Genomic DNA, 55,565 nt, shown 5'->3' on the forward strand with positions numbered 1-55,565 from the left:
CCCGACGCTCATCGGCAGGCGGGGCCCGGTGCGTTGGGCCAGCTCCGCCATCCGCGGTGAGAGGAGCAGGAGCAGGACGGTGACGGGCAGCGTCGCCAGACCGGACGCGAGAGGGCTCCAGCCCGCGGAGGTCTGCAGCTGGATGACCAGGACGAACATCATCGACCCCAGCGCCCCGTAGACGAGGAAGGTCATCAGGTTGGCGGCGGCGAAGACCGGTGAGCGAAACAGGGCGAAGGGGACGAGGGGCCGGCTTGCGCGGGTTTCGGCGATGACGAACCCGACCACCCCGAGGACCACGACGGTGCCGGCGAGGGCGAGGGCCGCTCCCTTCGCCCCGGGGCCGCTGGTGAGCACCCAGGTGAGGGCCCCGAGAGTGACCACGGTGGCTCCCGCACCAGCGAGGTCGAAGGAGCCGGTCGACTCGACATCACGCGACTCGGGCACCGCGAACAGGGACAACGCGATGACGCCCGCGCACAGGGGGACGTTGACGGCGAAGATCCAGTGCCAGGACAGGTGGTCGAGGATCCAACCACCCACGAAGGGGCCGATGGCCGTTGCGATCCCTGACACCCCGGCCCACGTGCCGATGGCCCACGGGCGATCGCGCGGGTGGAAGGAGCTCTGGATGATGGCCAACCCGCCGGGAGTCAGCAAGGCAGCGCCGACGCCCTGCAGCATCCGGGCCATGATCAGCCAGTCCGTGCTCGGCGCCATCGCGCAGCCGAGGGAGGCCAGGGCAAACCAGGCCATGCCGACGAGGTAGACCCGGCGACGACCCCACCGGTCACCGAGCCCGCCACCGACCAGGACCAGCGAGGCGAGGGTGAGGACATAGCCGTTGTTGATCCACTGCAGCCCGCTCAGGCTCGAGCCCAGGTCACGCCCGATCGTCGGCAGCGCGATCCCGACGATCGTCCCGTCGAGGAGGGCGACCCCCGAGCCGATCGTCACCGCGGCCAACGTGAGCAGACCGCGGCGGGAGGTGCGCTCGAGCAGTGGAGCAGGGGTCGTCATACGTCGATCATCCGCCATCGTCGCCTAGGGTCGATCCATGCTGCTCTCCGACAGGGACATCCGGGCCGAAATCGATCGTGGACGGGTCGCGCTCGACCCGTGGGACCCGGCGATGGTCCAGCCGAGCAGCGTCGACGTGCGGCTGGACAAGTTCTTCCGCCTTTTCGACAACCACAAGTACCCGGTCATCGACCCCGCCGCCGACCAGCCCGAGCTGACGCGACTCATCGAGGTCGAGCCGGACGAGGGCTTCGTCCTGCACCCCGGTGAGTTCGTCCTCGGCTCCACCCTGGAGACCGTGACGCTGCCCGACGACCTCGCCGCTCGGGTCGAGGGCAAGTCCTCGCTGGGTCGCCTCGGCCTGCTGACCCATGCCACGGCGGGCTTCGTCGACCCCGGCTTCTCCGGCCACGTGACCCTCGAGCTGAGCAATGTCGCGACCCTGCCGATCCGCCTGTGGCCGGGGATGAAGGTCGGACAGCTGTGCTTCTTCCGCCTGTCCTCCCCGGCGGAGCACCCGTACGGGTCAGGGGTCTACGGCTCGCACTACCAGGGACAGCGCGGACCGACCGCCAGCCGGTCCTTCGCCAACTTCCACCGGACCGACCTGTGACCCATGAGTAACATCAGGGGATGAGCGCCGACACGCACCTCCCGACCGCCTACGACGAGACCCGTGAGGAGCACGACAGCCGCCGGGTGTCCGCCTTCGCCGACGACGCGCTCGGCACGCTCGATGCGACCGGCGTCGCCGAGGCGATCCGGTCCGGGAGCATCAGCGCGAGCGAGGCCGTCGAGGCGGCCATCGCTCGGGTCGCTGCTGTCGACCCGGAGCTCGGCGCGACGACCGTCGACGACCACGAGCGGGCGCGTAGGCGGGCCGAGCACCTGCCGACCGGGACGTCCGCTCCCTTCGCCGGGGTGCCGACGGCCTTCAAGGACAACGTGCCGGTCGCGGGTCTGCCGATGACGGCCGGGTCCCGCGCCCTGTCGCCCACCCCCAAGACCGTCGACTCCGCGATCGTGCGGCAGGTCCTGTCGACCGGGGTCATCCCCGTCGCGACCACGACCTGTCCTCCCTTCGGTTGGACCGCGACGACCGAGCGCCCGGGGGGCCAGGTGACGCGCAACCCGTGGGCGACTGGCTACTCCTCCGGCGGGTCCTCGGGTGGCTCTGCGGCGCTCGTGGCGTCGGGTGCGCTGCCGATCGCCCACGGCAATGACGGTGGTGGCTCCATCCGCATCCCTGCGGCAGCCTGCGGTCTCGTCGGTCTGAAGGTCACCCGGGGGCGGCTGCTCGGCGAGCCCGCGACCGACAAGGCCCCGGTCAAGATCGTCGTCAACGGCGTGCTCACGAGGAGTGTGCGGGACACCGCGACCTTCCTTGCCGCCGCCGAGCGCTTCCAGCCCTCGGGCAAGCTGCCCGAGGTGGGTCTCGTCGAGGGGCCGGGCGCGCGACGGTTGCGCATCGGGATGATGGTCGACTCGCCTCTGGTGCCCCCCACGGACCCGCAGACCCGAGAGGCCGTCGAGGCGGCCGGCCGGCTGCTGGAGAGCCTGGGTCACACCGTCGACCCCGACCTCGATGTCGCGGTTCCCGAGTTCTTCAAGACCGACTTCGAGGACTACTGGGGCCTGCTGGCGCTCAGCTCCGCCATGCAGGGAGCGAGCATCTACGGCAAGGGCTTCGACGCCAGCCAGCTCGATCCCTTCACCCTCGGTCTGGCGGCTCGTGCCAAGAAGCGCCTGTACCGCCTCCCGCTGGCGATCGCTCGGCTCGGCCTGACCGGCCTCGCCGCGGACCGGCTCTTCCCCGCGCCCGCAGACCTCGTCCTCACCCCGACGCTCGCGCACACCACCCCCCGCATCGGATACCTGTCCGGCGACCTCGACTTCGAGACCCACTTCAGCCGACTGCCTCCATACGTCGGCTTCACCCCGCTGCACAACGCGAGCGGTCAGCCTTCGATCTCGCTGCCGCTCGGTCGCACCGACGACGGCCGTCCGATCGGTGTGATGCTCTCGGCCCGCAAGGGCCAGGAGCGTCTCCTGCTGGAGCTGGCCTTCGAGCTGGAAGCCGCCGCCCCCTTCGCCCGCATCGACGGCGCCGCCGCGAGCGCCTGATCAGTCCAGCGCCACCGTCGCCGTGAGGGCGCGGTGGTCGCTGCCGCGCTCGCGGGTGACCACGAGGTCGGTGCAGGTCGCGTCACGCGTCAGCACGTGGTCGATGGGTACGGGGGCGAAGCCGGCGCCCCGCGTGCGCCCCCACGTCCCGGGGAAGCCCGACCCGAGCTGGGTGGTGCAGTCGCGCAGACCACTGCGGCGCACGAAGTCGCGGAAGGCGACCGCGCTCGGTGGCGCGTTGAGATCGCCGAGCACGATCACCGGACCGTCGGCAGCCTCCGTGGCGGTGCGAAGGGAGTCCAGCCCCTCTCCCCACCGCTCGGCCGCGAAGAAGGCGGGATTCTGCAGTCGGGTGCCGATGACGCTCACCTCGGCCCGGCCAGAGCGCAGCCGCAGGATGCTGCCCGGCTGGCGGCCGGCGAGGGGCTCGGTCGCGACCACCCGCCACGGAGCGCGGACCCACACGTCGACGTCGGCCTCGATGTAGTCGTCGTGGTCGCTGTCGGCGAGATGCCACTGCGGCCCGAGCGCCCGACCCAGCCCCGCGGTGCGGTCCGGCGCCCACTCCTGGAGCGCGAGCACGTCCACCCCCTCCGCCAGGTCCACGAGCTCGGCGTCGGTGGGACCGGCCCACGCGGTGTTGAGCGTCGCGACGCTGATCGTGGGGGAGCCCGGAACCACCCGGTGGCCGTCGGCGACCACGTGGTCGAGCAGGGGCACCTGACTGGCCAGGAGACCTGCAGCGAGGGCGAGCCGCCACCACCGGTGGTGGCGCCACGGCAGCAGGGCCGCGCCCACGGCCACGAGGAGGATCGCGGGCAGCCCGGCCGCGAGGACCACCCCGACGCTCGTGCGTCCGTCATTGGCGTGCATGAGGACGATGGCGAGCACGCACAGGACCAGCACGGTGAGCGTCGCCCATGCTGCCGCCGTCCCCCAGCGTGTCCTGGGCCTGTCAGTCGTCATAGCGAGGTCAGTGTGCCAGCCCGCGCCCCAGCCTCCCCGGGGCCTGTGCCAAGGTGTCGGCATGTCTGACTTCGCTCCCGGACCGACCGGCACCGACGAGGTGCTCTTCGCCGTCGATGGATCCCTCGGCAGGATCCTGCTCAACCGGCCCCGCGCCATCAACTCCCTGACCCGCGACATGGTCGTGGCGGTCCGCGCGCAGCTGCTCGCCTGGGCGCAGGACGACGCGGTGGACGTCGTCTCGATCGAGGGCGCCGGCGAGCGCGGGTTCTGCGCAGGAGGCGACGTCCGCGCAGTCCGCGAGGCTCACCTGGCGGGCACCAGTGGGGGAGTGGACTTCTGGGCCGATGAGTACGTCCTGGATGCGCAGATCGCCGAGTACCCCAAGCCCGTGGTCGCCCTCATGGACGGCGTCGTCATGGGCGGCGGGCTCGGCATCTCCATGTTTGCCGCCGCTCGCTGGACCACCGAGCGCTCGCGAGTCGCCATGCCTGAGACGATCATCGGCTTCTTCCCCGATGTCGCCGCGACCTACCTGCTCTCCCGCGCACCGGGGGAGACCGGGACTCACGTCGCCATGACCGGGACGACCTTCACCGGGGCTGACGCGGTGTACCTCGGCCTCGCCGATGCCGTCGTCGACCACACGCTCCTGCCGCATCTCGTGCAGGCCATTGCCGGCGGAGGTCCTGTCGAGCCGGTGCCTGCCGGAGCCGGGACGAGCGAGGACAGTGCTCTCGCTGCCGCCCGCGGCTGGATCGACGAGTGCTACGCCGGTGACGACCCGGCGGCGATCCTGCGCCGGCTGCGCGCCCACGACCACCCTGACGCCCGCGCTGCAGCCGAGGAGATCTCCCAGCGCTCGCCCTTGTCCGTGGCCGTCACCCTCGAGGCGCTGCGCCGGGCCGAGCACGCAGGGTCGGTGCGAGAGGTGCTGGAGACCGACACGCTCGTCGCGCGCGGCCTGCTGGTGCGCGGCGACTTCGACGAAGGGGTGCGCGCCCTGCTCGTCGACAAGGACAGGCAGCCGCGTTGGGGCCACGACTCGTTGGAAAACGTCTCCCGTGCAGAGGTGCTGGCGGTCTTCTCGGGTTAGGTTGGAAGACCACGCGGCGTCACTGCCCGCGCGACCTGATGGGACGGGTGCCGGATGATTCGGCTCGACGGCGTCACCAAGCAGTACCCCGATGGCACGGTTGCCGTCGACGACCTCAGCCTGACCGCGCCCGACCGAGCCATCACCGTGCTCGTCGGCCCGTCCGGCTGTGGCAAGACGACCACGCTGCGGATGATCAACCGGATGATCGAGCCGACCTCGGGGTCCGTGACGATCGACGGCCAGGACGTCCTGGCGATGGATGCTGCGGAGCTGCGCCGTGGGATCGGCTATGTCATCCAGCACGGCGGCCTCTTTCCCCACCACACGGTCGAGCGCAATGTCGCGGCCGTGCCCCTGCTGCTCGGCACCCCCAAGAAGCGCGCCATCACCCGCGCACGTGAACTGCTCGAGCTCGTCGGGCTCGACCCGGCGCTCGGACGGCGCTACCCCAGCCAGCTCTCCGGGGGGCAGCAGCAGCGCGTCGGCGTCGCTCGTGCGCTCGCGGCCGACCCGCCGGTCATGCTCATGGACGAACCCTTCTCCGCCGTCGACCCCGTGGTGCGTGAGCAGCTGCAGGACGAGTTCCTCCGCCTGCAGGGCGAGCTCGGCAAGACGATCGTCATGGTCACCCACGACATCGACGAAGCGATCAAGCTCGGTGACCACGTCGCCGTGCTCCAGGTGGGTGGGCGCATCGCACAGCTGGCCCGACCGGCCGAGCTCCTCGCCCATCCAGCGGACAACTTCGTCGCCGACTTCCTCGGCCGTGACCGGGGCTACCGGGCGCTCGGCTTCGACAGTGCTCGCGTCCCCCTGCACGACGAGCCGACGGTCCGCCTCGGGGCGAGCGTCGCGGATGCGACGGCCACCGCCGGGAGGGACGGCTGGGTCCTCGTCGTCGACGATCGCCGTCACCCCAAGGGGTGGGCGCGACCCGTGGACCTGCCAGGCGTTGGGAGCATCGACGAGCGGTCGTTGGCGCTCGGCGGCACCCTGGCGCGGGTGGACGGCCCCCTGCGGCTGGTCCTGGACGCCGCGCTCTCCTCACCGAGCCGGCGTGGCGTGGTCGTCGACGGCGACGGCGCGCTCGCGGGAACCTGCCGGGCCACAGAGGTCCTGTCCGTGATCGAGACTCGGGAGCGACCGAGCGAGCCCGGCGAACCCGTCTCGCACTCGGCGCAGTGACATGAGCTGGATCCTCGACCACCTCGACGACATCCTGTCGCTCACCCTGCGGCACGCGTGGCTCGCCGGGGTGCCGCTCGTGATCGGGCTGCTCATCTCCCTTCCGCTCGGGTGGTTGGCCAACCGTCACCGCCGGCTGCGCGGCGCCGTGATCGTCGGGGCCGGGTTGCTCTACACGATCCCCTCGCTGGCGCTCTTCGTCCTCATGCCGCTCCTGCTGGGCACCGGCATCCTCGACCCGATCAATGTCGTCGTCGCGATGACGATCTACACGATCGCCCTGCTCGTGCGCTCGGTCGTCGACGGCCTCGGCTCGGTGCCCGAGGAGGTCGCTCGATCCGCGACGGCCATGGGCTTCACGCCGGTGCGGCGCTTCTTCGGGGTCGACCTGCCACTGGCGGTCCCCGTCATCGCCGCCGGCCTACGGGTGGCCGCCGTCAGCAATGTCTCGATCGTCTCCATCGCCTCCCTCATCGGCGTCAACCAGCTCGGTGACCTGCTCGTCGACGGGTACAACCGGGCGATCAGTGGCGAGCTCGTCGCAGGCATCCTCGGCTGTGTCCTCCTCGCGCTGGTCCTCGACCTGGCCATCCGCCTGCTGGAGCGCGCGCTCACCCCGTGGCGCCGCGCGGGCCAGGGGGGTGCCGCATGATCGGGTCGATCATCGACTGGCTGACGAGCAGCGCGAGCTGGTCGGGCGCCGACGGCATCCTCGCCCGGTTGCTCGAGCACATCGGCTACACCCTCCTGGTCCTGGTCATCGCGGCGCTCATCGCCATCCCGCTCGGCTTGTGGATCGGCCACACCGGTCGGGGGCGCTGGATGGTCACGGCCGCCAACGCACTGCGGGCGGTGCCGACGCTCGGTCTGCTCTTCGCGCTCACGCTCGTGCTGCTGCCCCGTCTGCCGGGTGACGCGGCCTTCCTCGTCCCCAGCGTCATCGTCCTCGTGCTGCTCGCCGTCCCGGCGATCCTCTCCGGCACCTACGCAGGGGTCGAGGCCGTCGACCCTGCAGCGCGCGATGCAGCGCGGGGGATCGGCATGACCGGCAGCCAGGTGCTGTGGAAGGTCGAGCTGCCCATCGCGCTGCCGCTGCTCATCTCGGGCCTACGCGCCGCCGTCCTGCAGGTCGTCGCCACCGCGACCGTCGCTGCCTATGTCGGGCTCGGTGGTCTCGGGCGATTCCTCATCGATGGACTCGCCACGCAGGACTACGCGAGCACCGCCGGCGGCGCGCTCCTCGTGGCCGTCCTCGCCCTCGCGCTGGATGCCCCCTTCGCGCTGCTCGAACGTCTCGTGGTCTCCCCGGGACTCACCGGCCGCACTCGCCCCCTTCGCCCGTCCGAACCCAACCGCACCGCTCCCGCTGGAGGAACCCCATGAGCTCGACCACCCACCCCCGTCGACGGGTGCGCACTGCCGCACTCGCGCTCACCATGGCCGGCGCGCTCGGCCTGTCCGCCTGTGGTGGAGGCGGTGACCCGCTCTCCAACTCCTCCTCGAGCGAAGGGGGCGACGCAGCCTCGGGCGACATCGTCGTCGGCTCCGCCGACTTCTCGGAGTCAATCCTGCTCGCGCACATCTATGCCGGCGCACTCAAGGCCGACGGGGTCAACGCCACGACCAAGACGGGCATCGGCTCACGCGAGGTCTACCTCAAGGCGCTCGACGAGGGCTCGGTCGACGTCCTGCCGGAGTACACCGGCGGCCTGGCGCTGTACTACGACAAGGAGTTCGCCGAGACCGATCCCGACAAGACCTACGACGCCCTGGCGGACCTGCTGCCCGAGGGGACGAGTGTCCTGGAGAAGTCTGCGGCCGAGGACAAGGACTCCATCGTCGTCACCAAGGAGACGGCAGACAGCAAGTCCCTCACGACCATGGAGGACCTGAGCAAGGTCGCCGGTGAGATGACGCTGGGTGCGCCGTCGGAGTTCAAGACCCGGTCCCAGGGCATCCCCGGGTTGAAGAAGTCCTATGGCATCGAATTCAAGAGCTTCCGGCCGCTCAAGCCCGGGCAGGCCACCAACGGCGCGCTCAAGAACGGCCAGATCCAGGCGGCCAACATCTTCAGCACGGACCCGGCGATCGCGGACAACGGTTTCGTCGTCCTCGAGGACACCAAGAAGCTCTTCGGCAGCCAAAATGTCGTCCCGCTCGTGCGCGATGACGCCAAGGAGCAGGTCGCCAAGACCCTGGACGAGGTCTCGACGAAGCTCACCACCGACAAGTTGTCGCAGATGCTCAAGCGCACCGACATCGACAAGGAGGACCCGGACAAGGTGGCCGCGGACTTCCTCAAGGAGGAGGGGCTCGACTGACGGACCCCTGACGACGACGAAGGGCGCCGCCCACCTCATGGTGGACGGCGCCCTTCGTCATGCGTGGATCACTCCCAGGACGGGTTCGCGTTCTTCTTCGCGAGGTCCGAGAGGTCGCCGGCGTCGGCCGGGGGAGCGGCCTGCTCGACCGGGGCGGGTGCCTCGGTCTCAGCAGGTGCTTCCGTGGCCTGAGCCTCGGGCTCGTCGACCGTGGCCTCCTCGGCCTCAGGGGCCTCGACCAGGGTGGCCTCGGCGGCGGGCTCGTCGGTGACGGGCTCTTGTGCCGGGGTCTCCTCCACCCTGCGCGCCTCGGTCGCAGCCGGGGTGGCTGCGGCGGGAGCGCTGGTCTCCCACGAGGGTGCGGCGTTCTTGGCAGCCAGGTCGCTGTCGCCGGTGGCGGCGGCTGCGGGAGCAGCCGTCTCCTCAGCAGCAGGTGCCTCGCTCGCGGACTCCTCGACCTGCGGCGCCTCAGCAGGGGCCTCGGTCACCTCGGCCTCGGTCGCTTCGGCCTCGGCAGCAGGCTGCTCGGCAGGAGCTGCGTCAGCCTTCGACGCCTCAGTCGCAGCCGGGGCAGCAGCGGCAGCCGGTGCGCTGGTCTCCCAGGAGGGTGCGGAGTTCTTGGCAGCCAGGTCGCTGTCGCCGGTGGGTGCGGCTGCGGGAGTAGCCGTCTCCTCAGCAGCAGGTGCCTCGACCGGGGTGGCCTCGGCGGCGGGCTCGTCAGTGACGGGCTCCTGTGCCGGGGTCTCCTCGACGTTGGTCTCGTCGACCACAGCCGGGGCAGCAGCAGCCGGTGCGCCGGTCTCCCAGGAGGGAGCGGCGTTCTTGGCAGCCACCGAGTCGTCCGCCTCAGCAGCCGTCTCGGCCTTGGGCTCTTCGGCCTGGGGGGCCTCAGCAGCCGGGGCGGCGGCGCCGGTCTCCCACGAGGGGGCGGCGTTCTTCTCGGCAGCCGAACCCGTCTCCCAGGAGGGCGCCGCGTTCTTGTCCGCGGCGCTCGCCTCGGCCTTGGGCTCTTCGGCCTGGGGGGCCTCAGCAGCCGGGGCGGCGGCGCCGGTCTCCCATGAAGGAGCCGCGTTCTTGGTCGCAGCCTCGGTCTCCCACGACGGCGCGGCGTTGCTGCTCGCCACGGTCTCGTTGCCCTTGACCGCCTGCGGGTCCTCGCCGGCCTCCTCGACCGCCTCGGCGGTCTTGGCCGTCTCGGCCTCGCTCGGGGCCTTTGGGGTCGCGCTCTGGGCACCCTCGCCCTCGGCCGGAGCCGGGACAGCGGTCTTGGGCTCGGCCTGGGCCTGCTCCTCGGACTCGGTCGGGGCGGCCTTGGCCGGGACCGTGGCCTCCTTGACCGACGCGAGCAGCATCTGCGCGACGTCGACGACCTCGATGTCCTCGGATGCACCCTCGGACTGCTTGGCGGTCAGACCATCGCTGAGCATGACGCGGCAGAAGGGGCAACCCACGGCGATCCGGTCGGCGCCGGTCGCGATGGCCTCCTCGGTGCGGTTGAGGTTGATCCGCGAGCCGAGCTGCTCCTCCATCCACATGCGAGCGCCACCGGCACCACAGCAGAAGGACTTCTCCTTGGAGCGCTCCATCTCCTTGAGCTCAACTCCCGGCAGGGCCGAGATGAGCTCACGCGGCGGGGCGTAGACATTGTTGTGACGGCCCAGGTAGCACGGGTCGTGGTAGGTCACCGACGGGCCGGTGGACGCGACGTCCTTGTTGCTGGACTTGCGCGGAGCCTCCGGACGGTTGACCGGGACGATCTTCTTCTCGCGAACGAGGCGGTTGAGCAGCTGCGTGTGGTGCAGCACCTCGTAGTTGCCGCCCAGCTGCGGGTACTCGTTCTTGATCGTGTTGAAGCAGTGCGCGCAGGTGACGACGATCTTGGTCGCGCCGACCTCGTTGAGCGTCGCGACATTTTGCTCCGCGAGCATCTGGAAGAGCACCTCGTTGCCCGCGCGGCGAGCGGAGTCGCCGGTGCAGGTCTCGCCGTTGCCCAGGATCGCGAAGTCCACGCCGGCGTGGTCGAGCAGCTCGGCCACCGCCCGCGAGGTCTTCTTGGCGCGGTCCTCGTAGGCGCCGGCGCAGCCGACCCAGAAGAGGTAGTCGACGTCATCGGCCGACTCGACGTCCTCGCCGAGCACCTTGACGGTGAAGGGGAGGTCCTTGGCCCAGTCCATGCGCGCCTTGGCGCCCATGCCCCAGGGGTTGCCCTTGGACTCGAGTTTCTTGAACAGGCCTCCGAGCTCGCTCGGGAAGGCCGACGCGATGAGGTTCTGGTAGCGCCGCATGTCAACGATGTGGTCGACGTGCTCGATGTCGACGGGGCACTGCTCGACGCAGGCGCCACAGGTGGTGCAGGACCACAGGACGTCCTCGTCGATGACCACGTCGGGCCCGTGCGGGTTGTACGCCGTCAGCGGCTGCTCCGGGTCATAGCCGGTCTGCCCGATGAGCGCCATGTCCGCCCAGTTGATGACGGGCGGCTCCTCGACGGCGACCGCGGCGTCGGCGCCGCTCTGCATCGGAGGCCCGGCCAGGGCGACGGCCCCGTGGGCGGTCTGCGGGCGCGCTCCGCCCGCAGAGGACAGGACGCCGGAGACACCCTGAGCCGCGGCCAGGTACGGCGCCTTGGCGTGCGCGTGGTCGCGCAGCGTCATCATGAGCAGCTTGGGGGAGAGGGGCTTCTCGGTGTTCCAGGCGGGGCACTGGCTCTGGCAGCGACCGCACTCGGTGCAGGTGGAGAAGTCGAGCAGGCCCTTCCAGGTGAAGTCCTCGACCTTGCCCACGCCGAGCGTGGAGTCCTCGTCCATCTCCTCCATGGACTCCATGGAGAAGGGCTTGCCGTCGACGATCATCGGCTGCAGCTCACCCAGCGACGTGCGGCCGTCAGCGTGCCGCTTGAAGTAGATGTTGAAGAACGCGAGGAAGCGGTGCCACGCGACACCCATCGTCGGGTTGATCGAGATGGTGATCATCCAGGCGTAGGAGATCAGCAGCTTGATGAGCGCGACGACGATGATGCCGGCCTCCAGCGCTTCCACGGACATGCCGCTGAAGAGCGAGCCGAGCCACCCGGTGAGCGGGAAGTGCAGCAACGAGGCATGGTCGGCCTCAGCAGAGTTGAGGAGCAGCGCACGCTCGAGACCGCGGAGGAGCGCGATGCAGACGCCGACGCCGAGGATCGTCAGCTCGACGTAGTAGGCCTGCCAGAAGGTCGAGCCGAAGAAGCGGGACCTGCGGCCCTCGTCGCCCGAGGCCGAGCGGGGGTGCTGCCTCTGCCGGATGACCATCAGCATCACGATGGTGACGATGCCCGCCATGGCGAAGAACTCGGTGATCCACTCGTAGATGAAGAAGGTCCCAATGAGCGGGATGACGAAGTGGGGGTCGAAGAGCTGGATCGTCGCCTGAACGAGGGTCAGGAAGAGCACCCCGAACGAGATCATCGTGACCCAGTGCGCGATCGCCACGATGGGCAGCCGCGACATGCGGGTGTGGCCGAGGAACTCGCGGAAGAGCGTCGCCAGACGCGCTCCCGGGGAATTGGTCCGCTCGCCATGCGTGGGTTGGGCGAGCTTGAAGACGGTCAGGAAATGCTTGACGGCGCGGGCGAGCAGGCCCCATCCGACGATGGTGATCCCGACCCCGATGACTATCGCGACGATCTGGAGGGCAGACATGGGGTGAGTCTAAGTGGCGCGGTACGCCGAAAAGGTCTGAGGTGATGCGGCGCTCATCACCCGCCTGCGATGGGTCCCGCGGGGCGGGACCGATGCCGAAGGGGGTGACGCGTGTCCGTGAGACGCCGCTTGCGATGATGGATAACACGATGTTGGAATATCCATAACGTCTCGTTCGTTGTCGCGACCGAGTCAGCCGCACGTCGCGGCACCCTCATCCCCGATGGAAGGAACCGCGTTGCCCATCTACGAAGACGCCACCAAGCTCGTCGGCCGGACCCCGCTGGTGCGGATCAACCGCATCATCGAGTCCGAGGCCACCGTCGCCGCCAAGCTGGAGTTCTACAGCCCCGCCAGCTCCGTCAAGGACCGCATCGGCACCGCGATCATCGACGCGGCCAAGGCCTCGGGCGAGCTGAAGCCGGGCGGCACGATCGTCGAGGCGACGTCGGGCAACACGGGGATCGCGCTGGCCATGGTCGGCGCAGCGCGCGGCTACAAGGTCGTCCTCGCCATGCCCGAGACGATGTCCAAGGAGCGTCGTGCGCTCCTGCGCGCCTACGGTGCCGAGCTGATCCTCACCGAGGGCCCCAAGGGCATGAAGGGTGCGGTGGACAAGGCCGAGGAGATCGCCAACGAGCGCGGCGCCGTCCAGGCCAAGCAGTTCGCCAACGAGGCCAACCCGGCCATCCACGAGAAGACCACGGGCCCGGAGATCTGGGACGACACCGACGGTGAGGTCGACATCCTCATCTCGGGCATCGGCACCGGCGGCACCATCACCGGCGCGGGCCGCTACCTGCGCTCGAAGAAGTCCGACGTCCAGATCATCGCCGTCGAGCCCGCCGAGTCCGCGATCCTCAACGGCGGCGCCCCCGGCCCGCACAAGATTCAGGGTCTCGGCGCCAACTTCGTCCCGGAGATCCTCGACACCGAGATCTACGACGAGGTCATCGACATCGACGCTCCCACCGCCATGGACTGGGCCCGCAAGTCGGCGACCGACGAGGGCCTGCTCGTCGGCATCTCCTCCGGCGCCGCACTCGCGGCCGCGGACCAGGTGGCGCGTCGTCCGGAGAACGCCGGCAAGACGATCGTCGTCATCATCCCGAGCTTCGGCGAGCGATACCTCTCGACGCCGCTCTTCGAGGGACTCCTCGACTGACCGTGTCCTCCCACCTGCCGATCCGCGCCACGATCCGTGAGGACCTTGCCGCGGCCATGGAGCGCGACCCCGCCGCCACGTCGCGGTGGGTCGTGCTCCTCACCTCTGCCGGTCTGCACGCCATCTGGCTGCACCGGGTCGCCCACCGCTGGTGGATGCGTCCCGGGTGGAGGTGGCCCGCCCGGCTGCTCGCGTACGTCTCGCGATCGGTCACCGGGATCGAGATCCACCCCGGCGCTCACATCGGTCGTCGCTTCTTCATCGACCACGGGATGGGTGTCGTCATCGGCGAGACCTCGATCGTCGGCGACGACGTCATGCTCTTCCACGGCGTGACCCTGGGCGGGACGTCGGGCCAGCGCGTCAAGCGTCACCCCACGCTCGGCGACAAGGTCATGGTCGGCGCGGGCGCCAAGATCCTCGGCGACATCCACGTCGGCAGCAATGTCAAGGTCGGCGCCAACTCGGTGGTCGTCAAGGACGTGCCGACGGGCGCCGTCGCCACGGGCATCCCCGCGGAGTACCGCTTCCCCCAGCTGGAGGACGGCGGCCCCTCCGCGGAGGACCTGATGTACGCCGACCCGGCGATCTTCATCTAGGTCCCCTCAGGACGAGCGAAGGGGGGCGCTGACCGATCGGTCAGCGCCCCCCTTCGTCATGCCGGGCAGGTCTACGCCGGGGTCGGGCCCTCGCCGAGCGGGTAGGTCGACGGGCCCTGGGAGTCGGCCGTGACCGCGCTCGCCACGTCGCGCTGCGGGTCGCTCGTGATCGTGCTGGCACCCTCACGCATCTTGTCCCCCGCGGCCGAGGCCGCGGTGCTCACGGCACCCAGTGCCGCCGGCGCTGCCTTGGTCTTGGCGGCGCGCTTGGCGGATGCCACCTGGTTCTGCACGGGCTGCGACTGCCAGAGCTGACCCGCTCCGGAGCGGATCTGCTCGTAGCGCTGCCGGCCGGCCCTGGCGCCGAGCACGTAGCCGGCGGCGGCGCCGAGCAGGAAGGAGATCTTCGACATGTGGTGACCTTTCGATCTGGTGGTCGGGGCGTCCCCTCCGACACTACCCACAGGGGGGATGGCCTACCGTGGTCTCGCTCGCCCCGGCGAGTGAGGAGGGCTCGCATAGTGGCCTAGTGCGGCGGTCTTGAAAACCGCTATGGCGGCAACGTCATCGTGGGTTCGAATCCCACGCCCTCCGCTCGTGGTGGATGGTCGGCCCATCGCTCCTCCCGGGTGCGGTTGTCGGGGGAGGGGAGTTCACTGGGTGGATGACCCGGTGCAGCATCGTCCCCCCGCACGTCCTGGCCGCCCTCGCCCGCTCGGCTGAGGCCGAGCCAGCCCTCGTCGCCGCGCGCACGCTGGCCATCGACGCTTCGTTGCGGCACGCGGGCAGACTCGTGGGGCCTCGTCCGTCGGTGATCCCGACGCAACCCTCGCTCGAGCAGGGGCCGCAGCGCACCATCCATGACGCAGGCGGCAGCGAGGTCCTGCCGGGGGCCGTCGTGCGCAGCGAGGGGGAGCCGCCCGTCGGGGACCCAGCCGTCGACGAGGCCCATGACGGACTCGGGCTGACATGGGAGCTGTGGGCCCGGGAGTACGGCCGCGACTCCCTGGACGGTGCGGGGATGCCGCTCGTGGCGACCGTGCACTACGCCGATCGCTATGACAATGCCTTCTGGGACGGCTCGCAGATGGTCTTCGGGGATGGCGACGGCGAGATCTTCACCCGCTTCACGGCCAGCCTCGACGTCATCGGGCACGAGCTGGCCCACGGGGTCACCGAGCACACCGCAGCGCTCGTGTACCGGGGGCAGTCCGGCGCGCTCAACGAGCACGTCTCCGACGTCTTCGGCGTCCTCGTCAAGCAGCGTCATCTCGGTCAGGCGGCCGACGAGGCCGACTGGCTCATCGGTGCCGAGCTGCTCACCGCCTCGGTCCAGGGACAGGCGCTGCGCTCCATGGCGGCACCCGGCACGGCCTACGACGATCCGCGGATGGGCAAGGACCCGCAGCCGGCGCACATGGACGACTTCGTGCGCACGAGCGATGACAACGGCGGGGTGCACATCAACTCGGGCATCCCCAACAAGGCCTTCCACCTCGTCGCCACCGCCATCGGCGGTCCGGCCTGGCAGGCGCCCGGCCTCATCTGGTGCGACGTGCTCACGGGGGAGATCTCGGCGGACTGCGATTTCGCGACCTTCGCGGCACTCACGGTGTCGGCGGCTCAGGCCCGCTTCGGAGATGACTCGATGCAGGCCCAGGCCGTGGCGGACGCGTGGCAGCAGGTGGGTGTCACCGCAGGGGCAGGGGGGAGCGTGCCCGCCGACGAGACTCCTGTGGATGACGGAGCACTGCTCCGCCTCAGTCGCTCGGGTGGTGTCGCCGGCCTGACCAGATCGCGTGAGCTGAGTCTGGGAGAGCTCCCTGAGCGCGACGCCCTCGCCTTCCGGTCGCTCATCGAGGGACCCCAGCTGCCTCGCCTGGCGGTCGAGGAGTCATCGCGTCCCGACGTCCTCTGCTACGGACTGCGGTGCGAGCGTCCGGCGCTCGACGTGCAGGTCACCGAGAGCGTCCTCCCACGGGCCACCCGCGACCTCTTCGAGCGGACGCTGCGCCGGGAGGCCTGAGCGAGCCCCGCCGCTAGGCTTGCCGCGTGAGTCCACCACCGACCGTCGTCGTCCTCAACGGACCCAACCTCAATCTGCTCGGCGAGCGCGAGCCCGATGTCTACGGCCACGAGACGCTGGCCGATGTCGAGGCACTGTGTCGCGCACGCTCGGATGAGCTCGGGTGGGATCTCGACTTCCGCCAGACCAACCACGAGGGCGTCATGATCGACGCGATCCACGAGGTGCGCTCGAGTGCTCTCGGACTCATCGTCAACGCAGGCGGATGGACGCACACGTCGGTCGCGATCCGCGACGCGCTGGCGGCCGTGCGGGCGCCCGTGATTGAGGTGCACATCTCGGATGTCCATGCGAGAGAGGCCTTTCGGCACTTTTCGTACCTCACGGATGTGTCCGCCGCGGTCATCGTCGGGCATGGGGTCCGCGGGTATGTCGAGGCGATCGACGAGGTCAGCGAGCGGGTCCGCCAGAGCTGACCTCACGGCGATGGGGGACCACGACCACGCCACTGCGCGTGATTGCTGGTAGCGTCGCTCACGTAGTTGCAGTACAGAACTCTCGCACGATGCATTTGGGCGCGGCCGCCAGCCGAGCCCACAGTATTACCAGAGGCGTGTTCCTCTGCCGAGGGGAGCTTTGCAGCTTGCACAAGGTCCCGCGACCTGCGGGACCGGATTGTTCAACAGGAAAGAAGTTTCACCTCATGGCACAGGGCACCGTTAAGTGGTTCAACGCTGAGAAGGGCTTTGGCTTCATCGCCCAGGACGGCGGAGGCCCCGACGTGTTCGTTCACTACTCCGCAATCGACACGACCGGATACCGGTCGCTCGACGAGGCGCAGCGCGTCGAGTTCGAGATCACCCAGGGCCCGAAGGGCCCGCAGGCTGAGAGCGTCCGTCCCGTCTGAGACGACGCACACCTGATGCGGTGACTCCACCGCTTCGCACGAAGGCCCCCACCTCTTGGTGGGGGCCTTCGTCATGTGTCAGGTCCTGTGTGTCAGGCCCTTCGCAGTACATGGCGTTAGTGTGTCCTCCCGATGAAGGAACACCACGAGCACGAGACGCGCGCGCAGCGGCGCGCCGCCTCTCGGTCTGGCGCGCGCGCGTCAACGTCCCCAGGCGTTCGTGGAGAGCACAGCAGTGGCGACGGCACTCGGGCCGCCAGACGTGAGCGCAGGGAGCGTCGCAGGGCCGTCCTGCGTCGCCGTGCCCTCAAGGGCAGCGGCGTCGTCGCGGCCCTCGGCGTGGCCGCTGGGGTCGGGGTCGCCGCCCACCTGAACGGCAACATCGCCCGGGTCGACATCGCCCACGGGTCCGGGGCGCGGCCCGACGACGTCGACGGCGCGCTCAACATCCTGCTCATCGGGTCCGACACCCGTGAGGGGCTGGGCACGTCCGAGTACGGCGTCGGGACGGCTGAGGGCGGCCCTCGCTCCGACACCAACCTCCTGGTCCACATCGCCGCGGACCGCGAGGCGGCCTACGTGGTCTCGATCCCGCGGGACTCGATGACCAAGGCGCCGACGGACTGCTCGGACCCGGAGTCCACCGTCGGCAACGGCGAGATCCGCCGGTGGAACGACAACTTCAACCAGGGCGGCCCGGCGTGCACGGTCAAGACCCTGGAGGGTCTGACTGGCATCTATGTCGACCACGTCGCGGTCATCGACTTCGGTGGGTTCCAGTCGATGGTCGACGGACTCGGCGGTGTCGATGTGTGCCTGCCGAAGCCGGTGTCCGACAAGGACGCCCAGATCGAGCTCCCCGCGGGCCGTCAACGGCTGGATGGCAAGGAAGCGTTGGGGTACGTGCGCATGCGCAAGAGCCTGGGTGACGGCTCCGACCTGCAGCGCATCGATCGGCAACAGACCTTCATGTCCTCCATGGCCCAGGAGGCGACGAAGTCCTCACTGCTGCTGCGCCCTGACCGGCTCTACCGCTTCCTTGACGCAGCGACCAAGTCGATGACGGCTGACGACGAGCTCGGTCTGCGGCGCATGATGTCGATCGCCACGAGCTTGAAGGACCTCGGGACCGACCGCCTCGTCTTCGTGACGGTGCCGACGGAGCCGTACCTCCCCGACCCCAACCGGGTGCAGTGGAAGAGCGAAGCAGCGGACGCACTGTGGACCGCGATCCGTGACGACGGCCCCCTTCCCGGACAGGAAAAGAAGCCCCCCAAGACGCCCAGGCTCACCGTGCGGCCGTCGGCGGTGACCGTGAGCGTCGTCAACGACACCGGGGTCTCCGGGCTGGCCGGGCAGGAGTCGCAGGCGCTGGCAGCCCAAGGGTTCACGACGACGGTGGCCGACATCGCCCCGTCGTCCTCCGTGACCGGCGTCGTCGTCCACCACGCGGAGGGGGACACCGAGTCCGCGCGAACGGTGGCGGCTGCGTACCCCGGCGCGAAGCTCAAGGCGGACACGACGCTGACGAAGGGGGATGTCCGCCTCGTCATCGGCATGGGGGCCGAGCCTGCTAGGGAGGTCCCCAACCGCGAGGGCAAGGGCCCGATGCCGTCGCCGTCGGTCACGGCACCGCCGGCGCCCACCGAGGTCTCCAGCCGCACTGCTGACGAGGACATCTGCGGCTGAGGAGCTTGCCGGACAGGGCGTGCGGGGACCCTGACTTTGAGTGGCGGATGCCGGACGGCTAGTCTGTCCGAGTTGTTGGGAGGCGTCGCCTAGTGGCCTATGGCGCCGCACTGCTAATGCGGTTCGGGTAACACCCGTCGAGGGTTCAAATCCCTCCGCCTCCGCCAGCGTCGAAGCGCCCCTGAGCCCATGGCTCGGGGGCGCTTTTGTGTGCCGAGCGCCGGGGGAGGGCGCTGCTCGCATCCCCGGAACGAGGGCCGGATGTCGCGAGCGGCCCCTGACAGCACCCGATTTCGTGGAGAGGCACCTGACCCGGTACAGTCCTTCCTTGTTGCCGACATGTTCGGCGGCGGGCGCCCGTAGCTCAACGGATAGAGCATCTGACTACGGATCAGAAGGTTAGGGGTTCGAATCCCTTCGGGCGCACTCTGTGTTGAGACAGACGGAACAGGCCCTGCCAGCGGAAACGCGGCGGGGCCTGACTCGTGTCCGGACGGTTGGCGAGCCCGGTCGGATGGTTGTGTGTTGAACCGGTAGTTCTGGCTGCCGGCGTCCTCGTGGGAGCCTCGCCGGCAGGCACGGCTACCACTTCAACCCACAACCACCTGCTGATGGGGTGGGGGGCTTCACGCACGAGCAGACGGGCCCGGACAGGGCTCCTGGGTCACGGGATCGGGCAGGGCGCGCCCTCGCAGCACGGCTGGATGTAGCCGCACCCGTCGCACCGCTCGTGGGAGGTCTCCCAGCGCATCAGACGGTCGCAGTTGGGGCAGGGCTCGGTGAGGTCGGCCATGGACGCCAGCGTACTCAGCCGGGCACGACGAAGGCCCCGCCCCCTTCGTCAGGGGAGCGGGGCCACCGTGGGTCCGTCGGAGGGTCAGGCCTCGTTGTCGAGGGCGGCGGACACACGACGGTGCGCCTCCCAGATCTCCTCCGGCAGCCGGTCGAACTGCTTGAGGTGCTCCTCGCGGAAGCCCATCTCCTGCTGCCAGCGCGGCACGTCGATGGACAGGATCCGGTCGAGGTCCTTCTGCGGGATGTCGAGACCGGTCATCTCGAGCTCGTCCTCCGTCGGGATGACGCCGACCGCCGTCTGGCGACCCGTGACCTCGCCGGCCTTGAGGTGCATGAGCCACAGGAGCGGGCGGATGTTCTCGCGGTACCCGGGCCACAGGTAGTGGCCGTCCTCCGGGTCCTTCTGGAACCAGTTGACGTGGGCGAAGAGCGGCTTGTCCTTCACCTGGCTGAGGATGTTGAGGTAGTGCTGCGCGTAGTCACCCTCGCCGTAGGCCATGAAGGGCCGGTTGGACATCGGGTCGTAGCGCAGCTGGCCCTCGACACCCTCGGCGGCCGCGGTCGCCTCGGCGCCCAGGGTGAGGCCGTCGTAGACGCCCTCGGCCGGGTCGGTGATCGCGCGGATCAGCGGCTCACGGTCACGCGTGCGACCACCGAAGATGATCGCGTCGACCTCGACACCGACAGGCTCGTCGAAGTCGGGGGCGGCGTTGGGGACATTGGCCAGCGTCGTCGTGAACCGGCTGTTGGGGTGCGCCCAGGGGGAGGTGTCGCCCGCCTCGCGGTCGGCGATCGCCTCGCCCTTCCAGTCGAGCCAGCCGTCGAGGTCGGCCGGCGGCTCGGGCGTGCGGCCCTCCCACCAGACCTCCTCGGTCTTTGGGTTGTAGGCGATGTTGGTGAAGATCGTCTTGGTGCCCGGGTTGACGGAGTGCAGCGCCGTCGGGTTGGTCAGCTCGTTGGTGTCCTTGGCGACACCGAAGACACCGAACTCGGGGTTCATCCCCATGAGCTTGCCGGTCTTCTCGTCGACCCAGAGCCAGGCGATGTCGTCGCCGTAGAAGTCGACCTGGTAGCGGTCGCCGAGGGCGTCCGGCGGCAGCATCATCGCGAGGTTGGTCTTGCCCGAGGCGCTCGGGAAGCCACCGGTGATGTGGTAGCGCTTGCCGGTCTCCTTGTCGGAGATGCCGATGAGCATGTACTGCTCAGCGAGGAACTTCTTGGTAGCCCACCCGTCGTAGGCGCCCTGGCGCAGGCCGTGGGCGATCTTGCCGAGCAGCGCGTTGCCGCCGTAGGAAGAGCCGAAGTGCAGGATCATCCGCTCGTCGGCGACGGTCACGAAGTACCGCTTGTCGTCGGGGGTGCCCTGACCGAGGTTCTCGAGGTCGCCGGTGACGTGCACGGCGCGCACGAAGTTGTCCTGCTGCGGCAGGTCGTTGACGTGCTCGATGCCCACGCGGGACATGCGGATCATGTGCAGCACGACGGGGCGGCTGTCGGTCAGCTCGACGCCGGTGGCCCACTGCGCGAGCTCGTTGTTCTTGGGGGACATCAGGTACGGCAGGACGTACATCGTCTTGCCCTTGGACTGGCCGCGCATGAGCTCGGTCAGCTTGTCCTTCATCTCCGCGGCGGGACGCCAGTTGTTGTAGACGCCCTTGTCCTTCTCGTCGTTGGTGGCGACGATCGTGCGCTCCTCGGAGCGCGCGGTGTCCTTGGAGTAGGAGCGGGAGTAGTACCGACCCTCCCCGGCCGGCAGGAGCTCGCCAGCCTCGACGGCCTCGGCAATGAGACGGTCGTCGTCCTGTGCACCCACCACCTCGATCCGGTCAGGCTGGGTGATCTCGGCCCAGTGCTTCACGTACTCGCGGACGGCCTCGTTGGTGAGACCTGACGCGTCAAGCGCGGCGTCGACGTCGACCATGCTCAGTTTCCCTCTCACGTGCTGGTGTGCGGGCGGTCCCTCACGGGTTCTCCCGGTTGCGGGCAGGTTACCGCTCCGTGACCGGCCATGGGTTGGCGGTGGCCGCGAGCGCGGCGTGATCTGACGCACGCATCCGTGCGCGGGGTCCGTGTGGGTCAGATCACCGACGCTGCTTGTGACTCACCGGTTTACCGATACGTGGTGTAGCAGGTACTGTCGGTATCGCACACTTTTCATTCACTCAGCACTGTCGCGAAGGGGTAGTCCACATGGCTTCCAGCGAATCGATGTCCTTGGCGGACAAGGGCCAGCGCCTCGGCCTGCGCCTGATCGCCAAGGCCGGAGGCCTGCCTGGCCTGAAGGACAAGGAGGTGCGGGCCAAGGTCGAGCGCTACCTGTACAAGGGCGCCGTCTCCGGCTTCAAGGCCCAGACCGCTGCTGGTCGTGCCTTCGCCAAGAAGAAGGGCTCGGGTGACCCGGCCCGCGCTGCGGCGGCCAAGCCGAAGCCGCTCTTCGACCTCAACCCGTCCGAGGACCAGCAGATGATCCAGGGCGTCGCGCGCGAGCTCGCGGACGAGGTCATCCGGCCGGCCGCCGCCACCGCGGACGCCGAGCGCGCAGTCTCCGCAGAGGTCCGCTCCGCGGCCGCTGACATGGGACTGCACCTCGTCGGCGTCCCCGCCGAGCTCGAGGGCATCGCCGAGGAGCGTTCTGCCGTCACCGGCGCCATCGTCCTCGAGGAGCTCGCCCGCGGTGACATGGGCATCGCCACGGCGATCATGGCTCCCGCAGCCGTCGCGACGGCGATCGCTGCCTACGGCGACGCCGACCAGCAGGCGACCTACCTGCCGGAGTTCACCAGCGAGAACCCGCCCACCGCGGCCCTGGCGATCCAGGAGCCCCAGGTGCTCTTCGACCCCTTCGCGCTGCGGACCACGGGTCGCATCGAGGGTGACGAGATCGTCCTCGACGGCGTCAAGGCCATCGTGCCCGGCGCCGAGAGCGCGGACCTTTTCATCGTCTCCGTCGCCATCGACGGCCAGTCGCGACTGGTGATCGTCAAGCCCGGCACTGAGGGTGTCCAGACCGAGGACGACCCCGCCATGGGGGTGCGTGCGGCCAAGACCGCCCGCCTGCACCTCGAGAGCGTCCGCGTCCCCACGAGCGACCTGCTCGGCACCGTCGAGGACCACGCCGACGCAGTGCGTCGTGCCCGCCTCGCCTGGGCGGCCGCGGCCGTCGGCACCTCGCAGGCCGTCCTCGACCACGTGAGCGAGTACGTCAAGGAGCGCAAGGCCTTCGGCGAGCCGATCGGCTACCGCCAGGCCGTCGCCTTCACCGTCTCGGACATCGCCATCGAGCTGGCCGGGCTGCGCCTCGTCGTGTGGAAGGCCGCCGCGCGCCTTGACCGCGGCGAGGACGCCTCTGCCGAGATCGCCCAGGCTCGCAACCTGGTCAGCCGTCACGCGACGTGGATCGGCTCGAGCGGCGTGCAGCTGCTCGGCGGCCACGGCTTCGTCAAGGAGTTCGACAACGAGCGCTGGTACCGCGATCTGCGGGGCGCCGGAGTCCTCGAGGGCACGCTGCTCGTCTGAGCCGCGCCCCTTCCTCTTACCTACCTGACACGAAGGACACGATCATGATCGACCTCGAGGTTCCGAAGAAGTTCCGACCGCTCGTCGCCCAGGCTCGCGGCATGGCCGAGGAGGTCTTCTGGCCCATCTCGCGCAAGTACGACCGCGCCGAGCACGAGTACCCCGCAGAGCTGGACCTGGTCTCGGCCGTCATCGACGGCATGGCCGACGGTGGCGCCTCCCAGGGGGCCGGCGCCTCCTCCTCGACCCGTGCCAAGGACGACGGTGCGGAGGAGGGCGACGTCGCGGCCGTCGGCTCCGGCCGGGCGAGCAGGAAGGGCGAGCGCGAGAACAAGAACGGCTCCAACCTCTCCTCGGTGCTCTCCATCCTGGAGACCTGCCGCGGCGACGTGGGTCTGACGTTGTCGATCCCGCGCCAGGGCCTGGGCAATGCCGCCATCGCCGCTGTCGCCAACGAGGAGCAGAAGGCGCGCTACGCCGGCAAGTGGGCGGCCATGGCCATCACCGAGCCCGACGTGGGCTCCGACTCCGGTGCCATCCGCACCAGCGCGACCAAGGACGGGGACGAGTACGTCCTCAACGGCGAAAAGATCTTCGTCACCTCCGGTGAGCGGGCCGAGCTCGTCGTCGTCTGGGCGACCCTCGACCGCAGCCTGGGCAAGACCGCGATCAAGTCCTTCGTGGTCCGTCGCGACAACCCCGGCCTGCAGCTGGTGCGACTGGAGCATAAGCTCGGCATCCGCGCCTCCGACACCGCCGCCTTCGTCCTGGACGACTGCCGTGTGCCCGCCGAGGACCTCCTCGGGGACCCGGAGATCAAGATCGAGGGTGGCTTCGGTGGAGCCATGCAGACCTTCGACAACACGCGTCCGCTCGTCGCGTCGATGGCGCTGGGCCTGACCCGCGCCTCGCTCGACAAGACGACCGAGCTGCTCAAGGACGCCGGGGTCGAGGTCGACTGGGACCGCCCGGCCACCGTGCAGTCGGCGGCCGCCGCCAAGCTCATCGAGATGGAGGCGGACTACCAGAGCGCCTACCTGCTCACCCTCCGCGCCGCCTGGATGGCTGACAACGGCAAGCCCAACTCCATGGAGGCATCCATGGCCAAGGCCAAGGCGGGGCGCACCTGCGTTAACGTCTCGCTGGCCTGCGTCGAGCTGGCTGGTGCCACCGGCTACGCCGAGACCGAGCTGCTCGAGAAGTGGGCTCGCGACTCCAAGATCCTCGACATCTTCGAGGGCACCCAGCAGATCCAGCTCCTCGTCGTGGCCCGACGGATCCTCGGCTACTCGAGCAAGGAGCTCAAGTAGGCCCTCGGCCCACCCGGCCACCGTGAGTGCGCCCCCTGCGTCTGGCCGGACGCAGGGGGCGCACTCATGTCCACGAGCGGGCAAAGTTGCCGCCTGTTGCCGCGCCCGCGGGGGTGATCCAGGTCATAGTCTCGATCGGGTCGTCGACAACTCGTCGATGACGACAACTGGGAGGAAAAACATGCGCAACACACGCATGGTGTCGGCACTGGGCGCTCTGGCGCTCGGGCTGACCGGTCTCGCAGCGACGAGCAACGCCACCGCCGCGCCGACCGCAGACACCGCAGACAGTGCAAGGACCGCGTCCACGAGTGGCGGCAGCACTCACTACGTGGTCCTCGCGGACCGCGGCGCCAGTGCCACGGCCCTCGCCAAACGACTGGAGGCGAAGGGAGCGACCGTCACCTCGGTCAACGAGGCGGTCGGCATGGTCACCGTGACCTCGAGCGACGCAGACTTCGCGAGCTCGGCCCGGGCGATGAAGGACGTCTTCGGCGCCGCTGACGAAGGTGTCGTCGGACGATCTCCGGTCAACAAGAAGAAAGATGCCGTCGAGCGACCGACCAAGGGCCAGGGCGCCGCCAAGGGGCCGGGTGCGACGAAGGGCAACACCCAGGCCAACAAGGGCAAGGGCAAGTACAAGAAGGGCGCCGCCGACCCCCTGGACGACAAGCTCTGGGGCATGGACATGATCAATGCCGCGGCGGCCCACAAGACCGAGGCCGGTGACAAGCGGGTCAAGGTCGGCATCATCGACACCGGTGTCGATGCGAGCCACCCGGACATCGCTCCCAACTTCGACCGCAAGCTCTCACGCAACTTCGTCACGGACATCCCGGACATCGACGGACCGTGCGAGGTCGAGTCCTGCGTCGACCCGGCCGACGTCGACAACGGTGGCCACGGCACTCACGTTGCGGGCACGGTCGCCGCGGCCAAGAACGGCATCGGTGTCTCGGGTGTCGCGCCCGAGGCCTCCATCGTCAACGTCCGCGCAGGGCAGGACGCGGGCTACTTTTTCGTCGGCCCGACGGTCAACGCGCTGACCTACTCGGCGGACGCCGGCATCGACGTGGTCAACATGAGCTTCTACGTCGACCCGTGGGCGTACTACTGCACGGACGGCGCGCCGGAGGACAGCCCGGAGGAGGCCGCTGAGCAGAACATGATCATCGAGTCCGTCTCGCGGGCCATGCGCTACGCCCACGACAACGGCGTGACGATGGTCGGGGCCTTGGGCAACGCGTACACCGACCTGGCCAACCCTGGGACCGACAGCTCGAGCCCCAACTACCCCGCGGGCAACGAGCACGACCGCACCATCGACCCGGCCAGCTGCATGGACCTGCCGACCCAGGGCAAGGACGTCATCGGCGTCTCCGCGGTCGGTCCGTCGGAGCGCAAGTCGTACTACTCCAACTGGACGACCGACCTGAGCAGCGACCAGATCGAGGTGGCCGCCCCCGGCGGTGACGCCTACGACTGGCCCAGTGCCACCGGGCCCAACCCCGCCAGCATGATCCTGTCCTCGGTCCCCGAGAACGTGGTCAAGTCCGAGGGCTCCGTCGACGAGGACGGCAATGTCAGGCCCGGCGCCGAGGGCTCCGTCTTCAAGGACTGCGACACGGTCAAGGGCAAGGAGGTCTGCGGGTACTACGAGTACTACCAGGGCACCTCGATGGCGTCCCCGCACGCGGCGGGCGTCTCGGCGCTCATCGTCTCCCGCTACGGCAAGGTCAACGGCAAGGCCGGCTTCGGGATGAACCCCGACACCGTCGCGAGCGTCCTGATGGACTCCGCGCGCAACACGCCCTGCCCCGAGCCGCGCCTGTTCGACTACCCGGCACCCATCCCGGCGTCGTACAACGCGGAGTGTGTCGGTGACGACGACTTCAACGGCTTCTACGGCGACGGCATCATCGATGCCGAGGCCGCGGTGGCCAAGAAGAAGCTCTGACCAGCTCCACGCCGCCACACGGCACCGAAGGCGCCGCCCCTCGTGGGCGGCGCCTTCGTCATGGGCGCAGGGTCTTGTGGGCCTCGACCATGGCCGGCCCGTACCAGGTGAGCAGGCGTCCGCTGACGAGCTGCGTCGGGACTTGGGCGAAGGCCTCCGGCCCATCGTCTGCCGTGAACTCGTAGGGCTCGTCCGGCAGCAGGACGAGGTCGATGTCGGCGCGGTCGAGGTCCGCGAGGTCGACGTGCGGATATCGATCGGTCGGATCGGCGTCCGGCCCGGCGAGGACATTGGTCCAACCCAGGCGGGTGAGCAGGTCGGTCGTGTAGGTGCGTGGCCCCACGGCCATCCACGGATCGCGCCAGATCGGGACTGCGACCCGTCCGCGCGGCTCGGGTGGGGGAGCGGACCACAGCTCGTCGGCGTCAGCGAGCCAGTCCGGCACCGTGGCACCCAGTACCTCGCCGAAGAGCCGGCGCATCGAGCTGAGCGACGTCGGCACGTCCTCGATGTCCGTGACCCACACGCGGATGCCCTGCTCGCGCATCCGTCGGACGTCGAGTTCTCGATTTTCTTCCTTGTTGGCCACGACGAGATCGGGGGACAGGCTGGCGATGGCCTTGAGATCGGGGTTCTTGGTACCGCGGACCCGGGCGACGTCGAGGTCGGCCGGATGGGTGCACCAGTCCGTGGCTCCGACGAGGACGTCGGGGCAGCTCTGGGCGATGGCTTCGGTGAGGCTCGGGACGAGCGAGACGACCCGCTCGAGCGAGGGCGGGAGGTCGACTGGGTCGCCGAGGTCGTCGTGCAGCATCAGGACATCGTGACAGCGAGGGCGAGGAGCTCGGTGAGGGCCATCGCCGTGACCGCCAGAGCCAGGGCGAAGGGGGCCCGGCCATCGCGTCGTCGGGACGGCTCGACCGGGGCTGTCGCATAGCGACGACGGCCCAGGGCGAAGGCTGTCGCCGCCATGGCGAGGGTGGCGAGCAGGATGACCAGGGCGGCCGGACCGAGGGTCTCCCCGGAGTGCCGGGCGATGATCGCGGCGCCCCCTGCGCTGGCCAGTGCGGTGCGCTGCCAGGCCAGGGCGGTGCGCTCCGGTTGGGCCCCGAAGGGAGTGGCGCGGGCGAGCTCGCTCATCTGCGCCTCACGACCCGACGATGACGACCGCGAGCACGGCCGCGGCGACGAGGACGACACCTGTGACCACTGCCGCGGCGACACCGAGCGAGGGCAGCGGCTCACCGCGACGCATCGCCCGCTCGGCCATCGCCCAGCGGACGAAGGCGAGCACGGGGCAGATGGCGCCGAGCGCGAGCAGCATCGCGGCCAGCCCCCGGGCGAAGCCGTCGGACACCCCGAGGTCGAGGACGTCGACGGCCACGCCGGCGGCGAGCAGCGCGAGCGTCGTGCGCAGCCACGCGAGGAAGGTGCGCTCGTTGGCGAGGGAGAACCGGTAGTCCGGGTCCTCCCCTTCGTCATAGACCTGCGCAGGCCAACGATCGGTGCTCACCCCGCCACGCTAGCCCGCTCAGACATTGCGCCGGTACTGGCCGCCCACCTCGAAGAAGGCATCCGTGACCTGCTGGAGGCTGCACACCCGTGCCGCATCCATGAGGACCGCGAAGACATTGGCGTCGGTGGTCGCGGCCTCCTTGAGGCGCGCGATCGCCTGCTCGGCCTCCTCGCGGTGGGTCTCCTGATAGGAGCGCACCCGCTGCAGCTGCGAGACCTTTTCGTCCTCGGTGGCGCGGGCCAGCTCGATCTCGTCCGGCTCGCCCTTCTCGCCGTCCTCGCGCAGGAAGGTGTTGACACCGATGATCGGCACGGATCCGTCGTGCTTGCCGTGCTCGTAGAGCAGCGACTCGTCCTGGATCCGACCGCGCTGGTACCCGGTCTCCATGGCCCCGAGGACCCCACCACGGTCGTTGATCCGGTCGAACTCGGTGAGGACGGCTTCCTCGACGAGGTCGGTGAGCTCATCGATGATGTAGCTGCCCTGGAGGGGGTTCTCGTTCATCGACAGCCCCCACTCGCGGTTGATGATCAGCTGGATCGCCAGGGCCCGGCGCACGGACTCCGTCGAGGGCGTGGTGACGGCCTCGTCATAGGCATTGGTGTGCAGGCTGTTGGCGTTGTCGTAGAGGGCGTTGAGCGCCTGCAGCGTGGTGCGGATGTCGTTGAAGTCCATCTCCTGCGCGTGCAGCGACCGGCCGGAGGTCTGGATGTGGTACTTCAGCTTCTGGCTGCGGTCGTTGGCGCCGTATTTCTCCTTCATCGCGACGGCCCAGATGCGGCGAGCGACGCGGCCGAGGACCGAGTACTCCGGGTCCATTCCGGAGGAGAAGAAGAAGGACAGGTTGGGCGCGAAGTCGTTGATGTCCATACCCCGCGCGAGGTAGGCCTCGACGTAGGTGAAGCCATTGGCCAGGGTGAAGGCGAGCTGGCTGATGGGGTTGGCCCCGGCCTCGGCGATGTGGTAGCCGGAGATGCTCACCGAGTAGAAGTTGCGCACCCCCTGCTCGATGAACCACTCCTGGATGTCAGCCATCATCCGCAGGGAGAACTCGGTGGAGAAGAGGCAGGTGTTTTGTCCCTGGTCCTCCTTGAGGATGTCGGCCTGGACCGTGCCGCGCACATTCTGCAAAGCGTGCTCGCGCAGCTCGTCGGCCTCCGCGCCGGAGGGCTCGCGGCCCTCGCGCTCGCGGAAGGCGTCGACCTGCTGGTCGATCGCGGTGTTGAGGAAGAAGGCCAGGACCGTCGGCGCCGGGCCGTTGATCGTCATCGAGACACTCGTCGTCGGTGAGAGCAGGTCGAATCCGGAGTACAGCGCCTTCATGTCGTCGAGGGTCGCGACCGAGACGCCCGAGGTGCCGACCTTGCCGTAGATGTCGGGACGCTCGCCCGGGTCACGGCCGTAGAGGGTCACCGAGTCGAAGGCCGTGGACAGGCGGGTGGCCGGCTGCCCCTTGGACAGCAGCTTGAAGCGACGGTTGGTGCGGAAGGGGTCGCCCTCCCCGGCGAACATGCGCGCCGGGTCCTCGTTGTCGCGCTTGAAGGGGAAGACGCCGGCGGTGTACGGGAAGGAACCGGGCAGGTTCTCCGAGCGCCAGTAGGTGACGAGGTCACCGTGGTCGGTGTGCTTGGGCAGGGCGACGCGCGGGATCTTGTTGCCCGACAACGACTCCTTGGTCAGCTTGGTGTGCAGCTCCTTGCCGCGGATCGTGACGACCTGCTCGTCGCCCGAGTAGGACTCGACGATGGCGGGCCAGCGCTCGATCTGCTCGGTCACCTCGGCCGGCAGGTCCTTGCGTGCGGCGTCGAGCAGCTCGTCGACGCCGTGCCCGTCCTTGCCGGCTGCGGTCAGCTCGTCGTCGACGGCCGCCAGGCGCTGCACCCGGCGAGCGCCGTCGGCGAGCTGCTCGGTGCGGGAGTGGTAGCCGCGCACGGTGTCGGTGATCTCCGCGAGATAGCGCACCCGGGTGGCGGGGACGACCTGACCGAAGCGGGTCGAGTACTTGGTGTCGACGGGCGCGAGCTGCCCCTCGTCGACGGTGAGGCCCTTGTCCGCGAGGAGGTCCCGCAGGTGCTGGTAGAGCGCCGTGACCCCGTCGTCGTTGAAGGTCGCGGCCGAGGTGCCGAAGACCGGCATCTCCTCGGGGCGCTGGCCGAAGGCCTCGCGGTTGCGCACGATCTGGCGGGCGACATCGCGCAGCGCGTCTGCGGCACCGCGACGCTCGAACTTGTTGATCGCGACGACCTCGGCGAAGTCGAGCATGTCGATCTTCTCCAGCTGGCTGGCCGCGCCGAACTCCGGCGTCATGACGTACATCGGCACGTCGACGAAGGGGACGATGGCGGCGTCGCCCTGGCCGATGCCGGGCGTCTCGATGATGACGAGGTCGTAACCCGCAGCCTTGGTGATGTCGATGACCGTCTGCATCGCCTCGGGGACCTCACGGTCACCGCGGGTGGCGAGGGATCGGAAGAACACGGGGGACGAGCCCGCGGCGCTCTCGCCGAGCGAGTTCATCCGGATGCGGTCACCGAGGAGCGCACCGCCACCCTTGCGCCGGGTGGGGTCGACGGCGATGACGGCGATGCGCAGCTTGTCCTGCTGGTCGACGCGGAAACGCCGCACGAGCTCGTCGGTCAGCGAGGACTTGCCGGAGCCGCCGGTGCCGGTGAGGCCCAGGACAGGGGCGTGGGAGGCCTGGGCCGCCTGGGCGATGCCCTCGAGGAAGGCCTCGTCGAGGTGGCCGAGCTCGGCACCCGAGATGGCGCGGGCGATCGCGGCGCGATCACCGGAGAGGACCGCGTCGAGGGAGACCGGCGCGGTCTCCCAGACATCGGTGTCGCAGTCGGCGATAAGCGTGTTGATCATGCCGGGCAGACCGAGGCGCTGACCGTCCTCGGGGGAGAAGATCGTCACGCCGGCCTCGCGCAGCCGAGTGATCTCCTCGGGCACGATGACGCCCCCGCCACCACCGAAGACCTTGACGTGGCCCGCACCCTGCTCGCGCAGCAGCTGGGTGAGGTACTCGAAGTACTCGACGTGCCCGCCCTGGTAGGAGGAGACGGCAACGCCCTGGACGTCCTCCTCGATCGCCGCGTCGACGACCTCCTGGACGGAGCGGTTGTGGCCCAGGTGGATGACCTCGGCGCCCTGGCTCTGCATGATCCGCCGCATGATGTTGATCGAGGCGTCGTGGCCGTCGAACAGCGCGGAGGCCGTGACGAATCGGACCGGGTGGGTCGGGGAGTGCAGCTGCGGAGCCTGGGTCATGGCCTACCTCGTCGTCGAAGTGCGGTGGGGTCTTGCATCAATGCTAGGACATCCAAGTATTTGCGCGCCAGTCACGTCACCCCGACGACATCTCCATGGGTTGCCCGCAGGGCCGACAGGAGTCGGGTGGCGTCGCGGACCTGGGTGGGGTCCAGGCCGGGGGAGGAGAAGACCTGCTCATTGAGGTCACGGGTGGCGCGCTCGACGAGCTCCTCGCCGGCCGCGGTGAGGGAGGCGAGGACGACCCGACGATCGGACTCGCGGCGCAGGCGCTCGACGAGCCCTTGGGTCTCGAGCCGGGTGACTGCGCTCGTCACGCTGGTCGCGTGGACCTGCAGCAGTGATCCGAGGCGGCTCATCGGCATCGACTGCTGCCGGCTGAAGGCGAGCAGACGCAGGATCTCGAAGCGGGCAAAGGTGAGGCCGTGCGGACGCAGGGTCGCCTCGACCCGCTCGTGGACGAGCTGCTGGGCGCGCACGACCGAGGTGACCAGCGCCATGCCGTCGGCAGCGTCCGACCAGCCGTGCGAGATCCACTGGGCATGGGCTGCGGCAATGGGGTCGCGATCGGTCATGGAGAGATTGTAGGACGCCCTAGGAATTGGGTCGGTCTCATGTGAGGGTGACCTTTCATGGACCGCTTCGTCGCGTCGTGGAAGGGTAGGAGGTGCACAACACTCGCAATCACGGAGGTTTCATGTACACCCTTCCCGACCTCTCCTACGACTACGGAGCCCTCGAGCCCGCCATGAGTGGCGAGATCCTCGAGCTGCACCACGACAAGCACCACGCCGCCTACGTCAAGGGCGCCAACGACACGCTGGAGAAGCTGGCCGAGGCCCGCGACAAGGACCAGCTCGGTGGCCTCGTCGGCCTCGAGAAGACCTTGGCCTTCAACGTCTCGGGTCACGTCCTGCACTCGATCTTCTGGGAGAACCTCTCCCCGGACGGTGGCGACAAGCCGGACGGCGCCCTCGGCACCGCGATCGACGAGCACTTCGGCACCTTCGACAAGTTCCGCGCGCAGCTCACCGCCGCGACGCAGACCACGCAGGGCTCCGGCTGGGGCGTTCTCGCCTGGGAGCCCCTCGGCCAGCGTCTGCTCGTCACCCAGGTCTACGACCACCACGGCAACGTGGCGACGGGCATGACGCCGCTCCTGGCCTTCGACGCCTGGGAGCACGCGTACTACCTGCAGTACAAGAATGTGAAGCCGGACTACATCGAGAAGCTCTGGGACATCGTCAACTGGAACGACGTCTCCGCTCGCCTCGAGGCCGCCAAGAAGGCCTGATCACGGCAGTCAAGGGAGGGACTCACCCACGGGTGGGTCCCTCCCTTCGTCATGTGGCGGCTAGGCCGTGATCGTCCAGCCGAGGGAGAGCAGAGCGATGCCGAGCACGAGATTGAGGGCGAGGTCCGCGAGCGCGTGGCGGGTGCGCCCCGTCCGGGCCGCCGAGGCGACCTCGACCGCGTGCGTGGCAAAGGTCGTGTACGCGCCGCAGAAGCCGACCCCGACGAGCGGCAGCAGCCAGCTCGGAGCGGCGCCGGAGGCATGCCCGGCCACGAGGCCAAGGAGCAGTGACCCGGTCGCGTTGACCGCCAGGACCCCTCCTGCGGCGGTGGCGCCGCGCCGACTGAGGGCGGTCGCGACGAGGTGACGAGAGAGTGCCCCGAGTGCCGCGCCGAGGGCCACGAGCAGCGCGGTCACAGCTCACCCTCCGCGACGATCTCGTCAGCCACCGCGTTGCTGTGCCACAGCCGGTCGCCGATCACCAGGCCGAGCAGGGCGGCGCCCACCCCGACACCGAGGGTCGTGACGAGGTAGCCCAGGAGTCCGAGCAGACCGTCACCGACCAGGCCGTGGGCATCCAGGGCGACGCCGGAGTAGGTCGTCCACCCGCCGAGCAGCCCGACCGCGAGGAAGGGGCGGGCGAGCGGGTGGGGGACGCGTCGGGCCAGCCACGTCACGAGCAGCCCCATCGCGAAGGCCCCGGAGAGGTTGACGAGCAGCGTGCCCCAGACGGCACCGGAGGCGAGGGATGCCAGGCCCCAGCGGCCCAGCGACCCGACCGCTCCGCCTGCTGCGACGGCGGCGAGGGCGCCCCCTTCGCTCATGCTCGCTTGGTCTCGAGGAACTCCGCGATCCGGCCGATCGCCTCGGTCAGCATGTCCTCGTCCGGCAGGGCCACCAGGCGGAAGTGGTCGGGCTCGGGCCAGTTGAAGCCCGAGCCGTGGGTCACGAGGATCTTCTTCGCCCGCAGCAGCTCGATGACGAAGGCCTCGTCGTCCTCGATCGGGTAGACCTCGGGGTCCAGCCGGGGGAAGCAGTACAGGGCGCCGCGGGGCTCGACACAGCTCACGCCGGGGATCTCGTTGAGCAGGCGCGAGGCGAGCTTGGTCTGGTCGTAGTAGCGACCGCCCGGGACGACGAGCTCGTTGATCGACTGGTACCCGCCGAGCGCGGTCTGGATCGCGTGCTGGGCAGGGACGTTGGAGCACATGCGCATGTTGGCCAGCAGGGTCAGGCCCTCGAGGAAGTCCGCCGCCTGGTGCTTGGGGCCCGAGATCATCACCCAGCCGGCGCGGTACCCGCAGACCCGGTAGGCCTTGGACAGGCCGGAGAAGGTGAGGCACAGGACGTCATCGCCCGCGTACTCCGCCGCGTGGTGGTGCACCGCGTCGTCGAAGACGATCTTTTCGTAGATCTCATCGGCCATGACGACGAGATCGTGGCGGCGGGCGATGTCGATCAGCCCGCGCACGATCTCGGACGAGTAGACCGCCCCGGTCGGGTTGTTGGGGTTGATGATCACGAGCGCGTGCGTGTTGTCGGTGATCTTGGACTCGATGTCGGCCAGGTCTGGGTTCCAACCGTTGGCCTCGTCGCAGCGGTAGTGCACCGGGGTGCCGCCCGCGAGGGAGACCGCGCCGGTCCACAGCGGGTAGTCCGGTGCCGGGACGAGGATCTCGTTGCCGTTGTCGACGAAGGCCTGCAGGACCATCGAGATGAGCTCGGAGACGCCGTTGCCGATGTAGACGTCCTCGACGGTCGTGTCCTTCAGGCCGCGGGACTGGTAGTACTGCGCGACGGCGGTGCGGGCGGAGTAGATGCCCTTGCTGTCGACATAGCCCTGCGCGTCCGGGAGGTGCCGCGTCATGTCGGCGACGATCGCCTCGGGCGCCTCGAATCCGAAGGGGGCGGTGTTGCCGATGTTGAGCTTGAGGATCTTGTGGCCCTCGGCCTCGAGGCGCTGGGCCTCGACGAGGATCGGGCCCCGCACGTCGTAGCGGACATCCCTCAACTTGCGGCTCTGTCGGATCTGACGCATGGGAACCAGTCTCGCAGTACGGTGTGGACGCCCGTGCCACCGTCTCGAAAGGGCTGCCGTGCGTGTCGTCCCCGCAGCATCACTCGCCATGGTCTGCGCCGCGTTCCTCGCCGGGTGCGCGTCCGGCGCGGACGAGCCGGGGGCGGGCAGCACCCAGACCGTGGCCCCCGCCGATGTGACGAGTCAGGCCCAGGACCTCATCGGCCCAAAGATGCCCGAGGGGTCCAGCCTCGACTGCCCGGACCCGCTCGCCGCGCAGGTCGACGCCACGACGACGTGCACGTGGTCCATCCCCGACGGCAGCTCGATCGGGATGACCGTGACGGTCACGGAGATCGTCGACGACCGGGCAAGCCTGAAGTTCAAGAACGACGACGCGGTCACGCCCAGCCCGAGCTCGTGAGTCCCTCCCTTCGGCCCTGACTCGCGGGTAACCTCGGCCCATGGCTGACGATCCGGCAGGGCTGCCGGCGAGAGTGCGGCGGGGCTACGGCCTCGGGTCCGTCGCGACCGGGGCCTTCGGCACCGTGCCCGGGCTGCTCCTGCTGCCCTACCTCACGGATCGCCTGGGTATCGCGGCTGGCCTCGCGGGACTGATCGTGCTGCTGCCCAAGGCCTGGGATGTCCTGCTCAACCCGCTGGCCGGCCGGATCTCCGATCGCAGCACGCACCCTGACGGGCGCCGACGTCCCTTCCTCATCCGGGCCGGCCTGACGCTCGCGGTGCTCTTCGCTCTCCTCTTCGCAGGTCCCACCGCGCCGCCGCCCCTCGGGGCGGCCTGGGTCGCGGTGCTCTTCCTCGCCTGCGCGAGCGCCTACGCGTTCTTCCAGGTCCCCTACGTCTCCATGCCGGCCGAGCTGACGCGCGACTACGGGGAGCGCACCCGGCTGATGACCTGGCGGGTGGCGATCCTCGCGCTCACCATCCTGGTCGCCGGTGGTCTCTCCCCGGCCCTGCGCGACGGGCTCGGTCCGGAGTGGGGGTACCGCGCCGTGGGGGTCTTCGTCGGTCTGCTCATCGCCGCCGGCGCCATCGGTGCCTGGTACGGGACGAAGGGGGTGACTCCCGTCGAGCAGGTCGCCGCCGGTGGCTCCTTGGCGCACCAGCTGAAGGTGGTGGCGGGTGCGCGGGACTTCCGTGCCTTGCTGCTGACCTTCGCGGTGCAGGCGCTCGCGACGGGCATCATGCTCGCGGGCGTCGACTACATGGCCCGGTGGGTCCTCGGCGATCCGGGAGCGGCCACCATCCTCTTCGTCGCCTTCGTGGGGCCGGCGCTCGTGGTGACACCGCTGTGGGAGAGGGTCGGTCGACGGACCGGCAAGCGGTTGGCGCTCATGGCAGCCTCGCTGTCCCTGGCCGCTGGTGCCCTGCTGGTGTGGGTCACGCACGACCTGGGTCTCGTGCCGGTGGCGCTCTCGCTGGCCCTCGTGGGCGTCGGCTACGCCGGAGCCCAGATGTTCCCCATGGCGATGCTGCCCGATGCGGCGGCGGTCGACGCCGACCGGACGGGGGAGAGTCGAGTGGGTGTGTACACCGGCGTGTGGACCGCGGCCGAGACCTTCGGTCTGGCCCTCGGGCCGGGCGTCTACGGGCTGGTGCTCATGCTCGGCGGCTATGTCTCGTCGACGGACGGCGCTGTGGCGCAGCCGGACTCGGCCCTGACAGCGATGACTCTCGGCTTCACCGTGCTCCCGGCCGTCCTCGTGCTGGCCTCCCTGCTGCTCCTGCGCCACTACCGGATCGACGAAGCGGCCGTCCTGGCCGCGAGAGAGGACGCTCGATGACATCCCTGGACTGGAGCACTGCATCCACGGCGACGCAGGTGCGCGAGACGCTGGACTCCCTTCGCGCGCAGGACCTCCCCACACATGGTGGCCGCACGCTCAGCTATGTCTACGACTCGGGTCTGGCGCGCGCCGACGAGATCGGCAGGGAGGCGCTGGCCGCCTTCGCCTCGACCAACGGGCTCGATCCCACCGCCTTCCCCTCGCTCGCGGCCCTCGAGTCCGATCTCGTGGCGCTCGCCGCGGGCCTGCTCCACGGACCGGACTCGACCGTGGGTGTGGCCACCTCCGGCGGCACCGAGTCGCTCATCCTGGCGGTCCTGGCGGCGCGCGACGGGGCGCCCCACGTGCAGCGACCGGCCGTGGTCGCACCGAGCACCGTCCATGCCGCGGTGCACAAGGCCGGGCACCTCCTCGGCGTCGACGTGATCACGGTGCCGGTCGATCCGGTGGGCTTCCGCGCAGACCCCGAGGCGATGGCCGCGGCCATCACCGACGACACCGTGCTCGTCGTCGCCTCGGCACCCTCGTACGCCCACGGGGTGATCGACCCGGTGGAGCAGATCGCGGCGATCGCGGCGCAGCGAGGCATCCGCTGCCACGTCGACGCGTGCATCGGGGGTTGGGTGCTGCCCTTCATGGCCGAGGTGACGCCATGGACCTTTGCCGTCGAGGGCGTCACGAGCATCTCCGTGGACCTGCACAAGTACGCCTACACGCCCAAGGGCGTCTCGCTCCTGCTGCACCGCGACCCGTCGCTGCGCCGGGGGCACATCTTCGCCTCGGCCGCCTGGCCCGGCTACACGATGCTCAACACGACCCTGCAGTCGACCAAGTCCGGCGGCCCGCTCGCCGCGGCCTGGGCAGTCGTGCACGCCATCGGGCTCGACGGGTACCGCGAGCTCGTCGCGGTCGCTCGGGAGGCGACCCTGCGCCTGGCGGCCGCCGTGGATGACATGGAGGGGTTGACCGTGGTGGCGGCTCCGGACTCGACGCTCTTGGCGCTGCAGGCCGGGGAGGGTTGCGATGTCTTCACGATCGCCGACGAGATGCGCACTCGCGGGTGGCTGGTCCAGCCCCAGATGGCCTTCGCCGGGCACCCAGCGACCCTGCACCTGACCCTCTGCGCGGCCACGGCGGCCAAGGTGCCCGAACTCGTCGCGGCGCTCACCGAGTCGGTGGCGCGCGCTCGCGAGGCAGGAGTCGTCCGGGTCGACCCCGGCCTCGCGGCCGCGGCCCAGCAGATCGACCCCGAGACGCTCGACGAGGCGGCACTCGACGGGCTCCTCGCGATCGCCGGGCTCGGTGGAGGTGACGGCTCCCTGCAGGTGCCCGAGCGGATGGCCGAGGTCAACGCGCTGCTCGATGCCGCTCCGCCTGCGCTGCGGGAGGCCCTGCTCGCGGGGGTCCTGGACCGGCTCACCCGCTGAGCGGGTCCTCCCTTCGCCCGGTCACATACCGGTCGTCGAGCGCGGGTACGGGATCTGCGGATCGGTGAGGATGTTGACGAGGTAGGGCACCCCGGAGGCGAAGGCCCGATCGAGTGCCGGCCCGATCTGCGCGGGGTCGGTGACCAGCTCGCCCCCGCCGCCGAGTGCCGTCACGACCTGGTCGTAGCGCGTGCCCGGTGTGAGGTCCGCGGCCACGTCGTAGCCGTAGAGCATCTGCATCGGCTGCTTCTCCAACCCCCACGCGCCGTTGTTGCCCATGACCATGACGACCGGAAGGTGGTGGCGCACGAGGGTGTCGACGTCCATGAGGGACATGCCCGAGGCACCGTCACCGAGGAGCAGGACCACCTGGGACGCAGGGCGGGCGATGCGGGCCGCGATCGCGGCACCGAGGCCGGCGCCGAGACAGCCGAAGGGGCCGGGGTCCAGCCACGAGCCCGGCGCGGTGGGCTCGATGAACCGACCCGCCCACGACACGAAGTCGCCGCCGTCGCCGATGATGACCGCGTCCTCGGCCAGCCGGGGCACGAGCTCACCGTAGATCCTGGCCGGGTGCACGGGGGAGACGGAGCTGGTGAGCAGCTCGAGGTCGCTCGCGGACCGGGCGCGGGCCTCCTCGGCCAGTCGCGCGGACCACGCCGACCAGTCGGGGTGCCCGAGCGACTCGATCAGCGCCTGCAGCTGGTCGAAGAACGAGGTCAGGTCGCCCGCGGCCGTGGCCGCGGGGTCGGCGTGCGTGCTCAGCTGGCCGGGGGAGTCCGCGACGTGCACGACCTTGGCGTCGGGCCCGTGGCCGGAGCCACCGAAGGACCCGTACCCGAGGCGGAAGTCGAGCGGCGTGCCGACGACGATTGCCAGGTCGCACTCGCCGACTGCCGTCCTGCGCGCCTTGCCGACCTGCAGCTCGTGCCCCGCGGGCAGGATGCCGCGGCCCATGCCGTTGGTGATGGTCGGCAGGCCCAGGTCGGTGACGCATCGCAGGGATGCCACGTCTGCCCGGTCGCTCCAGACGTCCGTCCCGAGGGCGACGAGGGGACGCTCGGCCTGCGCCAGCAGGCGGGCGATGGCGTCGATGTCCGCTGCGTCGGGCGGGGTCGCTGCGGACGTGCTCGCAGTGACGGGTGCATCCGGGGCGTCGCCGAAGAGCTCGTCCATCGGGACGTCGAGGAAGACCGGACCGCGGTGCGGTGCTGCGGCCAGGCGGAAGGCGTCGTCGACCTCGTCGGCGATCTGCTCGACGGACTGCACGGTCGCTGCTCGCTTGGTGACCGGTGTCAGGACGCTCGGGTGGTCGAACTCCTGGAGGGCCCCCTTGCCCCAGGAGAAGGACGCTGCCCGTCCGCCGAGCACCACGAGTGGTGACCCGCTGAAGTGCGCCTGCGTGATGGGACTCAGCCCGTTGGTGACACCGGGGCCGGCGGTGAGGACCGCGAGGCCGGGGGTGCGGGTCAGCTTGCCGGTCGCCTCCGCAGCGAAGACCGCGGTCTGCTCGTGCCGGACATCCAGCAGCCGCATCGGTGGGTCAGCGGTCACCGCCCCGTCGTACAGGGGGAAGACGTGCGCTCCCGAGAGGGTGAACATCGTGACCACCCCGTGGGCCGCAGCCGCGGAGACGGCGCGCGCGCCGCCACTGACCTCGTCGAAGTGCTCCACGAAAACCATGTTACTCGCCGGTAGTGCCCGTAGGCTGGGGAGCGTGACCACAGATCCTTCGCACACCGTCTGGGACGACGAGGAGGCCGAGCGCGAGGCGGCCCTCGCCGCGGCCGACCTCGCGGACGCCGACGAGGACGCATCACCCGAGGGCGCACCGTCCGAGGGCGCGGGCGAGCAGTAGCCCCTAGCCTGCGCGCCCCGTCGACGGCGGGGCGTCTCACGTTGTGGCGTGTGACCATCGTCCCCATCACAAAGCCTGCACGCTCGGCGTGCGCTGTCGTAGGTTGCCGTGCAACCACACCCCCACCCCTGACCAGGAGTGACGATGCGACTTGGCGTGCCCAAGGAGTCGAAGCGCGGAGAAACCCGCGTCGCGGCGACCCCCAAAACAGTCGAGCAGCTGATCAAGCTCGGATACGACGTCGTCGTCGAGGCCGGCGCCGGTGAGGCCTCGGCCTACCCGGACCAGGCCTATGTCGACGCCGGTGCGACCCTCGAGCCCGCCGACCAGGTGTGGGCCAGCGACGTGGTCGCCAAGATCAATGCGCCGTCCGACGAGGAGGTCGCGCGGCTGAGCTCCGGCGCGATCCTCGCCTCGTTGCTCGCTCCGGCGCTCAACCCGGACAAGGTGGAGGCGCTGCGCGCCCAGGGCGTGACCGCGCTTGCGATGGACGCCGTGCCGCGCATCTCCCGCGCCCAGTCCCTCGACGTGCTGTCCTCGATGGCCAACATCGCGGGTTACCGCGCGGTGGTCGAGTCGGCCCACGAGTTCGGTGGCCTCTTCACCGGACAGGTCACGGCGGCCGGCAAGGTCCCGCCGGCCAAGGTCCTCGTCTGCGGTGCCGGAGTCGCCGGCCTCGCGGCCATCGGTGCCGCCGGATCCCTCGGTGCCATCGTGCGCGCCTTCGACGTGCGGCCCGAGGTGGCTGAGCAGGTCGAGTCGATGGGTGCCGACTTCCTCGAGATCGACATCGAGCAGGAGGTGTCGACGGACGGTTACGCCAAGGAGACCGGCGAGGACTTCAACCGCAAGGCCGCCGAGCTCTACGCGGAGCAGGCCAAGGACGTCGACATCATCATCACCACGGCCCTCATCCCGGGACGTCAGGCGCCGCGCCTGATCACCGAGGAGATGGTCGCCTCGATGAAGCCAGGGTCGGTCATCGTCGACATGGCGGCAGGCTCCGGTGGCAATGTCGCCGGGTCCGTCGCCGACGAGCGGATCGTCACCGACAACGGTGTCCGGATCATCGGCTACACCGACCTGGCCGGTCGCCTGCCCACGCAGGCCAGCCAGCTCTTCGGCACCAACATCGTCAACCTGCTCAAGCTCGTCACTCCGGACAAGGACGGTCAGGCCGTCCTCGACATGGAGGACACGGTCGTGCGCGGCATGACCGTCACGCAGGACAGCGAGACGCTCTGGCCGCCGCCGCCCGTGCAGGTCTCGGCCGCCCCCGCGGCCCCGGCCGCTGCCCCGGTGGAGGCAGAGCCGGCCAAGCCGGTCGACCCCAACCGCAAGTTCTGGCTCATCGGTGGCACGGCGCTGCTCTTCCTGATCGCCGCCGCCTTCATGCCCGCGGCCTTCCTGTCGCACTTCATCGTCTTCGCGCTGGCCGTGGTCATCGGGTTCTACGTCATCGGCAATGTGGCCCACGCGCTGCACACGCCGCTGATGTCGGTGACCAATGCGATCTCCGGGATCATCGTCGTCGGCGCCCTGCTGCAGGTGACCTCCTCCAACCTCGCGATCCAGGTCATCGCCGCAGCTGCCATCTTCTTCGCCAGCATCAACGTCTTCGGTGGCTTCACGGTCACGAACCGGATGCTCAACATGTTCCGGAAGGGCTGAGTCGTGCTCTCCACTGTCGTCACCGCCGCCTACATCGTCGCGGCGCTCCTCTTCATCCTGTCCCTCGCCGGTCTGAGCAAGCACGAGACCGCCAAGCACGGCAACTGGTTCGGCATGGCCGGCATGGCGATCGCCCTGCTGGCCACCGGCGCCCTCGTCATCGACGGTGTCTACTCCGGTGAGGAGGCCACCAACGCCGGCAAGTGGGGCCTGGGTGTCCTCGTGATCACCATGGCCCTCGGTGGCGCACTCGGTGTGCGGATCGCCCGCCGCGTCGAGATGACCGGCATGCCCGAGCTCATCGCGATGATGCACTCCTTCGTCGGTCTGGCCGCCGTCCTCGTCGGCTTCAACTCCTTCCTGGGTGCTCACGGCGACTCCGCCGAGGCGGCCGCTGCCCACCGGGCGCTCGAGGCCAGCGACATGGTCGGGATCCACAACGGGGAGGTCTTCGTCGGCGTCTTCATCGGTGCCCTGACCTTCACCGGCTCGATCGTGGCCTACCTCAAGCTCAGCGCGAAGATGAAGTCCGCGCCCCTGGTGCTGCCGATGCGCCACTGGCTCAACCTGCTGGCCGTGCTCGTCTCCGTCGCCCTGTGCGTCTGGTTCGTCGTCTCCCCGTCACTCATCCCGCTGGGGATCATGACGGTCATCGCGCTGCTCTTCGGCTGGCACCTCGTCGCCTCCATCGGCGGCGGTGACATGCCGGTCGTCATCTCGATGCTCAACAGCTACTCGGGGTGGGCCGCGGCCGCTGCGGGCTTCATGCTCTCCAACGACCTGCTCATCGTCGTGGGTGCGCTCGTCGGCTCCTCCGGTGCCTTCCTGAGCTACATCATGTGCAAGGCGATGAACCGCTCCTTCATCTCCGTCATCGCGGGTGGCTTTGGTGCGGCTGCACCGGCCTCCAGTGGAGACGAGGACTACGGCGAGCACCGGGAGACCAACGCCGAGTCGGTCGCGGAGCTCCTCGCGGATGCCTCCTCGGTCGTCATCACCCCGGGCTACGGCATGGCCGTCGCGCAGGCGCAGTACCCCGTCGCCGACCTGACCGCCAAGTTGCGGGCGAAGGGAGTGGATGTCCGGTTCGGCATCCACCCGGTCGCCGGTCGCCTCCCCGGCCACATGAACGTGCTCCTGGCCGAGGCCAAGGTCCCGTACGACATCGTCCTCGAGATGGACGAGATCAACGACGACCTGCCGGAGACCGATGTCGTGCTCGTCATCGGCGCCAACGACACGGTCAACCCGGCCGCTGCCGAGGACCCGGCCAGCCCGATCGCCGGCATGCCGGTGCTCGAGGTGTGGAATGCCAAGGACGTCATCGTCTTCAAGCGCTCCATGGCCACCGGGTACGCCGGCGTGCAGAACCCGCTGTTCTTCCGGGACAACACGCAGATGCTCTTCGGCGACGCCAAGGACCGTGTGGAGGACATCCTCCGGGCGATCTGACGCTGATCCGCCAGGCGAAGGGCGGCGCTCACCCAATCGGGTGGGCGCCGCCCTTCGTCGTGTGGTCGAGAAGTGCCATGGACAATGGTGTGTGAGGCACACTATGGTGTGACGCATGGATGAAGAACTGCTCGCGGGCCACCTCCAGGAGCTGAGGCGCGGCACCGTGGTGCTCGCCTGCCTGGCCACGCTCGAGCAGCCGCACTACGGCTACGCACTCCTCGAGACGCTGGACGCGGCGGGCTTTGCCGTCGACGGCAACACGCTCTACCCGCTGTTGCGGCGCCTGGAGAAGCAGGGCCTGCTGACGAGCGAGTGGAACACCGACGAGGCCCGGCCGCGGAAGTTCTACCGCACCAGCCCGGCCGGCGCCGATCTGCGCGCCCACCTGATGACGCAATGGCGATCGCTGAACGCAGCGGTCGAGGCACTGAACGGGGACAAGTGATGACGACCAGCACCAGGACCAGCCTCACGGACCGATACGTCTGGACGGTGACGCGCCAGCTCCCGCCCGAGAGCGGGCCGGACGTCGCCCGAGAGCTGCGAGGCACGATCGAGGAGACGGTCGAGGACCGGGTGGCCGGCGGCGAGGACCCCGAGTCGGCCGAGCGAGAGACGATCCTCGGGCTCGGCGACCCGGACGTCCTCGCCCGCGAGTACGGGGGGCGCCCCAACCACCTCATCGGACCGGCCTACTTCCCGGCGTGGGTGCGGCTGGTCAAGCTGTTGCTCGTCGTGATCGTGCCGATCGCCGTGGTCGGCCACGTGATCGCGCGGTCCTTCGGTAGCGACGCCGCCTTCGGCGCCGTGATCGGTGGCGCTGCGGTGCTGGCCGTCCAGACGGCCGTGCACCTCGTCTTCTGGACGGCCCTGATCTTCGCGCTGGTCGAGCGCAACACGGGCCCGCTGGGGCGCGATCAGCTCGTTGTCGACTGGAACCCCGACGAGCTCGCCGACCCCGCAGATCGGGCCAAGCGCGCCAGCCTGGCCGAGATGGCCTTCGAGGTCGTCTGGACCCTGGTCCTCATCGCGCTGAGCGTCTGGCAGTGGGGTGGCGTGGGGGAGGGTGCCGTCCAGGTGCTCGACCCCGACCTCGCCGCCGGGTGGCAGGTGCTCATCGTCGCGCTCCTCGCGGTCGACATCGTCGTCACAGTGGCAGCGTGGGCCCGCGGAGGGTGGAGCGTCGCCCTTGCCGCGGTCAGCTTCGGCAGTGCCGTCGCGTCCGGCGCCGCGCTCGTCTGGCTCCTGCTGAGCGAGCAGCTGCTCACCGACCTGCCTCGCGAGTTCGGCGAGGCCTTCGGTGTGGCTGCGGACTGGACGCTCTCACTCCCCGCGGTGGCCGTCGGCGTCGTCCTCGTCTGCGGCTGGGAGGCCGTGACGGCGTTGCGCCGCATGCGCGACGCCGCGCGGTCCACCGCTCAGTAGTCGTCGAGGTCGTACGGCGGCAGCTCGCCGGTGTCGGCGTCACGCTTGAGCGCAGCCCGGTCGCGGCTGCGGTAGATCAGGCTGTCCCGCCGTGGCGCGGGCCCATAGGTCTCCGGGTCGTCGCCCGGGCCGCCGCCGTTGAAGACGCCGTCGACGACGCCCAGGCGGGTCGCGTAGTCGTGTGAGGTCTCCCATGCGGGCTCGTCGTCGTCCGGCTCGTCGGACCACCCACCTTCGTCGTCCTCGTCGAGGCTCATGCCGAAGACGACCGAGCAGATGGCGCGGTAGTTGTCGTCCGGGTCGGGGACGAACTCGATCTTGGACAGGGCCTGGTCCTGTCCGGCGCTCTCGAGGATGAAGGTGCCGTAGCCGAGGATCCGCCCGAGCAGGGAGCGCTCGTAGCCCATGTCGGTGACCTTCTTGAGCGGCATCATCGAGACCTTGTGGTTGATCCACCCCTCGAAGAGCACGATCCGCTTGTCGGTCGCGACGACGCGCGTGTGGCGCCACTCGATCCACTGCCACGCGGCCCAGCCGAGCACGCCGACCCAGACGAGCCAGAGATAGCCGAGGATCCCGCTGTTGGCGTCGCTGACCGTGATGTCCAGCCACAGGCACAGGGCGGTCGCGGCGACCAGCACGAGTGCCGGTTTGATCAGGACGATGCGGTGGTGTCGGATCTCCGCCACCGGGGTCTCACCGGGGAGGAGGTACTTGCGCAGCCCGGGGTGGGCGACCTCCTCGGGCATCGTTACCTCGAGATGAGCGAGTCGAAGAACGTGCCGATGTTGCCCACGCCGTTGGCGATGACGTCCCAGGCAGAGCCGACGATGTTGGCAGCCTCGTCGGGGGAGGTGAGGATCGCGTAGAGGAGGAAGATCGTGAGCAGCCAGAGGACGATCTTCTTGATCGGTGGCGTGTTCATGGCTCGTTCTTCTCCGTCATCTGGCGGGCAGTGGTCACCCACCTGTGGGCGTGAATCGGGTCCCAGTGTGGCAGATGTGACGCGTGGGACGCGTCAGACCACGCCGTAGAGGCGGTCGCCGGCGTCCCCGAGCCCGGGGACGATGTAGCCGTTGTCGTCGAGTCGCTCGTCGACGGCCGCCGTGACCAGCGTGATGGGGACGTCGAGGTTGCCGAGCTCGCGCTCCAGGGCCTCGATGCCCTCCGGTGCGGCGAGCAGGGTGACGGCGGTGATGTCGTCGGCGCCGCGCTCCACGAGGTAGCGGATCGACATCGCGAGGGTGCCGCCCGTCGCGAGCATCGGGTCGATGACATAGCACTGGCGGCCGGACAGGTCGTCGGGCAGCCGGTTGGCGTAGGTGATCGCCTCGAGGGTCTCCTCGTTGCGCAGCATCCCGAGGAAACCCACCTCCGCAGTCGGCAGCAGTCGGACCATGCCCTCGAGCATGCCGAGGCCCGCGCGCAGGATCGGGACGACGAGCGGCTTGGGGGTGGAGAGCTTGATGCCGGTGGTCGGGCCGACGGGCGTCTCGATGTCGAAGGGCTCGGTGCGCACCTCTCGGGTGGCCTCGTAGGCGAGGAGGGTGACCAGCTCGTCCGCGAGCCGGCGGAAGGTTGGGCTGTCGGTGCCCTTGTGCCGCAGGTAGGTGAGCTTGTGGGCGATGAGCGGGTGGTCCGCGACGATGACGCGCATGCCCCCGAAACTACCGTGCGCGACACTGGTCCCGTGAGTCCTGACCCCGCCCGTCCGCAGCGTCCGCTCGAGGAGTCGTGGATGGCACGCGCTCTGGAGCTCGCCGCCGAGGCGGCCGCGGACGGTGACATCCCGGTCGGCGCGGTCGTCGTGGACGCGGACGGTGTGCTCATCGGCGAGGGCCGCAACACGCGTGAACGGGACGGCGATCCGACCGGGCACGCCGAGGTCGTCGCCATGAGGGCCGCAGCGGCGACGAAGGGGGAGTGGCGCCTCACGGGGTGCACCCTCGTCGTGACCCTCGAGCCCTGCCCGATGTGCGCCGGCGCGGTCGTCGCCAGCCGGGTGCCTCGCGTGGTGCTCGGTGCCTGGGACCCCAAGATGGGTGCCTGCGGATCGGTGTGGGACGTGGTGCGTGATCGGCGCTCGATCCACCGGGCCGAGGTCATCGGTGGGGTGCGCGAAGGGGAGGCCGCGCAGCTGCTCGTGGACTTCTTCGCGGACCATCGACCAGGTGCCGATGGATGACGTCGGGAGGGTCTCCCTTCGCCCGATTCGGGGCCGACGCCCTCGACCTTGTATTGTGCTCCGCGGTGGCGTGTCCGAGCGGCCTAAGGAGAACGCCTCGAAAGCGTTTGTCGGTTAACCCCGACCGTGGGTTCAAATCCCACCGCCACCGCCGAAGGCAGAGGCCTTGGTGCACTGAGTCATCAGAGCACCAAGGCCTCTGTCGTGCGCGGGGTCCTGCACGACGGGCTCCGCTCGCCCCGCGACCATCGATCTGATTTCCTGATCCCATGCGTCGTCCCGTCCGAGCCCTCGTGTCCATCACCGCCATCGCTGCGGTTGCCGTCCCCCTGAGCGCGTGCGACATGTGGAGCTCGAAGTGCGACACGGACAACACCTGCTCGATCACGATCCAGGGTGACCAGGTCCATGACTTCCCGCGGCCCTACGACAAGGACCACGGACTGAAGTCGGCCGATCGCATCCGGCTGGTCTCCGCGACGCAGGGCGGCGAAGCGCTCATCCAGGCGGGCGGGGTGGAGAGCACCTGCACCCAGGGCAGCAGCTTCATGATCGTCGACACGACGATCACCTGCGATGTCGTGGGTGACGACAAAGTCGAGCTGACGACCACGCGCCCCTGACCGGGTCTCAGCAGCCCGGGAGGTCGGCCTCGGGGACGAGCTTCGTGAACTTCGGGCCGAGGACCACGTCGACGCTGGTGCGCTGGCGGGCGTCCTGGATCATCTGGGCCTCGCCGGTGTGCACCCGGACGAGGTCGGCTCCCTTGCGGCCGTTGCTGCCGTAGCGCAGCTGGCCGACTCCGTCGAGCTCGGCCTTCTTGGGGTCGTTGGCGATCGTCTTGACGTCGAAGCCGCGCTCCTTCAGGTCGGCTGCCACCCGCCCGGCGAGCCCCTCACGATCGGTCGCGTTGTAGACATTGACCTCGACCTGCTTGGGCGAGACATCGCAGGTCGAGGTCGTGCTCTGCGTCGTGGTGCTCGAGGTGGTCTCCTCACCCTTGGCCTCGTCGGCGCGGATGTAGGACAGGGCGTACCAGACGGCGAAGAAGAGGAGGAGCAGCACGAGGCTGAAGGTGATGATCGACCGGCGACGTCGTGAGGTTCCCGGGTCGCTCTCGCCGTACTCGTCGGGAGCCATGGTCAGTCAGCCACCTCGAGCACCCGGGCATGCAGGGTGCCACGCTGCTGCAGGGCCGCTCGCAGCGCGCGGTGCAGGCCGTCCTCGAGGTAGTGCCGGCCCCGCCACAGGACGACATGGGGAAAGAGGTCGCCGTAGAAGGTCGAGTCCTCCGCGAGCAGGTCGTGCAGGTTCAGCGAGCTCTTGGTGGTCGTCAGTTGCTCCAGTCGGACCGCCCGCGGCGGAACATCGGCCCAGTCGCGGGGAGAGGTGCGCCCGTGGGCAGGGTAGGGCCGGTTGTCGCCGACTGACTGGAAGATCACGCAGCCACGATATGAGGGGTGGGCCCCGCGGGTCGCACTAGTCTCGGGTCCGTGACCGACTCTTCACACCTTGACCTCATCCGTGCGGGCTATTCCTTCGAAGGGCCCGCCATCGACCTCGGCGCCACCGTCCTGGAGGGGCAGCCGCACGCCGACACCCCGGTGCGGGTGCCGCTGGCGAGCCTGACCAAGCACGGTCTGGTCGCGGGAGCGACCGGCACCGGCAAGACCAAGAGCCTGCAGCTGATGGCCGAGCAGCTCTCCGCCGCAGGAGTGCCCGTCTTCCTCGCGGACATCAAGGGCGACCTCTCGGGCATCGCGTCCCCGGGCGAAGGGAGCGACAAGCTCACCTCGCGCACGACCTCCATCGGTCAGGACTGGCAGCCCACCGGCTTCCCCACGGAGTTCCTCACCCTCGGCGGGCAGGGCACAGGTGTCCCGGTCCGCACGACGATCACGAGCTTCGGGCCGACCCTGCTGAGCAAGGTCCTCGGGCTCAACGCCACCCAGGAGTCGAGCCTGGGACTGATCTTCCACTTCGCGGACAAGCAGGGGCTGGCCCTGCTCGACCTCAAGGACCTGCGGGCCGTCATCCAGCACCTCGTCTCCGACGAGGGCAAGGCGGAGCTCAAGGGTCTGGGTGGGCTGTCGAGCGCCACCGCGGGAGTCATCCTGCGCCAGCTCATCGCCTTCGAGGACCAAGGTGCCGATGTCTTCTTCGGCGAGCCCGAGTTCGACACGGCGGACCTGCTGCGCACCACCGATGACGGTCGGGGCATCGTCACCTGCCTCGAGCTGCCGGCCGTCCAGCAGCGACCGCAGCTCTTCTCGACCTTCCTCATGTGGATGCTCGCGGACCTCTTCCACGACCTGCCCGAGGTCGGCGACGTCGACAAGCCCAAGCTCGTCTTCTTCTTCGACGAGGCGCACCTGCTCTTCGACGAGGCGAGCAAGGCCTTCCAGGACTCCATCGAGCAGACCGTGCGGCTCATCCGGTCCAAGGGTGTCGGCGTCTTCTTCGTGACGCAGAGCCCCAAGGACGTGCCGAGTGATGTCCTGGCGCAGCTCGGCAACCGGGTGCAGCACCAGCTGCGCGCCTTCACCCCCGAGGACTCCAAGGCGATCAAGGCCGCCGTGACGACCTACCCGCACACCGAGTACGACCTCGAGGAGCTGCTCACCCAGCTGGGCACCGGCGAGGCCGTGGTCACCGTGCTCTCCGAGAAGGGCACGCCGACCCCCGTGGCGCACACGATGATGCGGGCTCCCCAGTCGCTCATGTCGCCCTCGGCCCAGGAGCTGCTGGAGCAGGCGGTCGCCGGCTCGCCGTTGGCCCCGAAGTACTCCGAGGCGCTCGACCGCGAGTCCGCGTACGAAAAGCTCGCGGCGAAGCTCGAGGCGGCACCGACGCCGGAGCAGGCTCCCGTCGAGATGAAGGGGGAGGCGCCCCCTTCGCCGTCGAAGCCACCCAAGGAGGAGCCGGGCATGGTCGAGAAGGTCGTCGGCTCGTCCGCCTTCAGGTCCGCGCTGCGATCTGCCGGGACGGTCATCGGACGGGAGATCACCCGCTCGCTCTTCGGCACCTCGCGCCGCCGCCGCTGACAGGGCCCCTCGGGGGAGCCCTCCCCATTGAGCGGCTGACCTCCACCTGAGAGGATCGCTGCTCGATGCACAGATCTGGGGAGGACCGACGATGACGAGCGTGACCCACGGGGCGGACGCCGAGCGGCTGCGAGAGATCGCCGGCACGATGCGTGGTCAGGGCGCGCGAGTGCAGGAGGTCGGCGACCAGCTGGGGCCGCTGTCCTCGATGCTGCAGGAGGCCTGGGGCGGACCCGACGCCGAGCACTTGCTCTCCCAGGTGGAGATGCTGAGGCCGTCCGTCGCCAACACGGGCGCGACGCTGGTGGCCTGGGCGGACGGACTGCACGCGCAGGCCGACCAGCAGGCCGCGGGGTCCGGGGAAGGGGGCGGGGCAGGCGGCTCCGTCACGCGCGGTGACATCAGGGACGGGGTGCGACGCTTCGCCGGCCTGACGGGCAAGTTGAGCGCGCCGACCTCGGGCGAGTCGGGGCCCAGCTGGCAGGACGGGAGCCCTCTCGCCAACTCGGCCACCGCGTACCAGCACTCGACTGACGGCGGTGGCGGCGGCGTGAGCGACATCGATGGGGGAGCGTCCGGCCGCGACCCCGGGCAGATCGACCAACCGGGGAGCGTCTCGAAGTCCACCTCCGTCGAAGCCGGCCCGCTGAAGGTGACCGACACCGCGACGGTCTCGGTGAGCGGCGAGTCCGTCGACGCCGAGGGGCGCAGCGTGCAGACGACGGAGGTCACGTTGTCGCGCGAGGGTGCGATCGAGCTCGGCAAGAAGATCGATGGCGTCGGCGTCACAGGGACGGGCTACACCGGGGCCGAGGTCGGCTACTCGGTGACGGCTCCCGCGGGCGTCGACCCGCTCTCGATCGACCCTCTCAGGCCGGAGACATGGCCTGAGGGCGTGTCCGTCCGTTTCGACGAGAGCTTCTACGCCGGCTACGGCTTGGAGGGCAACTACCGCGGGCTCATCGTCGGGATTGGCCAAGAGGTCGGCACCGGGCAGTACATCGAGGTCAGCAAGGGCGCCGGCGACGAGGTCACTGTCCTCGTCGGCGATGATGAGTTCCGCAGGGCGACCACCCAGCTCGGCGTCGGGACCGACGAGCTCAACGCCAAGGTGGGGGCCAACAACGGGATCTCGTCCGGCTCGGCGCGGGAAGTGGTGATCGACCGCTCGACTCCCGAGGGGCAGGCCACCTACGAGTCGCTTCTCTTCGGCGGTGGCGAGGTTCCCGCGGTCGGCACCGCCGGGGTCGTCGACGTCGCCGACCTCACCGTGATGAACGCGCACGCGTCCGTCGACGTCTCGGGGACAGCCGGTGACTGGAGCGCAGGCGGCACGCTCGCCGAGTGGAGTGCCGGAGGGGTTCAGCGCACCCACGACGATGGGACGACGACGCTGGACTGGACGGGCGAGAGCAAGGGTGTGCAGACAGGGGGCACTGCCTACTTCGATGAGGCCGGGAACCCGGTGCCGGAGAAGGGCACGTACTACCTGAGGCTCGAGGGCGTCGACCCCCAGGCAGCAAATGACTTCAACCAGTACGTCCGAGGCTCGTCGACCCAGGTCGATGCGGAGCAAAACGTCGTGCTCACCTACACCCACGACGACCTGCAGACGATGCGCCTGCAGGCTGCGGAGACCCAGGCCACCATGATCAACGCCGACCCGGAGCGCTACAACTACCCCGAGGGCACCCGGATGACGGCTGAGGACGTCATCGCCACGGTGGAGGCGGACCCGGACACCGGCATCTTTGCCGTGACAGACGGAGCCGAGTCCAACGGAACCCGCGCCCTGCTGGGAGCCGGCAGTGATGCCGAGATCATGCGGGTGATCGCGCAGGACCCGCTGGGCGTCTCGCAGGGCGTGTCCTTGGATCACCACACCGCAACAGGGGAGTTGGCCACGCCGACGGGTGAGGTCTCGAGCCGCGAATCCGCGACCTGATGACTGGGCGCACCCTCGTCGTCGGCGCTGGCCTCGTGGGCCTCGCGGTCGCGCGCGAGCTGCAGCGGGTGCGCCCGGACAGAGAGGTCGTCGTGCTCGACAAGGAGGGTCGGGTCGGCGCCCACCAGAGCAGTCACAACTCGGGTGTCGTCCACGCGGGCGTCTACTACCCGCCCGGCTCGCTCAAGGCGCGCCTGTGCCGACGCGGGGTCGGGCTGCTGCGCGACTACACGCGCGACAAGGGCATCCCCTACGACGAGGTGGGCAAGGTCGTCGTGGCCGTCGACCGTGCTGACGAGGAGCGCCTGGCCGAGGTGCACCGGCGCTCCGTGGCCAACGGTGTCCCCCGCATCACCAGGGTCGGGCCCGAGGGGCTGCGCGACCTCGAGCCGCACGTGCGGGGCCGGGCCGCGCTGCACTCGCCGACGACCGCGATCACCGACTTCCCCGCGGTGGCCCGGGCGCTCGCCGACGATGTCACCACGGGCGAAGGGAGGGTCCTGCTCGGCCACGAGGTGGTGGCGATCCGCCCCCTTCGGTCCGGTGTGGAGGTGCTCGTCGACCACGAGGGGGAGCGAACCCGCATTGCCGCCGACCGGCTTGTCATCTGCGCAGGCCTGCACGTCGACCGTCTGGCCCGGATGGCTGGCGGCGATCCCGATCCGCGGATCGTGCCCTTCCGTGGTGAGTACCACCTGCTGGCCGCTGAGCGGACAGATCTCGTGCGCGGCCTCGTCTACCCCGTCCCCGATCCGACGCTGCCCTTCCTCGGGGTCCACCTCACCCGACGGGTCGACGGCAGCGTCGATGTCGGCCCCAATGCGGTGCTGGCCACCGCCCGCGAGGGCTACCGGCTGCGGGACCTCGACCTCCACGACCTCGTCGAGACCATCACCTGGCCCGGGATGCGTCCGGTCGCTGCCCGTCACTGGCGCACCGGTGCGCAGGAGATGCTCGGCTCGCTCTCCGCGCGCCACTTCGCCCAGGCGGCCCGGCGCTATGTGCCGGAGCTGCGCGACGCCGACCTCGTGCCGGGCGGCGCCGGCGTCCGCGCCCAGGCCGTCGGTCACGACGGCACGCTCGTCGACGACTTCGTCATCGAGCAGATCGGACCGGTCACCGCCGTGCGCAATGCTCCGTCGCCCGCAGCGACGTCGAGCCTGGCGATCGCCGAGGAGATCGTCCGGTCCCTCACGTGACTCGGACCTGCCTCAGGTCAGTGAGCGCAGGATCTCGCCGGCCCGCGTGTACAGCCGGGTCATGTTCTCGCGCGCTTCCTCGGTCTCGGGCCGGATCGACAGGATGTACATCATCGGGTCCTCCCGCATGACCCACGAGGTGACATTGGTGTCCCGCGCCCCGCGGGAGACGAGGACCGTGTCGGCGTCGCCCCAGATCGTGGCCCCCGGCAGGTGACGCAGGTCCATGTACGACAGCATGAAGCGTTCGCCGACCTGCGAGAGGGTGACGCCGAGGGTCTGCTCGACGACGTCATAGATCTTGACCGCGGGCAGCTGTGAGGCGCCCCGGGCCGTGCGGAAGGCCTGCCGCACCCGGCCGGCGACCTCGACGATGTCGCCGCCCTCGAGGTCGATGTGCACGGGCATGACGTTGATGAACCACCCCGCGGACAACAGCCACTCGGGTGCGTCACGGGTGTGCACGGGGTTGAGGAAGCGCAGGCTCGTCGCGCCGCTGAGGTCCCGACCGGCGAGGCCGATGGCCGCGTAGACGAGCTGGGTGGTGCGCGTGCCCAGCCGCTCGGCGACGGCATCGAGGGCGAGGGCCTCCTCGCCGGTCAGCAGGTCGTGGTGGTGGTGCTCGAGCTCGACGGGCTCGCCGACGGTGGTGCCGAGGGGCATCGGGAAGCGCCCGAGCTCCTCGTCGCCGGCGAACCAGAACTCGGCCCATCCCTGCAGGGCCGGGTGGCTGAGGTCGACCTCGCGGAAGCGCTCCCGCTCGGTCTGGGCGAAGTCCATGAAGTCGCCCACCGCAGGCAGGTCGGTCGCCTCCCCGCCGGTCTCCTCGCGGTAGAGGGCCTCCAGCTCGAAGTACACGAGGAAGAAGGAGAACCCGTCGGTGTAGCTGTGGTCGAGGCCGAGGTAGAAGATCGTCTCGTCCTCGCCGACCACGGCGCGGAAGGAGTACCCGATGCGACCGAGCGGGTTGCAGCCGAAGCGGAAGTCGTCGCTGACCCGGTCGTTGACCTCGTCGGCGGCGATGCTCCCTTCGTCCCGCGCCGCGAAGGCGATCTCGTCCTCGGTGAGGTCGACGCGCGCCCAGCCCGTCTCGAGGTCGGCGTCGGGCACGAACCAGCCGCGCATGACCCCGTGCCGGCGCACCCATCGGCTGAGGGCGCGGGCCATCGCCTCGGCGTCGAAGCGCCCCGGGATGCGATAGGTGAATCCGAGCCAGATGTCGTCCTGCTCGCCGGACGTGCTCGTCGCGCTGCGCAGGTCGAGGTGGGCGGCCTGCATGAAGGAGGGCTGGCGGCTCCCGGGCGTCGCCGCGGCGATGGCGGTCTCCATCACCGCGGTCGGTTCGAAGCGCAGGTAGGTGCCGGGGATCGACGACCGATCGGTGATCCGGCTCATGCGCATCATGCGGGGACTTCCTGCTGGAGGGCGAAGGGGGTGGCTGCTGCGGACTCGACGAGCCGGGCGAAGCGGTCAGCGACCGCGTCGAGCCAGTCGCGAGCGCCCGGGGCCAGTGGCAGCCGGGTCGCGAGGGTGACACCCTCGGGCACGATCGTCAGCCAGATATGGGTCTGGCTGCTGGTGGGCACGTCGCCCAGCTGGATGCTGGAGCCGAGCGGCTGCCACCACTCATGGCCCGCGATGCGGGATCCGTCGATGATCGACAGCACGACCTGCGGCGAGATCGGGACGTCGAGCAGACGGTGGACGAGGCCGAGCGGCAGTGCTGCGGACGGCGCGACCTCACGCCACGCCCGCACGCCTGCGAGGACCCAGTCGCTCGTGTCGCAACCGGGCGGCATCGACAGGGACAGCGGTGCGACGCCGGCGAACCAGCCGACGGAGTCGCTCCACAGCGACGACGGGCGTCCGTGCGTCGACATCAGCACGTGCACGTCGTCGCCGAGGGCCTGCATGAGGATCGCGGTCCACAGCATGCCGGTGGGGATGCCCTCCGCGGAGTACTGCAGCGCGAGCGTGGCGGCGACGTCCCCGGAGCAGATGTCGTGGCGCACGAGGTCGTGGTCGTAGTGGCCCTCGGGGTCGATGCCGGACTCCGCCGGCGCCCCAGGGATCCCGCCGCCGCGCAGGAAGTCCTGCCAGGGCCTGAGCCGCTCGTCGCCGGTGTCGATGTCGGCGCAGACCGCGATCTCGGTCGCGGCGAGGTCCACGTGGCTGGGGGAGGTGTGCGGTCGGTGCACCTCGTTGACCACCGCCGTGTGGAGCCCGGCGAGGTGGCCGACGGCGGCATAGGCGGACAGGCCGTCGAAGGTGATGTGGTCGAAGGCCGCGTGCAGGACGTGACCGTGCTCCACCTCGACGGTGAAGAGCGCGCACGCGGGCTGCCGCATGGGCCGGCACCGGATGTGGAACTCGTGGCTCAGCAGCTCCCGCAGCGCCTCAGGGTCGTGCTCCCCGAGGGCGAAGGGGGTGAAGCCCACGTGCTCGGGCGCCAGGGTGCGCCGTCGGGGCTGCTCGTCGATGAGGGTCAGGTGGCTGCGCAGGGACTCGTGCTGTCGGAACCACTCGGTGAGGGTGCGCTCCACGCTGTCGATGGTGGCGTCGGGAAGCAGGACCGACAGCCCGATCCAGGCCGACCACGGGTTGGACCCGTCGGGATCCTCGTGAAGTCGGCCGAGCTGGTCATGGCTCGGTGGGCGGTCGTCGAGCGGGGAGCCGTCCCAGTGCTCGAGGCAGGCGGCGCCGAGGTCCCATCGGGTGACGTCACCGCCCCGGAGCGACTGGCGGGCCAGGGTGCAGGGGGTCAATCGGGCCTCCGGGTCGCGGTTGGCGGACGAAAGTCACTGTGTCAGTGAGGAGTTCGTGTCGCGACCCGAAGGACTGTGATCTGTCTCGCTCAGCCGACGGGCGGACCGACGAGCAGGGCGATGTCGGTGAGGACGGCCACGGTGACGACGAGCGCGAGCGCTGCGAGGGCCGGGCGGCGCAGCGCGCCGGAGACGACCTTCTCGGGGACGGTGACGGCTTCCCCCTTCGCCAGCAGGCGCCATGCGCTGGGCAGGTGGCCGTCGCGGTCCAGCCAGCGCTCGGTCCACAGGGTGAGGAGCGGGGGGATGGCCGAGGCGAGTGCGACGAGG

General features: G+C 69.7%; 53 protein-coding genes and 4 tRNA genes (1 of these 57 running past the window's edge). 34 read left to right on the plus strand and 23 right to left on the minus strand.

Annotation, left to right across the window (positions count from 1 at the left end; genetic code table 11):
- The coding region (locus JLI01S_RS06090; protein WP_068261591.1) for an MFS transporter at positions 1-1,020 on the minus strand (1,020 nt) is incomplete at its 3' end.
- Between the two features lie 37 nt (positions 1,021-1,057).
- Between JLI01S_RS06090 and dcd the strand changes: the two genes are divergently transcribed.
- A complete protein-coding gene (gene dcd, locus JLI01S_RS06095) occupies positions 1,058-1,633 on the plus strand; it encodes a dCTP deaminase (RefSeq protein WP_068261594.1) in 576 nt (191 codons plus the stop codon).
- Between the two features lie 20 nt (positions 1,634-1,653).
- Entirely contained in the window at positions 1,654-3,144 is a 1,491-nt protein-coding gene (locus JLI01S_RS06100; protein WP_068261597.1) for an amidase, read from the plus strand.
- On the opposite strand, the gene JLI01S_RS06105 is transcribed toward JLI01S_RS06100, so the two are convergent.
- Positions 3,145-4,110 (minus strand): endonuclease/exonuclease/phosphatase family protein, encoded by a 966-nt coding sequence (locus tag JLI01S_RS06105; protein WP_157074844.1) that lies wholly within the window; start codon positions 4,108-4,110, stop codon positions 3,145-3,147. It abuts the gene before it with no gap.
- 61 nt (positions 4,111-4,171) lie between these two features.
- Here JLI01S_RS06105 and JLI01S_RS06110 point away from each other — a divergent pair, with 61 nt between their 5' ends.
- From JLI01S_RS06110 to JLI01S_RS06130, 5 genes are read left to right on the plus strand one after another with little or no spacing between them, the layout of a single operon-like run.
- Positions 4,172-5,206 carry an enoyl-CoA hydratase/isomerase family protein gene (locus JLI01S_RS06110; protein WP_068261604.1) on the plus strand — a complete coding sequence of 345 codons (1,035 nt, stop codon included), beginning with the start codon at positions 4,172-4,174 and terminating at the stop codon, positions 5,204-5,206.
- 54 nt (positions 5,207-5,260) lie between these two features.
- Positions 5,261-6,394, plus strand: a complete 1,134-nt coding sequence (locus tag JLI01S_RS06115; protein WP_068261607.1) for an ABC transporter ATP-binding protein — start codon at positions 5,261-5,263, stop codon at positions 6,392-6,394.
- 1 nt (position 6,395) lies between these two features.
- Positions 6,396-7,046: an ABC transporter permease gene (locus tag JLI01S_RS06120; RefSeq protein WP_068261610.1), complete on the plus strand. Its 651-nt coding sequence runs from the start codon at positions 6,396-6,398 to the stop codon at positions 7,044-7,046.
- Positions 7,043-7,777: an ABC transporter permease gene (locus JLI01S_RS06125; protein ID WP_068261613.1), complete on the plus strand. Its 735-nt coding sequence runs from the start codon at positions 7,043-7,045 to the stop codon at positions 7,775-7,777. The genes JLI01S_RS06120 and JLI01S_RS06125 overlap by 4 nt, the downstream gene beginning before the upstream one ends.
- Entirely contained in the window at positions 7,774-8,715 is a 942-nt protein-coding gene (locus JLI01S_RS06130) for an ABC transporter substrate-binding protein (RefSeq protein ID WP_068261616.1), read from the plus strand. Before JLI01S_RS06125 ends, JLI01S_RS06130 begins: the two co-directional genes overlap by 4 nt.
- Positions 8,716-8,783: 68 nt before the next feature.
- Here the strand turns inward: JLI01S_RS06130 and JLI01S_RS06135 are convergent, their stop codons facing one another.
- Positions 8,784-12,392, minus strand: a complete 3,609-nt coding sequence (locus JLI01S_RS06135; RefSeq protein ID WP_068261619.1) for a heterodisulfide reductase-related iron-sulfur binding cluster — start codon at positions 12,390-12,392, stop codon at positions 8,784-8,786.
- Positions 12,393-12,615: 223 nt separating this feature from the next.
- Here JLI01S_RS06135 and cysK point away from each other — a divergent pair, with 223 nt between their 5' ends.
- Together cysK and cysE are read left to right on the plus strand one after the other, a co-directional pair.
- A complete protein-coding gene (gene cysK, locus JLI01S_RS06140) occupies positions 12,616-13,557 on the plus strand; it encodes a cysteine synthase A (RefSeq protein WP_439645562.1) in 942 nt (313 codons plus the stop codon).
- A gap of 2 nt (positions 13,558-13,559) precedes the next feature.
- Positions 13,560-14,156: a serine O-acetyltransferase gene (cysE, locus tag JLI01S_RS06145; protein WP_068261625.1), complete on the plus strand. Its 597-nt coding sequence runs from the start codon at positions 13,560-13,562 to the stop codon at positions 14,154-14,156.
- A 71-nt stretch (positions 14,157-14,227) separates the two neighbouring features.
- Here the strand turns inward: cysE and JLI01S_RS17275 are convergent, their stop codons facing one another.
- Positions 14,228-14,569 (minus strand): hypothetical protein, encoded by a 342-nt coding sequence (locus tag JLI01S_RS17275; protein WP_068261628.1) that lies wholly within the window; start codon positions 14,567-14,569, stop codon positions 14,228-14,230.
- Between the two features lie 94 nt (positions 14,570-14,663).
- Here JLI01S_RS17275 and JLI01S_RS06155 point away from each other — a divergent pair.
- The 7 genes from JLI01S_RS06155 (at position 14,664) to JLI01S_RS06185 (ending at position 19,204) form a co-directional block, all read left to right on the plus strand.
- Positions 14,664-14,750, plus strand: a tRNA-Ser gene (locus tag JLI01S_RS06155).
- Positions 14,751-14,820: 70 nt separating this feature from the next.
- Positions 14,821-16,182, plus strand: coding sequence for a protealysin inhibitor emfourin (locus tag JLI01S_RS06160; RefSeq protein WP_068261632.1), 1,362 nt, complete (start codon positions 14,821-14,823; stop codon positions 16,180-16,182).
- A 26-nt stretch (positions 16,183-16,208) separates the two neighbouring features.
- Positions 16,209-16,658, plus strand: coding sequence for a type II 3-dehydroquinate dehydratase (gene aroQ / locus JLI01S_RS06165; protein WP_068261636.1), 450 nt, complete (start codon positions 16,209-16,211; stop codon positions 16,656-16,658).
- 227 nt (positions 16,659-16,885) lie between these two features.
- Entirely contained in the window at positions 16,886-17,089 is a 204-nt protein-coding gene (locus JLI01S_RS06170) for a cold-shock protein (protein WP_055991015.1), read from the plus strand.
- Between the two features lie 132 nt (positions 17,090-17,221).
- Positions 17,222-18,778 carry an LCP family protein gene (locus JLI01S_RS06175; protein ID WP_084349237.1) on the plus strand — a complete coding sequence of 519 codons (1,557 nt, stop codon included), beginning with the start codon at positions 17,222-17,224 and terminating at the stop codon, positions 18,776-18,778.
- Between the two features lie 78 nt (positions 18,779-18,856).
- Positions 18,857-18,945 (plus strand) — tRNA-Ser (locus JLI01S_RS06180).
- 186 nt (positions 18,946-19,131) lie between these two features.
- Positions 19,132-19,204, plus strand: a tRNA-Arg gene (locus tag JLI01S_RS06185).
- Between the two features lie 238 nt (positions 19,205-19,442).
- Here the strand turns inward: JLI01S_RS06185 and JLI01S_RS17635 are convergent.
- Together JLI01S_RS17635 and JLI01S_RS06190 are read right to left on the minus strand one after the other, a co-directional pair.
- Positions 19,443-19,571: a hypothetical protein gene (locus tag JLI01S_RS17635; RefSeq protein ID WP_281177453.1), complete on the minus strand. Its 129-nt coding sequence runs from the start codon at positions 19,569-19,571 to the stop codon at positions 19,443-19,445.
- Between the two features lie 84 nt (positions 19,572-19,655).
- On the minus strand, positions 19,656-21,494 hold the full coding sequence (locus JLI01S_RS06190) for a phosphoenolpyruvate carboxykinase (GTP) (protein ID WP_068261641.1): 1,839 nt from the start codon (positions 21,492-21,494) through the stop codon (positions 19,656-19,658).
- 269 nt (positions 21,495-21,763) lie between these two features.
- Between JLI01S_RS06190 and JLI01S_RS06195 the strand changes: the two genes are divergently transcribed.
- The 3 genes from JLI01S_RS06195 (at position 21,764) to JLI01S_RS06205 (ending at position 26,356) form a co-directional block, all read left to right on the plus strand.
- A complete protein-coding gene (locus JLI01S_RS06195; RefSeq protein WP_084349238.1) occupies positions 21,764-23,089 on the plus strand; it encodes an acyl-CoA dehydrogenase family protein in 1,326 nt (441 codons plus the stop codon).
- A gap of 44 nt (positions 23,090-23,133) precedes the next feature.
- On the plus strand, positions 23,134-24,399 hold the full coding sequence (locus JLI01S_RS06200; RefSeq protein WP_068261647.1) for an acyl-CoA dehydrogenase family protein: 1,266 nt from the start codon (positions 23,134-23,136) through the stop codon (positions 24,397-24,399).
- 181 nt (positions 24,400-24,580) lie between these two features.
- Positions 24,581-26,356, plus strand: coding sequence for a S8 family peptidase (locus tag JLI01S_RS06205; RefSeq protein WP_068261650.1), 1,776 nt, complete (start codon positions 24,581-24,583; stop codon positions 26,354-26,356).
- Between the two features lie 58 nt (positions 26,357-26,414).
- On the opposite strand, the gene JLI01S_RS06210 is transcribed toward JLI01S_RS06205, so the two are convergent.
- From JLI01S_RS06210 to JLI01S_RS06230, 5 genes are all read right to left on the minus strand, one after another.
- On the minus strand, positions 26,415-27,170 hold the full coding sequence (locus tag JLI01S_RS06210; RefSeq protein WP_068261653.1) for a helical backbone metal receptor: 756 nt from the start codon (positions 27,168-27,170) through the stop codon (positions 26,415-26,417).
- The gene (locus tag JLI01S_RS06215) at positions 27,170-27,496 is read right to left on the minus strand and encodes a DUF202 domain-containing protein (RefSeq protein ID WP_068261656.1); all 327 of its coding nucleotides are present in this window, start codon (positions 27,494-27,496) and stop codon (positions 27,170-27,172) included. The genes JLI01S_RS06210 and JLI01S_RS06215 overlap by 1 nt, the downstream gene beginning before the upstream one ends.
- Before the next feature lie 7 nt (positions 27,497-27,503).
- The gene (locus JLI01S_RS06220; RefSeq protein WP_068261659.1) at positions 27,504-27,869 is read right to left on the minus strand and encodes a YidH family protein; all 366 of its coding nucleotides are present in this window, start codon (positions 27,867-27,869) and stop codon (positions 27,504-27,506) included.
- A gap of 18 nt (positions 27,870-27,887) precedes the next feature.
- Entirely contained in the window at positions 27,888-31,142 is a 3,255-nt protein-coding gene (gene icmF, locus JLI01S_RS06225; protein ID WP_068261662.1) for a fused isobutyryl-CoA mutase/GTPase IcmF, read from the minus strand.
- A 71-nt stretch (positions 31,143-31,213) separates the two neighbouring features.
- A complete protein-coding gene (locus JLI01S_RS06230; RefSeq protein WP_068261665.1) occupies positions 31,214-31,717 on the minus strand; it encodes a MarR family winged helix-turn-helix transcriptional regulator in 504 nt (167 codons plus the stop codon).
- Between the two features lie 122 nt (positions 31,718-31,839).
- On the opposite strand from JLI01S_RS06230, the gene JLI01S_RS06235 reads away from it, so the two are divergent.
- The gene (locus JLI01S_RS06235; protein ID WP_068261669.1) at positions 31,840-32,436 is read left to right on the plus strand and encodes a superoxide dismutase; all 597 of its coding nucleotides are present in this window, start codon (positions 31,840-31,842) and stop codon (positions 32,434-32,436) included.
- Positions 32,437-32,496: 60 nt separating this feature from the next.
- Here JLI01S_RS06235 and JLI01S_RS06240 read toward each other — a convergent pair whose 3' ends face one another.
- The 3 genes from JLI01S_RS06240 to JLI01S_RS06250 are packed head-to-tail and all read right to left on the minus strand — an operon-like array spanning position 32,497 to position 34,474.
- Positions 32,497-32,853, minus strand: coding sequence for a fluoride efflux transporter FluC (locus tag JLI01S_RS06240; protein WP_068261672.1), 357 nt, complete (start codon positions 32,851-32,853; stop codon positions 32,497-32,499).
- Positions 32,850-33,260 carry a fluoride efflux transporter FluC gene (locus JLI01S_RS06245; RefSeq protein ID WP_068261675.1) on the minus strand — a complete coding sequence of 137 codons (411 nt, stop codon included), beginning with the start codon at positions 33,258-33,260 and terminating at the stop codon, positions 32,850-32,852. The genes JLI01S_RS06240 and JLI01S_RS06245 overlap by 4 nt, the downstream gene beginning before the upstream one ends.
- Positions 33,257-34,474 (minus strand): pyridoxal phosphate-dependent aminotransferase, encoded by a 1,218-nt coding sequence (locus JLI01S_RS06250; RefSeq protein ID WP_068261678.1) that lies wholly within the window; start codon positions 34,472-34,474, stop codon positions 33,257-33,259. The genes JLI01S_RS06245 and JLI01S_RS06250 overlap by 4 nt, the downstream gene beginning before the upstream one ends.
- A gap of 58 nt (positions 34,475-34,532) precedes the next feature.
- On the opposite strand from JLI01S_RS06250, the gene JLI01S_RS06255 reads away from it, so the two are divergent.
- From JLI01S_RS06255 to JLI01S_RS06265, 3 genes are read left to right on the plus strand one after another with little or no spacing between them, the layout of a single operon-like run.
- Positions 34,533-34,877, plus strand: a complete 345-nt coding sequence (locus JLI01S_RS06255; protein ID WP_068261681.1) for a DUF4333 domain-containing protein — start codon at positions 34,533-34,535, stop codon at positions 34,875-34,877.
- Between the two features lie 40 nt (positions 34,878-34,917).
- Complete coding sequence (locus JLI01S_RS06260; RefSeq protein ID WP_068261684.1) at positions 34,918-36,258, plus strand: MFS transporter; 1,341 nt, start codon at positions 34,918-34,920, stop codon at positions 36,256-36,258.
- Entirely contained in the window at positions 36,255-37,688 is a 1,434-nt protein-coding gene (locus JLI01S_RS06265; RefSeq protein ID WP_068261688.1) for a pyridoxal phosphate-dependent decarboxylase family protein, read from the plus strand. The genes JLI01S_RS06260 and JLI01S_RS06265 overlap by 4 nt, the downstream gene beginning before the upstream one ends.
- 21 nt (positions 37,689-37,709) lie before the next feature.
- On the opposite strand, the gene JLI01S_RS06270 is transcribed toward JLI01S_RS06265, so the two are convergent.
- Positions 37,710-39,362: an acetolactate synthase gene (locus JLI01S_RS06270; RefSeq protein ID WP_218005472.1), complete on the minus strand. Its 1,653-nt coding sequence runs from the start codon at positions 39,360-39,362 to the stop codon at positions 37,710-37,712.
- A gap of 43 nt (positions 39,363-39,405) precedes the next feature.
- On the opposite strand from JLI01S_RS06270, the gene JLI01S_RS16885 reads away from it, so the two are divergent.
- From JLI01S_RS16885 to JLI01S_RS06290, 5 genes are all read left to right on the plus strand, one after another.
- A complete protein-coding gene (locus JLI01S_RS16885) occupies positions 39,406-39,546 on the plus strand; it encodes a hypothetical protein (RefSeq protein ID WP_157074845.1) in 141 nt (46 codons plus the stop codon).
- A gap of 144 nt (positions 39,547-39,690) precedes the next feature.
- A complete protein-coding gene (locus tag JLI01S_RS06275) occupies positions 39,691-41,217 on the plus strand; it encodes a Re/Si-specific NAD(P)(+) transhydrogenase subunit alpha (RefSeq protein WP_068261694.1) in 1,527 nt (508 codons plus the stop codon).
- Positions 41,218-41,220: 3 nt separating this feature from the next.
- On the plus strand, positions 41,221-42,669 hold the full coding sequence (pntB, locus tag JLI01S_RS06280) for a Re/Si-specific NAD(P)(+) transhydrogenase subunit beta (RefSeq protein WP_068261697.1): 1,449 nt from the start codon (positions 41,221-41,223) through the stop codon (positions 42,667-42,669).
- Positions 42,670-42,784: 115 nt separating this feature from the next.
- Positions 42,785-43,117, plus strand: coding sequence for a PadR family transcriptional regulator (locus tag JLI01S_RS06285; RefSeq protein WP_068261700.1), 333 nt, complete (start codon positions 42,785-42,787; stop codon positions 43,115-43,117).
- Positions 43,117-44,097, plus strand: a complete 981-nt coding sequence (locus tag JLI01S_RS06290) for a permease prefix domain 1-containing protein (RefSeq protein WP_068261703.1) — start codon at positions 43,117-43,119, stop codon at positions 44,095-44,097. Before JLI01S_RS06285 ends, JLI01S_RS06290 begins: the two co-directional genes overlap by 1 nt.
- Here JLI01S_RS06290 and JLI01S_RS06295 read toward each other — a convergent pair.
- The 3 genes from JLI01S_RS06295 to upp all read right to left on the minus strand — a co-directional run bounded on the left by JLI01S_RS06295 (position 44,091) and on the right by upp (position 45,754).
- On the minus strand, positions 44,091-44,846 hold the full coding sequence (locus tag JLI01S_RS06295) for a PH domain-containing protein (RefSeq protein WP_068261707.1): 756 nt from the start codon (positions 44,844-44,846) through the stop codon (positions 44,091-44,093). The genes JLI01S_RS06290 and JLI01S_RS06295 overlap by 7 nt on opposite strands.
- A 2-nt stretch (positions 44,847-44,848) precedes the next feature.
- The gene (locus JLI01S_RS17110; RefSeq protein ID WP_169797295.1) at positions 44,849-45,022 is read right to left on the minus strand and encodes a hypothetical protein; all 174 of its coding nucleotides are present in this window, start codon (positions 45,020-45,022) and stop codon (positions 44,849-44,851) included.
- Positions 45,023-45,115: 93 nt separating this feature from the next.
- Entirely contained in the window at positions 45,116-45,754 is a 639-nt protein-coding gene (gene upp / locus JLI01S_RS06300; protein ID WP_068261710.1) for a uracil phosphoribosyltransferase, read from the minus strand.
- A gap of 81 nt (positions 45,755-45,835) precedes the next feature.
- Between upp and JLI01S_RS06305 the strand changes: the two genes are divergently transcribed.
- From JLI01S_RS06305 to JLI01S_RS06315, 3 genes are all read left to right on the plus strand, one after another.
- Positions 45,836-46,282 carry a nucleoside deaminase gene (locus JLI01S_RS06305; protein WP_068261714.1) on the plus strand — a complete coding sequence of 149 codons (447 nt, stop codon included), beginning with the start codon at positions 45,836-45,838 and terminating at the stop codon, positions 46,280-46,282.
- Positions 46,283-46,346: 64 nt separating this feature from the next.
- Positions 46,347-46,433, plus strand: a tRNA-Ser gene (locus JLI01S_RS06310).
- 118 nt (positions 46,434-46,551) lie between these two features.
- Complete coding sequence (locus JLI01S_RS06315) at positions 46,552-46,905, plus strand: hypothetical protein (RefSeq protein WP_068261717.1); 354 nt, start codon at positions 46,552-46,554, stop codon at positions 46,903-46,905.
- 7 nt (positions 46,906-46,912) lie between these two features.
- Here JLI01S_RS06315 and JLI01S_RS06320 read toward each other — a convergent pair whose 3' ends face one another.
- Together JLI01S_RS06320 and JLI01S_RS06325 are read right to left on the minus strand one after the other, a co-directional pair.
- Positions 46,913-47,422 (minus strand): LytR C-terminal domain-containing protein, encoded by a 510-nt coding sequence (locus JLI01S_RS06320; protein WP_068261720.1) that lies wholly within the window; start codon positions 47,420-47,422, stop codon positions 46,913-46,915.
- Positions 47,423-47,424: 2 nt separating this feature from the next.
- Positions 47,425-47,724 carry a type II toxin-antitoxin system VapB family antitoxin gene (locus tag JLI01S_RS06325; RefSeq protein ID WP_068261724.1) on the minus strand — a complete coding sequence of 100 codons (300 nt, stop codon included), beginning with the start codon at positions 47,722-47,724 and terminating at the stop codon, positions 47,425-47,427.
- A 51-nt stretch (positions 47,725-47,775) separates the two neighbouring features.
- Here JLI01S_RS06325 and JLI01S_RS06330 point away from each other — a divergent pair, with 51 nt between their 5' ends.
- The 3 genes from JLI01S_RS06330 (at position 47,776) to lhgD (ending at position 52,470) form a co-directional block, all read left to right on the plus strand.
- Positions 47,776-49,326, plus strand: coding sequence for a helicase HerA-like domain-containing protein (locus tag JLI01S_RS06330; protein ID WP_068261727.1), 1,551 nt, complete (start codon positions 47,776-47,778; stop codon positions 49,324-49,326).
- A gap of 91 nt (positions 49,327-49,417) precedes the next feature.
- Positions 49,418-51,271, plus strand: a complete 1,854-nt coding sequence (locus JLI01S_RS06335) for a WXG100 family type VII secretion target (RefSeq protein ID WP_068261730.1) — start codon at positions 49,418-49,420, stop codon at positions 51,269-51,271.
- Positions 51,271-52,470 (plus strand): L-2-hydroxyglutarate dehydrogenase, encoded by a 1,200-nt coding sequence (lhgD, locus tag JLI01S_RS06340; RefSeq protein ID WP_068261733.1) that lies wholly within the window; start codon positions 51,271-51,273, stop codon positions 52,468-52,470. Before JLI01S_RS06335 ends, lhgD begins: the two co-directional genes overlap by 1 nt.
- A gap of 12 nt (positions 52,471-52,482) precedes the next feature.
- On the opposite strand, the gene JLI01S_RS06345 is transcribed toward lhgD, so the two are convergent.
- The 3 genes from JLI01S_RS06345 to JLI01S_RS06355 all read right to left on the minus strand — a co-directional run.
- Entirely contained in the window at positions 52,483-53,874 is a 1,392-nt protein-coding gene (locus JLI01S_RS06345; protein ID WP_068261736.1) for a condensation domain-containing protein, read from the minus strand.
- Positions 53,871-55,235, minus strand: a complete 1,365-nt coding sequence (locus tag JLI01S_RS06350; protein ID WP_068261739.1) for a condensation domain-containing protein — start codon at positions 55,233-55,235, stop codon at positions 53,871-53,873. Before JLI01S_RS06350 ends, JLI01S_RS06345 begins: the two co-directional genes overlap by 4 nt.
- 89 nt (positions 55,236-55,324) lie before the next feature.
- On the minus strand, positions 55,325-55,565 hold the 3' portion of the coding sequence (locus tag JLI01S_RS06355; protein WP_068261822.1) for a DUF3817 domain-containing protein. 218 nt of this gene lie beyond the right edge of the window; 241 of the gene's 459 nt are visible here — the last part of the coding sequence; its start codon lies off the right edge, out of view; its stop codon occupies positions 55,325-55,327.

Source organism: Janibacter limosus NBRC 16128, from assembly GCF_001570985.1.
Lineage (GTDB): Bacteria > Actinomycetota > Actinomycetes > Actinomycetales > Dermatophilaceae > Janibacter > Janibacter limosus.

Excerpts from the sequence above, each read along its gene's own strand:
- JLI01S_RS06215 (WP_068261656.1), bottom strand. The coding sequence starts at position 27,496 with ATGAGCGAGCTCGCCCGCGCCACTCCCTTCGGGGCCCAACCGGAGCGC.
- JLI01S_RS06110 (WP_068261604.1), top strand. The coding sequence starts at position 4,172 with ATGTCTGACTTCGCTCCCGGACCGACCGGCACCGACGAGGTGCTCTTC.
- JLI01S_RS06200 (WP_068261647.1), top strand. The coding sequence starts at position 23,134 with ATGATCGACCTCGAGGTTCCGAAGAAGTTCCGACCGCTCGTCGCCCAG.
- cysK (WP_439645562.1), top strand. The coding sequence starts at position 12,616 with ATGGAAGGAACCGCGTTGCCCATCTACGAAGACGCCACCAAGCTCGTC.
- lhgD (WP_068261733.1), top strand. The coding sequence starts at position 51,271 with ATGACTGGGCGCACCCTCGTCGTCGGCGCTGGCCTCGTGGGCCTCGCG.
- JLI01S_RS06170 (WP_055991015.1), top strand. The coding sequence starts at position 16,886 with ATGGCACAGGGCACCGTTAAGTGGTTCAACGCTGAGAAGGGCTTTGGC.
- JLI01S_RS06335 (WP_068261730.1), top strand. The coding sequence starts at position 49,418 with ATGACGAGCGTGACCCACGGGGCGGACGCCGAGCGGCTGCGAGAGATC.
- JLI01S_RS06115 (WP_068261607.1), top strand. The coding sequence starts at position 5,261 with ATGATTCGGCTCGACGGCGTCACCAAGCAGTACCCCGATGGCACGGTT.
- JLI01S_RS06320 (WP_068261720.1), bottom strand. The coding sequence starts at position 47,422 with ATGGCTCCCGACGAGTACGGCGAGAGCGACCCGGGAACCTCACGACGT.
- JLI01S_RS06235 (WP_068261669.1), top strand. The coding sequence starts at position 31,840 with ATGTACACCCTTCCCGACCTCTCCTACGACTACGGAGCCCTCGAGCCC.
- JLI01S_RS06130 (WP_068261616.1), top strand. The coding sequence starts at position 7,774 with ATGAGCTCGACCACCCACCCCCGTCGACGGGTGCGCACTGCCGCACTC.
- JLI01S_RS17110 (WP_169797295.1), bottom strand. The coding sequence starts at position 45,022 with ATGAACACGCCACCGATCAAGAAGATCGTCCTCTGGCTGCTCACGATC.
- JLI01S_RS17275 (WP_068261628.1), bottom strand. The coding sequence starts at position 14,569 with ATGTCGAAGATCTCCTTCCTGCTCGGCGCCGCCGCCGGCTACGTGCTC.
- JLI01S_RS06125 (WP_068261613.1), top strand. The coding sequence starts at position 7,043 with ATGATCGGGTCGATCATCGACTGGCTGACGAGCAGCGCGAGCTGGTCG.
- JLI01S_RS06205 (WP_068261650.1), top strand. The coding sequence starts at position 24,581 with ATGCGCAACACACGCATGGTGTCGGCACTGGGCGCTCTGGCGCTCGGG.
- JLI01S_RS06305 (WP_068261714.1), top strand. The coding sequence starts at position 45,836 with ATGGCACGCGCTCTGGAGCTCGCCGCCGAGGCGGCCGCGGACGGTGAC.
- JLI01S_RS06315 (WP_068261717.1), top strand. The coding sequence starts at position 46,552 with ATGCGTCGTCCCGTCCGAGCCCTCGTGTCCATCACCGCCATCGCTGCG.
- JLI01S_RS06265 (WP_068261688.1), top strand. The coding sequence starts at position 36,255 with ATGACATCCCTGGACTGGAGCACTGCATCCACGGCGACGCAGGTGCGC.
- JLI01S_RS06230 (WP_068261665.1), bottom strand. The coding sequence starts at position 31,717 with ATGACCGATCGCGACCCCATTGCCGCAGCCCATGCCCAGTGGATCTCG.
- JLI01S_RS06250 (WP_068261678.1), bottom strand. The coding sequence starts at position 34,474 with ATGCGTCAGATCCGACAGAGCCGCAAGTTGAGGGATGTCCGCTACGAC.
- JLI01S_RS06160 (WP_068261632.1), top strand. The coding sequence starts at position 14,821 with ATGACCCGGTGCAGCATCGTCCCCCCGCACGTCCTGGCCGCCCTCGCC.
- JLI01S_RS17635 (WP_281177453.1), bottom strand. The coding sequence starts at position 19,571 with ATGGCCGACCTCACCGAGCCCTGCCCCAACTGCGACCGTCTGATGCGC.
- upp (WP_068261710.1), bottom strand. The coding sequence starts at position 45,754 with ATGCGCGTCATCGTCGCGGACCACCCGCTCATCGCCCACAAGCTCACC.
- JLI01S_RS06100 (WP_068261597.1), top strand. The coding sequence starts at position 1,654 with ATGAGCGCCGACACGCACCTCCCGACCGCCTACGACGAGACCCGTGAG.
- JLI01S_RS06190 (WP_068261641.1), bottom strand. The coding sequence starts at position 21,494 with ATGGTCGACGTCGACGCCGCGCTTGACGCGTCAGGTCTCACCAACGAG.
- JLI01S_RS06195 (WP_084349238.1), top strand. The coding sequence starts at position 21,764 with ATGGCTTCCAGCGAATCGATGTCCTTGGCGGACAAGGGCCAGCGCCTC.
- JLI01S_RS06275 (WP_068261694.1), top strand. The coding sequence starts at position 39,691 with ATGCGACTTGGCGTGCCCAAGGAGTCGAAGCGCGGAGAAACCCGCGTC.
- JLI01S_RS06120 (WP_068261610.1), top strand. The coding sequence starts at position 6,396 with ATGAGCTGGATCCTCGACCACCTCGACGACATCCTGTCGCTCACCCTG.
- JLI01S_RS06285 (WP_068261700.1), top strand. The coding sequence starts at position 42,785 with ATGGATGAAGAACTGCTCGCGGGCCACCTCCAGGAGCTGAGGCGCGGC.
- JLI01S_RS06260 (WP_068261684.1), top strand. The coding sequence starts at position 34,918 with ATGGCTGACGATCCGGCAGGGCTGCCGGCGAGAGTGCGGCGGGGCTAC.
- JLI01S_RS06210 (WP_068261653.1), bottom strand. The coding sequence starts at position 27,170 with ATGCTGCACGACGACCTCGGCGACCCAGTCGACCTCCCGCCCTCGCTC.
- JLI01S_RS06175 (WP_084349237.1), top strand. The coding sequence starts at position 17,222 with ATGAAGGAACACCACGAGCACGAGACGCGCGCGCAGCGGCGCGCCGCC.
- dcd (WP_068261594.1), top strand. The coding sequence starts at position 1,058 with ATGCTGCTCTCCGACAGGGACATCCGGGCCGAAATCGATCGTGGACGG.
- JLI01S_RS06290 (WP_068261703.1), top strand. The coding sequence starts at position 43,117 with ATGACGACCAGCACCAGGACCAGCCTCACGGACCGATACGTCTGGACG.
- JLI01S_RS06105 (WP_157074844.1), bottom strand. The coding sequence starts at position 4,110 with ATGACGACTGACAGGCCCAGGACACGCTGGGGGACGGCGGCAGCATGG.
- JLI01S_RS06295 (WP_068261707.1), bottom strand. The coding sequence starts at position 44,846 with ATGCCCGAGGAGGTCGCCCACCCCGGGCTGCGCAAGTACCTCCTCCCC.
- JLI01S_RS06345 (WP_068261736.1), bottom strand. The coding sequence starts at position 53,874 with ATGATGCGCATGAGCCGGATCACCGATCGGTCGTCGATCCCCGGCACC.
- JLI01S_RS06245 (WP_068261675.1), bottom strand. The coding sequence starts at position 33,260 with ATGAGCGAAGGGGGCGCCCTCGCCGCCGTCGCAGCAGGCGGAGCGGTC.
- icmF (WP_068261662.1), bottom strand. The coding sequence starts at position 31,142 with ATGACCCAGGCTCCGCAGCTGCACTCCCCGACCCACCCGGTCCGATTC.
- JLI01S_RS06135 (WP_068261619.1), bottom strand. The coding sequence starts at position 12,392 with ATGTCTGCCCTCCAGATCGTCGCGATAGTCATCGGGGTCGGGATCACC.